Raw genomic sequence first — 56718 nt, 5'->3', positions numbered from 1 at the left:
CTTGTCGCGGGAAACGACTCCGGGGCGGTGGGATCAATCGAGAGTCACCGTGTCCAGGTAGATGGCCGCCTCCGTGTCGGTGCTGCCCAACGCGGGCGTGTAGGCGACTCCGATCTCCACGACCCGATGGAGGTCGGCAATGGTCGCCAGGTCGATCGTGAGTGTCGTGGGGGCGGCGCCGATCGGGGTCGCTCCGCCGTCATGCCAGGTTCTGGCCGATCCCGTACGGACGTACACCTTGGCCGTCATGGGCGCGTTGGCGGCATGCCGGACGGTGGCGGACAGCCGACGGTGGCCTCGCAGATCCCGGGCCTGGGCGTTGCTCAGGTTGGTCTCGCCGAGGGTGGTGTTCATGAATGCGAAGAGGTTGCGTTCTCCCGGAAGCTTCCAGTCGAGTGTGGACCACGGGGCGCCTTCGTGGATGCCGCCGGCCCAGCCGGCCGCGCCGAGTTCGAAGTCCTCCAGGATGCGGTCGGCGCCGAGATCGTCGACGTAGATCGCGGATCTCTCGTGGCTGCCGGGTGCCGGGGTGAAGGCCACCCCGACCTCCCGAACGTCGCCGAGGTCGGGCACCGCCGTGAGCGGCAGGGTCAGGTAGGTCACTCCGGTGCCGATGGCGGTGGCGCCGCCGTCGTGCCAGGTCTCCTCGGGCCCGGTGCGGACATAGAGCTTGGCGGTCATCGGTGCGGTGTAGGTGCCCCAGTCGGCGTGCCGGGCGGAGACTCTCAGCGTGGACCGGCCTCGGAGGTCGCGGGGGGCCTTCCGGTTCAGGAACGCCTCACCTCGGGACAGGTCGACGTCCGCCTTCAGGGAGTGGCTGCCGGTGGCCGCACCCTCCTCGACGGACCAGGGTCCGGCGGCGATGTTGACTCCGGTCCAGCCGGCTTCGGTCGCCTCGAAGTCCGTCGCCAGGGGCACGGTGGACATGTCGATCTCACCGTGGTTCACCACCCACGGGTGGTTCATCAGGCCGGTGGCGTTGAGGTTGCCCTCGGGTCCCAGGTCCTTGTTCCAGGCCAGGAAGTAGGCGGTCCGGGGGAACTTCGTGGCGATCGCGGTGATCCACCGCTGATAGTCGAACTGCCCCTTGTTGAGGCGATCCGGGTCGTTGTTCGGACCGATCTCGGTGAAAGCGAACGGCTTGCCGAGCGTGAGCAGCTCGGCGTATCCCCGCGTCGCACCGGGGTCGTCGAGATAGGCGTCCAAGCCGACGATGTCGGCATACTTGGCGCCGGGGTAGTAGTCGGTGTAGCCGCCGACGCCGTGGTTGGCCGAATAGACCCAGATCAGGTTGTCCAGTCCCTGACGGGACAGGTAGTCATAGGTCCGCCGCCACAGGTCGGTGAAGGCCGTCGGGTTCTGCTTGCCCCACCAGAACCAGTCGCCGTTCATCTCGTGGAAGGGCCGGAACAGCACCGGAACCCCGGCGTCGCGGAGCTCCCGGAGGCCGGCCGCCAGTTGGGGCAGATAGCTCTTGGAATGGCCGATCCAGTCGTGGTGCGCCGCGGTCCCCGGCTTCCAAAGATCGGCGAGCACGACCTTGTCCTTGAGGTCGTGGCCCGGAGTGCCGGGTGCGGGGAAGTGCGTGTTCACCGTGGCAAGTCCGCCGCCGCGCCAATGCCGGATCAAGGCCTTGTTGCAGGTGGAATCGAATTTCGCGATGGTCAGCTGGGACCAGTAGTCGCACCCGAGCAATCCCGGGTTCTGGCCGGTGACGCGCCGGATCCGCTGTGCACCGTCCAGGCTGTATTCGTCGCCGAAATGTCCGAAGCTCCCCGAGACGACCCTGTCCCGGGTGCCGTTGGGCAGATTGGTCAGGTAGCGCAACACGGCGCCTGCGGCGGACGGCGACGGTGGCGCGGCCTCGGCCGGCGCCGGTGCGGACAGCGCCGCGGGGATTACCCCCACAACGGTCAGAGCTGCGATCAACCATCGGTGGTGCCTGCGCATAGATATCCCCCGTTGTAGCTACGGAGGTGGAACTCTAGGCTCCCCAGCCGGCCTGCTCACCGCCGACCCGGTCGGCGGTGATCTTCTCCTGGTAGCCGCTGCGGCGATAAGCCCGCACCGGATCCGGGTCGAGTCCCTGGTCCGCGCGCACCTCTCCGAGCAGCGGCCGCACATCGGTGTTGTATGCGTCCATCAGGATCGCGTTCGCCTCCAGGACGTCTCCCTCGGCCTGGGCGGTGGTGAGGGCGGCGCGATCCACCAGCAGGGCCTTCGCAGTCGCCTCCTGAATGTTGAGAACAGACCGGATGATGGCCGGTACCTTCATCTCTATGTTGTGACATTGGTCCAGCATGAAGTTGATACCGTACGCGGGATGGAGCGCCCCGCCACGGACGATCTCGTACATGATCCGGAAGAGCTGGAACGGGTCGGCCGCGCCGGCCATCAGGTCGTCGTCGGCGTAGAAGCGGCTGTTGAAGTCGAAGGCGCCGAGCTTCCGCTGCCGCAGGAGGAACGCCACGATGAACTCGATGTTGGTGCCGGGGGCGTGGTGGCCCGTGTCGATGCAGACCGTCGCCTTGTCGCCCAGTTCGACACAGTGGGCGTACGACGTGCCCCAGTCGGGAATGTCGGTGGCGTAGAAGGCCGGCTCGAAGAGCTTGTACTCCAGCAGGATGCGCTGGTGCTCGCCGAGGCGGTCGTACGTTTCGCGCAGCGACTCGGCCAGGCGGTCCTGGCGGTTGCGCAGGTCGTCCTGCCCCGGGTAGTTGATGCCGTCGGAGAACCACAGCTTGAGGTCCCGCGATCCGGTCTGATCCATGACGGCGACGGCTTCGAGCAGGTGGTCGGTCGCCTTGCGGCGGATCCCGGCGTCCGGGTTGGTGACCGAGCCGAGCTTGTAGTCGTCGTCCTGGAAGACGTTGGTGTTGATGGCGCCGATGCCGACACCGAGCGAGGCCGCGTACTCGGCGAGGGCGCGGTAGTCGTCCACCTTGTCCCAGGGGATGTGCAGGGCGACCGTCGGCGTGATTCCCGTGAAACGGTGCACGGTGGCGGCGTCGGCGATCTTCTCCTCGGGACTGCGGGGGACGCCCGGCTGGGCGAAGACCTTGAACCGCGTGCCGGAGTTGCCGAAGGCCCACGACGGGGTCTCGATGCGCTGCGCGGCGAGCGCCCGCTTGACTGCGGCGAGGTCGGTCATTGGTGTCACTCTTCTTCCGGGGTTTCTGCGAGGTGGAAGACCTCGGTCAGCAGCGGGAAGCCGTCGCCGGGCGCGGTGCCCGCGAAGAACGGCGCCATCTCCGCCTGCCACCGGGTGTTGACCTCCAGCGCCGCCATCGCCGACTGGGAGGCCGCCAGGTCGTCCGCCTCGACGTAGCCGATCAGGAGGCCGTCGGTGCGCAGGAACAGGGAGTAGTTGCGCCAGCCGGTGGCCCGGAGTGCGTCCTGCATCTCGGGCCACACGGCCTCGTGGCGCTTCACGTACTCGCCGATCCGTTCCGGGCGGATCTGGAGTTGGAAGCAGTACCTCATTACTCAGAAGTTGAATTTGTCGATGTTTTCGGCGGTGAACTCGGTGGGCGGGCCGAGGACGATCTCGCCGTCCTTGCCGATGGTGTATTCGCCGAGCTTGCCGGCGGTGAACTTCTCGCCCTCCTTGCCGGTGATCTTTCCGGAGGCGAGTGAGGCGCCGGCGAAGGCGGCCAGGTATCCGATGTCGGCCGGGTTCCACAGCGCGAACTTCTTCACCGTGCCGTCCTTGACGTACTCCCGCATCTGGTTCGGCAGCCCCAGGCCGGTGATCGCCACCTTGCCCTTGTAGTTGGACGAGCTGACGTAGCGCGAGGCCGCGGCGATGCCCACGGTGGTGGGAGAGACGATCACCTTCAGATTCGGGTACGACTGCAGCAGGCCCTGCGCCTCCTGGAACGACTTCTGGTCGTCGTCGTTGCCGTACGCGGTCTTGACGAGCTTGAGCTTCGCGTACTCCGGCTTGGCCAGCTCTTTCTTCATGACCTCGATCCACGCGTTCTGGTTCGTGGCGTTCGGGGTGGCCGAGAGGACGGCGATCTCGCCCTCGCCGCCGGCCAGCTCGCTCGCCATCTTCACGAGGCTCTCGCCGATGCCCTGGGTGGTGGCCTGGTTGATGAACGCGTCGCGGCAGTCCTTGGAGGCGTCCGAGTCGAACGACACCACCTTGATGCCCGCCTGGCGGGCCTGGTTGAGCGACGGGCAGACCGCGTTGGGGTCGTTGGCCGCCACCACGATCACGTCCTGCTGCTGCTGGATCAGCGTGTTGATGTAGCTGACCTGGGAAGAGGCGCTCGCGTCGTTGGGGCCGACGAGCTTGTACTCGCCCTTCAGCTCGCCGACCGCCACCTTGCCGCCGCCGGTCTCCACGTCCGAGTACGGGTTGTTCAGCTGCTTGGGCAGATAGGCGATCTTCAGGCCCGTCTTGATCGCCGCGTTCGGGTCGGCGGAGGCGCCGGGTTGCCCGGCGGCGCCACTGTTCGAGGCACTGTCTTTGGTGGTGCCGCCGCAGGCGGCCAGGCCGACAACGAGGAGTGAGGCGCTGGCAGCGGCGAGTAGTCGGTGATGGGTACGAAGCATGGCGCACTCCTATTGCGAGGGGGGATTCAGTGAGCGGCGGCCTGGCGGAGCTTCCGCCGGTGCCAGGTGGAGCGGATCGATGAGGCGAGGTTGGGGAGAAGCACCGAGAGCACGAGCAGCGCGCCGGTGACGATGTTGAGGGCCTGTCCCGACACGTCCTGGAGCCGCAGGGCGTTCTGGAGGGCGGCGAGCAGCACCACGCCGGCGAGGACGCCGGGCAGGGTGCCCTTGCCGCCGAAGATCGAGACGCCGCCGAGCAGCACCGCGGCGACCACGGCGAGATCGAGACCGGCGCCGTTGTCCGCGCGGGCGCTGGAGTAGCGCAGCGTCCACAGCACGCCGACCAGGCCGGCGATCGTGCCGCTGGCGACGTACAGCCAGAATTTGGTGCGGGCGACCCGGATGCCGGAGAAGTGGGCGGCCTGAGCGTTCGCGCCGATCGCGTAGAGCGATCGGCCGAACGGCGTCGCGTGCAGGATGACCCCGGCGATGACGGCCAGGGCGAGGATCAGGATCAGCACATTCGGTACGGCGCCGCCGCCGATCGTGCCGGTGACCCAGCCGGTGTAGTTCCACGGGAAGTCCGCCACCGCGCCGTCGCCGAGCACGACGAAGGCGAGGCCGCGATAGAGGGCGAGCGTGCCGATGGTGACCGCCAGCGAGGGCAGGCCCAGGCCGGTCACCAGGAAGCCGTTGAAGGCGCCCAGGATCGCGCCGGCGACCAGGCACAGCGGGATGATCGTCTCGATGGACAGGCCGTTGTTCCAGAGCCAGCCCATCAACGAGCTGGTGAGGCCCAGGGTGCTCGCTACCGAGAGGTCGATCTCGCCGGTCACGACGACGAACGTCATGGTCAGTGCGACCAGCACGATCGGCATCAGGTCGAGGACGAGGAAGGTGAAGTTGCGGCTGGTGCCGAAGTTGGGCACCACCAGCGAGGAGATGACGAGCACCGCCACGGTGAGCAGGACGATGATGCTGTCCCAGCTCGCAAGCCTCTTAAACATGGCTGTCCCTCTTCCTCAGGGAACGGGCGATGCGGACCGCGACCAGGCGGTCGGCGCAGATGGCCAGGATGATCAGCGCGCCGACGATGGCCTGCTGCCAGAACTGGTTGATGTCGAGGACGGCGAGGGCGCTGCCGATGACCGTCAGCAGCAGGGCGCCGAGGCCCGCGCCCCAGACCGTGCCGCTGCCGCCGAAGACGGCCACGCCGCCGACCACGACCGCGGCCACGACGTTCAGCTCGTAGCCGGTGCCGGCCGCCGCGTCCACGGTGCCGAAGCGGGCCGCGAACAGCACGCCGGCGAGGCCGGCCAGGGCGCCGCTGACGGTGAAGGCGCCGAGCAGGTTGCGGGCCACCCGGATGCCGGCGAGCTCCGCGGCCGGCGGGCTGGAGCCCATCGCGTACAGCTCGCGGCCGACGCGGTAGTTGCGCATGATCAGTGAGACTCCGCCGACGACGACGAGTGCGATCAGCACCAGCCAGGGAACGCCCAGGAGCGAGTCGCCCGCGAACCGCAGGAAGTGCCGGGGCAGCTCGTCGGCGTTGACCTGCTGGCCGCCGGCCCACGAGTACGTGATGCCGCGGTACATGTAGAGCGTGCCGAGCGTGACCACCAGGGCCGGCACGCCGCCGAAGCGGACCAGGACGCCGTTGAGGACGCCGGCGACCGCGCCCACACCGATCCCCGCGAGGAGCGCGACGACCATCGGCAGGTTCGGGTTGGCGCTCATCATCGTCGCGACGGTGAAGGCGCTGAGCCCGAGGACCGACCCGACGGAGAGGTCGATGTTGCGGGTGATGACCACGACCGCCTGCCCGGCGGCCATCACGGCCAGGATCGCGGAGTTGAGCAGGATGTCGCGGATGCTCTGGCCGGACAGGAAGCGCGGATTGGTGACGGTGGTGAGGACGACGAGAGCGGCCAGGGCGAGGATGATGCCCAGCTCGCGGGTCCGCACCACGGCGGCGGCGCGCTTGGGCGGCCCGGCGGTGGCGATGGCCGCCATCATGTCGGCTGTCCCATTGCGGCGTACATGACGGTCTCCTCGGTGGCCTCTTCGCGGGTGAGCCGCGCGGTGACGTGACCCTCGCGCAGGACGATGACGCGGTCTGCCATGCCGAGCACCTCGGGCAGCTCGGAGGAGACCATGACGACGGCGAGCCCGCGGGCCGCCAGCGTGGACAGCAGCCGGTGGACCTCGGCCTTGGTGCCGACGTCGATGCCGCGGGTGGGCTCGTCCACGATGAGCAGCTTCGGGCCGGTCGCCAGCCACTTGGCGAGCACGACCTTCTGCTGGTTGCCGCCGGAGAGGGTGCCGACCGGGTCGGAGAGCCGGCCGAACCTGGTCTGGAGCTGCCGCGTCCAGTTCTCCGCTTCCCGCCGCTCGGTGCCGCCGAGGAGGAGCCCCAGCTTCGCCAGCGCTCGGGAGCGGGGCAGGGTGACGTTGCGCGCGATCGAGAGCTCCATGATCAGGCCCTGTTGGCGCCGGTCCTCGGGGACCAGTCCCATCCCGGCCGCCATGGACGCGCGCGGGGAGCCCGGCTTGAGCCGGCGTCCGAGGAAGCGGACGGTGCCCCGGTCGTAGCGGTCCACGCCGAAGACCGCCTGCATCACCTCGGAGCGGCCGGCGCCGACGAGCCCGGCGAGCGCGACGATCTCCCCGGCCCTGACGGTGAAGCTGACGTCGCGGAAGACGCCTTCCCGGCTCAGCCCCTCGACCTCCAGGACGGTCTCGCCGATGGTGGCTTCCTGCTTCGGATAGAGCGTGCTCAGATCGCGGCCGACCATGCGCCGGATCATGTCGTCGACGCTGAGCTCGGCGACCGGCTCGGTGCAGACGTGCCGGCCGTCGCGCATGATGGTCACCCGCTGGCAGAGCGCGGTGATCTCCTCGAACCGGTGCGAGATGAACATGATGGCCGCGCCCTCGTCGCGCAGTGTCCGGGTGACCGCGAAGAGCCGGTCCACCTCGACGCCGCTGAGTGCGGCCGTGGGCTCGTCCATGATCAGGATGCGCGCCTCGCCGGACAGCGCCTTGGCGATCTCGACGAGCTGCTGGTCGGCGATGGAGAGACCGCGCGCCGGGCGGGCGGGGTCTATGTGGACGCCGAGGCGGGTGAACAGCCGGGCGGCGTTGGCGTGCATCGCCCGGCGATCGATCTGCCGCAGCCGGCTCAGCGGGTGGTTGCCCATCGCGATGTTCTCCGCGACCGACAGGTCGGGGAAGAGGGTGGGCTCCTGGTAGATGACGGCGATGCCCGCCGCCTTGGCGTCGGCCGGGCCGCCGAACTCGATGCGGGCGTCGTCGACCACGAGCGTGCCCGTGTCGGGGCGGTGCACCCCGGCGAGCATCTTGACGATTGTGGACTTGCCGGCGCCGTTCTCACCGACCAGGGCGTGTGCCTCGCCGGCGTACAGCGGGAAGCTGACCCCCTGCACCGCCGCGACGGCGCCGAACGACTTGGTCACGTCGCGCACTTCGAGCACTGCGCCCATGGCCACCTCCGCAGCTTGAAATGTTTCAGACGCCGTGGGAACGAAAGTAGGTGGCTTCAATCACACGTGTCAAGGCTTCGATGGCACATAGGTGAACCGGTTGTCGTACGATGTCGCTTCAACGTTTCAAAGGGGGAGAGCGTGGCCAACGGCAAAGCCCCGTCCGTCAAGGACGTCGCCGCGTCGGCCGGCGTCTCGCTCGGCACCGTCTCGAACGTGATGAACCGCCCCGAGGTCGTGAGCCCCGCGACCCGCGAGCGGGTCGAGCGGGCGATGGCCGAGCTCGGGTTCGTGCGCAACGAGTCCGCGCGCCAGCTGCGCGCCGGGACGAGCCGCAGCCTCGCCTACGTCATGCTCGACGGGAGCAACCCGTTCTTCCACGACGTCGCGCAGGGCATCGAGCTCGCCGCCGAGGACGCGGACCTGTCGCTGTTCATCTGCAACAGCAACAGCCGTGCCGACCGGGAGGAGGTGCACCTCGACCGGCTCGTGCAACAGCGGGTCCAGGGCGTGCTGATCACCCCGGTCGACCCGGAGGCCCCGCATCTGGCGGAGATCGGCCGGCGCGGCATCCCGATCGTCATCGTGGACCGGGTCGGCGCGGGCGGCGCGTTCTGTTCGGTCGCGGTCGACGACGTGCTCGGCGGCCGGATCGCCGTCGAGCATCTGGCCGAGCAGGGGCACACCCGGGTCGCGGTGGTGGGTGGCCCGGAGGCCATCGGTCAGGTGCGCGAGCGCCTCGAGGGAGCCCGGCAGATCTGGGCGGAGCTGGGCCTGCCTCCCGAGGGCCTGACCCATCTGCCCACCGCCGCGCTGTCGGTCGCGGAGGGGCGATCGGCCGGCGAGCGCCTCGCGGGCATCCCGGCGCGGCGCCGGCCCACGGCCGCGTTCTGCGCCAACGACCTGCTCGCGCTCGGCCTGCTGCAACAGAGCATCGGCGCCGGACTGCGGATCCCGGAGGACCTGGCCATCGTCGGGTTCGACGACATCGACTTCGCGGCGGCGGCCGCGGTGCCGCTGACCTCGGTGCGGCAGCCGCGGCAGGAGTTGGGCCGGGCCGCCGCGCAGCTCGTGCTCGACGAGGCGACGAACCCGCGGCACGAGCACCGACAGCTCTCGTTCGTGCCCGAGCTGGTGGCTCGGGCGTCAACGGTTCCGCGCCACCGCGCCTACTGACGAGTTCCGGATTGACCGCCGTCTGTCGGCCCCTTACTCTTTCGGCAACGATGAAACGTTTCATGAAGCGGAGGACGAGCATGTCCCACCCCGCGGTCAGCGACCTCCTGGCCCGCAGCAACCGGCTCGGCGCGGACCCGCGCACCACCAACTACGCGGGCGGCAACACCTCGGCCAAGGGCGCCGCGACGGATCCGGTCACCGGCGCGCCCACCGAGTTGCTCTGGGTGAAGGGCTCCGGCGGCGACCTCGGCACCCTCACCGAGTCCGGCCTCGCCGTGCTCCGCCTCGACCGCCTGCGCGCCCTCGCCACCGTCTATCCCGGCGTCGATCGCGAGGACGAGATGGTCGCCGCCTTCGACTACTGCCTGCACGGCCGGGGCGGCGCCGCGCCCTCGATCGACACGGCCATGCACGGCCTGGTCGAGGCCGCGCACGTCGACCACCTGCACCCGGACGCGGGCATCGCCCTCGCCGCGGCCGCCGACGGCCCGGCACTGACCAAGGAGATCTTCGGCGACCGGGTGCTCTGGATCCCGTGGCGCCGCCCCGGCTTCCGGCTCGGCCTCGACATCGCCGCCGTGCAGCGGGCGAATCCGCAGGCTATCGGCGTCATCCTGGGCGGGCACGGCATCACCGCGTGGGGCGCCACGAGCGACGAGTGCGAGTCCCGCTCGCTGGAGATCATCCAGGCGGCCACGGCGTACCTGGCCGAGCACGGCCGCCCGGAGCCGTTCGGGGCGTTGGTGCACCGGCCGCTGGAGGAGGCGGCGCGGCATCAGCGGGCGGCGGAGCTCTTCCCGATCGTGCGCGGGCTCGCCTCCACGGACCGGCCGCAGGTCGGGCACTACACCGATGCCGGGGTGGTGCTCGACTTCGTCGGGCGCGAGCGGATGCCCGAGTTGGCGGCGCTCGGCACGTCGTGTCCCGACCACTTCCTGCGTACCAAAGTGAAGCCTCTGGTCTTGGACACCGCGCCCGACGCGCCGTTGGCGGAGGTCGAGGCGCGGCTCAAAGAGTTGCATGCGGCCTACCGGGACGACTACCGGGCGTATTACGAGCGGCACGCGGACCGGGAGAGCCCGGCCATGCGGGGCGCCGATCCGGCGATCGTGCTGGTCCCGGGCGTGGGGATGTTCAGCTTCGGCGCCGGCAAGCAGACCGCCCGGGTGGCCGGCGAGTTCTATGTCAACGCGATCAACGTGATGAGCGGCGCCGAGTCCGTGTCCGCCTATGTGCCGATCGACGAGTCGGAGAAGTTCCGCATCGAGTATTGGGCGCTCGAGGAGGCGAAGCTGCGCCGCATGCCTGAGCCCAAGCCGCTGGCCTCCCGGATCGCCCTCGTGACCGGCGGCGGTTCGGGCATCGGGCGGGCCGTCGCCCAGCGGCTCGCCGCCGAGGGAGCCTGCGTGGTGGTCGCCGACCGCGACGCCTCGGCGGCGGCCCAGGTGGCCGGCGAGCTCGGGAGCGCCGACGTCGCCGTGGCCGTCGAGTCCGACGTCACCTCCGAGGCCGACGTCGCCGGCGCCGTGCGACGGGCCGTGCTGGCGTTCGGCGGCGTGGACCTGGTGGTCAACAACGCCGGTCTGTCCATCTCGAAGTCGCTGCTGGAGACCACCGAGGCCGACTGGGACCTTCAACACGACGTGATGGCGAAGGGGTCCTTCCTGGTGTCGCGGGCCGCCGCGCGGGTCATGATCGCCCAGGGAATGGGCGGCGACATCGTCTACATCTCCAGCAAGAACTCGCTGTTCGCCGGTCCGAACAACGTCGCCTACGGCGCCGCCAAGGCCGATCAGGCGCACCAGGTCCGGCTCCTCGCCGCCGAGCTCGGCGAGCACGGCGTGCGGGTCAACGGCATCAACCCCGACGGGGTGGTCCGCGGCTCCGGCATCTTCGCCGGCGGCTGGGGCGCCCAACGGGCGGCCGTCTACGGCGTCCACCAGGAGCGACTCGGCGAGTTCTACGCCCAGCGCACGCTGCTCAAGCGCGAGGTGCTGCCGGAACATGTGGCGAACGCCGTCTTCGTGCTGACCGGCGGCGAGCTGTCGCACACCACGGGTCTGCACATCCCCGTGGACGCGGGCGTCGCGGCCGCGTTCCTGCGGTGAGGACCTTCGCGGCGGTCGACCTCGGCGCCTCCAGCGGGCGGGTGATGGCCGGCCGCGTCGGCCCCGGATCGCTGGAGCTGACCGCAGTGCACCGGTTTCCCAACGAGCCGGTACGCCTCGGCGACACCCTGCACTGGGACATCCTCGCGCTCTACCGGGGAGTGCTCCACGGCCTGCGCGAGGCGGGACCGGTGGACGGCATCGGCATCGACTCGTGGGCCGTGGACTACGGCCTGCTGGACGCGACCGGCGCGCTGCTCGGCAACCCGGTGCACTACCGCGACGCCCGCACCGACGGGGTCGCGACCAAGGTCGCCGCGACGATCCCCGAGCCCGACCTGTACGCGCGGACCGGCCTGCAGAAGCTGCCGTTCAACACGATCTACCAGCTCGTCGCGGCCGCGGGCACGCCCCAGCTCGAGGCCGCGCGGCACCTGCTGCTGATCCCCGACCTGATCGCGTACTGGCTCACCGGCGAGCTGGGCGCCGAGGTCACCAACGCCTCCACCACCCAGCTTCTGGACGTGCGCGACCGAGCATGGGCGACAGCATTGATGGACGGGCTGGGCATCCGTTCCGAGCTCTTTCCCGCCCTGCGCCGCCCCGGCGAGGTGATCGGCCGGGTGCTGCCCTCGGTGGGGATCGGGGAGACGGAGGTCATCGCCGTCGGCTCGCACGACACGGCGTCGGCGGTGGTGGGGGTGCCGGCGGGGTCGGAGCATTTCGCGTACATCTCGTGCGGCACGTGGTCGCTGGTCGGCGTCGAGTTGGACGCCCCCGTGCTGACCGAGGCGTCGCGCCTGGCGAACTTCACCAACGAGGGCGGGGTCGACAACACCGTTCGATACCTGCGCAACGTGATGGGACTCTGGCCACTGCAGGAGTGCCTTCGGGAATGGGACCACCCCGACCTCCCGGCGCTGTTGCGCGCGGCGGCCGCCGCACCGGCGTTCGGGGCGGTGGTCGACCTCGACGATCCGGCGTTTCTGCCACCGGGGAGCATGGCGCGCCGCATCCGCCGGCAAGTCGGGCGCCACCTCGACCGGCCCGAGCTCGTTCGGTGCATCATGGACAGCCTGGCGCTCGCGCACCGGCGCGCGGTGCGCCAGGCGCAGGAGCTGTCCGGCCGGCACATCGACGCGGTGCACATCGTCGGCGGAGGTGCCCGCAACGAGCTGCTGTGCCAGCTCACCGCGGACGCGTGCGGACTACCCGTCGTGGCCGGCCCGGTGGAGGCGACCGCGTTGGGCAACGTGCTCGTGCAGGCCCGCGCGGCCGGCGCGGTCGGCGGCGACCTCTGGGCGCTGCGGGCTCTGCTGCGCGAGACTCAGCGGATCGTGCGCTACGAGCCGCGCGGCGACGAGACCGCGTGGCGCTCGGTCGAGCGAGAGGTGGGAGGCTGACGTGCGGATCGCCCTGTTCGTGACCTGCCTGGCCGACACCCTCTTTCCCGCTGCCGCCAAGGCCACCGTCCAGGTGCTGGAACGGCTCGGGCACGAGGTGGTCTTCCCGCCCGGGCAGACCTGCTGCGCTCAGATGCACATCAACACCGGCTATCAGAAGGACGCGCTCGCGCTGATACGCCGACACGTGCGCACCTTCGCGCCGTACGAGGCGGTGGTCGCGCCGTCGGGATCCTGTGTGGGATCGGTACGCCACCAGCACGCGAACGTCGCCCGGGCGGCGGGGGAGCCATCGCTGGCGGCCCGGGCACAGGACGTGGCGACGCGCACGTACGAGCTCTCCGAACTGCTGGTGGACGTGCTCGGGGTCGAGGACGTCGGTGCGTGGTATCCGCACCGGGTCACCTACCACCCGACGTGTCACTCGCTGCGGCTGCTGCGCGTCGGCGACAAGCCGCTGCGGCTGCTGCGCCACGTCCGTGGCCTCGAACTCGTCGACCTGCCCGCCGCCGAGGAGTGCTGCGGCTTCGGCGGCACCTTCGCGGTCAAGAACGCGGACACGTCCACCGCGATGCTCGCCGACAAGATGCGCCACGTGCTCGACACCGGCGCCCAGGTGTGCACGGCCGGCGACTCGTCGTGCCTCATGCACATCGGCGGCGGGCTGTCGCGGCTGGGCGCGGACGTCCGAACGGTCCATCTCGCGGAAATCCTCGCGTCGACGGAGGCAGCATGAGCCGTACGTTCCTGGGCATGCCGGCGACCGCCCCGCGGGGAGTGGGCCAGCTGCGGGGTGACGAAGCGTTCCCGGCCGCGGCGCGTAAGGCGCTGGGCGACGACCAACTGCGCCGCAATCTGGGGCATGCCACCGCCACCATCCGCCGCAGGTCCGGCGCCGTTATCGCCGAGCTGCCGGACTGGCAGGAGCTGCGGGCGGCCGGTTCCGCGCTGAAGGCGGCGACCATGGCCCGCCTGCCCGAGCTGCTGGAGCGTCTCGAGGAGAGGGTGACGGCGGCGGGCGGCGTGGTGCACTGGGCCGCGGACGCGAACGAGGCGAACCGGATCGTCACGGACCTCGTCCAGGCCACCGGGCACGACCGCGTCATCAAGGTCAAGTCGATGGCGACCCAGGAGATCGGCCTCAACGAGGCTCTCGAGGCCGCCGGGATCGCGCCGGTCGAGACCGACCTCGCCGAGCTGATCGTCCAGCTCGGACACGACCGGCCGAGCCACATCCTGGTGCCGGCGATCCACCGCAACCGTGCGGAGATCCGCGAGATCTTTCTGAGAGAGATGCCGGGCGTCGACCCGGAGCTGACCGATGATCCGGCGACGTTGGCCGCGGCGGCCCGCCGCTATCTGCGCGAGACGTTCCTGAGTACGCCCGTGGCCGTCTCCGGCGCCAACTTCGCGGTCGCCGAGACCGGCACGCTGGTGGTGCTCGAGTCCGAGGGCAACGGCCGGATGTGCCTGACCCTGCCGGAGACGCTGATCACCGTGATGGGCATCGAGAAGGTGGTGCCTACCTGGCGTGACCTGGAGGTGTTCCTGCAACTGCTGCCGCGGGCGTCGACCGGCGAGCGGATGAACCCGTACACGTCGATGTGGACCGGGGTCACGCCCGGCGACGGCCCACAGAGTTTCCACCTGGTGCTGTTGGACAACGGGCGCACCGCGGTGCTCGCCGACGAGGTGGGACGGCAGGCGCTGCACTGCATCCGCTGTTCCGCCTGCCTCAACGTCTGCCCGGTCTACGAGCGGACCGGCGGGCACGCGTACGGCTCGGTGTATCCGGGACCCATCGGCGCCGTGTTGTCCCCGCAGCTGACCGGCGTGGCGGACAATGCCTCGCTGCCGTACGCCTCCACGCTCTGCGGCGCCTGCTTCGACGCCTGCCCGGTGCAAATCGACATCCCGTCGATCCTGGTGCATCTGCGGAACCAGGCACCGCATCCGCGGGCCGAACGGGCTGCCATGGCCGCGGCGGCGTACACGATGGACCGTCCCGCGCTCTATGCCCGCGCGCAGCGGGCGGCCAAGCTGAGCGGGCGCCTCACCCGATTGCCGCCGCCGCTGAGCGGCTGGACCGCGAGCCGCGACCTGCCCGAGCCGCCGCCGGAGACGTTCCGCGACTGGTGGGCGCGACGATGAGCAGCCGTGACCTCATCCTCGGCCGGATCCGGGTGGCGCTGGGCGACACCCCGGTGCCGGAGGTGCCGCGCGGCTACCGGCCGGCGGGAAGCGCCGAGGCCGACCTCGACCTCCTGATCGACCGGCTGACCGACTACAAGGCAGTGGTGCACCGCGGCAACGATGTGGCAGCCGTCGTGGCCTCGCTCGATCCGGGGCGCATCGTGGTCCCGCCCGGGATCGACCCCTCGTGGTTGCCCGCCGGTACGCGGGTGGTGCGCGACGAGCACGATGCCGACGCGGTCCTCACGGCCGCGGCCGTCGCGGTGGCCGAGACCGGCACCATCGTGCTCGACGGCTCGGCGGGCCAGGGCCGCCGGGCCCTCTCGCTCCTGCCCGATCTGCACATCTGCGTCGTACGCCCGGACCAGGTCGTCGCGGCGGTGCCCGACGCCCTCGCCCGCCTCGACCCGCGGCGGCCCCTCACCTGGATCAGCGGCCCCTCGGCCACCAGTGACATCGAGCTCAACCGGGTCGAAGGCGTCCACGGACCGCGCAATTTGCACGTCGTACTCACGGCGTTTTGTTGAGGTGTCATGGGGTTCTTCTGATGTGACCATGACTCGACAGCGACTAGGCTGTCAGTCGACCCCGCACCGGGAGGCCACGATGATCGACCGCCTGACCAGCGATCCGTTCGTCGCGCCGCAGTCCTCGCTGACCGTCACCGTGACGGGAGAGACGCGCGAACACGCCCATATTCGCTGCGCCGGAGAGATCGACCAGTTCACCGCGCCCAGACTCGCGGACGCCCTCGCCGCCGCCGTGCCCGGGCGTCGGCTGGTCGAGGTGGATCTGTCCGATGTCACCTTCATGGACTCGTCCGGCATCAACACGCTCGTCCAACACCGCAGGCCGGGATGCGACCTGATCGTGGTCGACGTCCCGCCGAGGATCCGCCGGGTGCTGGAAATGACCGGTGTGGACCAGCTCTTCTGCCGTTGACCCCACCCCCGCAGGAGTCAGCACGATGCTCGAGGCGATCAGCGTCACCGGGCTCACCAAGGACTTCGGGCGCACCCGCGCCCTCGACGGCCTCGATCTGCACGTCCGCACCGGCGAGGTGCATGGATTCCTCGGCCCCAACGGTGCCGGGAAGACCACGACCATCCGCATCCTGCTCGGGCTGATGCGCGCCGGCGGCGGCACCGCGCGGTTGCTCGGCGGCGACCCGTGGTCCGAGGCGACCGCGTTGCACCGGCGGCTGGCGTACGTGCCCGGCGACGTCACGCTCTGGCCCACCCTCTCGGGCGGCGAGGTCATCGACCTGCTCGGGCGCCTGCGTGGCGGCGTCGACCGCCGGCGCCGCGACGAGCTGCTCGAACGCTTCGACCTCGATCCGCGGAAGAAGGGCCGCACCTACTCCAAGGGCAACCGGCAGAAGGTCGCGCTGATCGCCGCGCTCGCCTCCGACGTGGAGCTGCTCATCCTCGACGAGCCCACCTCCGGTCTCGACCCCCTCATGGAGGAGGCGTTTCGGGGGGTCATCCGCGAGGAGCACCGGCGGGGCGACCGGACGGTGCTGCTCTCCAGCCACATCCTCGGCGAGGTCGAGGCGCTCTGCGACCGGGTCACCATCATCCGGCAGGGGCGCGCCGTCGAGTCCGGCACCCTGGCCGAGCTGCGCCATCTCACCCGCACCACCATCGAGGCCGAGCTCGCCGGCCCGGTCGACGGCCTCGCGGCGCTACCCGGCGTGCACGGCCTGCGCGTCGACGATGGCCGGGTCCGCTTCGATGTGGACACCGACGCGCTGGAGCCCGCGCTGCGCCGGCTCGTCGACGTCGGTGTCCGCGCGCTGACCAGTCACCCCCCGACGCTGGAGGAGCTGTTCCTGCGTCAGTACCAGAAGGACCCGGACGGGTGACCGGCACCGGGAGCCTGGTCCGGCTGATCCTGCGGCGCGACCGGCTGCTGCTGTCGTTGTGGGTGGTGGTGCTCGCCCTCGTGCCGGTCGGTTACGTCGGCTCCTTCCGCGAGCTCTTTCCCACCGAGGCGGAGCGCCTGCAGTACGCCACGGTCAGCGCCGGCAACGCTGGCTTCGTCGCGCTCTACGGACCGTTGCACGGCAGCGGGCTCGGCGAGCTGGTCGCCTGGCGCGGCGGCTTCCTGCCCGTGATGGTCGCCCTGTTCAGCCTGCTCACCGTCATCCGGCATACGCGTACGGACGAGGAGGCGGGGCGGACGGAATTGATCGGCGCGGGCGTGGTCGGTCGGCACGCCGGGCTCGCGGCGGCCCTGATCGTCACCCTCGGCGCCGCCGTCGTCCTCGCGCTGATCCTCGCCCCGGCCCTGATCGCCCAGGGGCTGCCGGGCACCGGCTCCGTGCTGCTGGCGGCGGAGTACGCCCTCGCCGGCTGGGTGTTCGCCGCGGTCGGTGCCGTCGCCGCGCAGCTCGCCGCCGGGGCGCGGACAGCGCGGGCCATCGCCGTCACCGCGCTCGGAGGCGCGTACCTGCTGCGCCTCGCCGGGGACGTCAGTGGCGCCGGCGATGGGCCGGTCTCCTGGCTGTCCTGGCTGTCACCGATCGGGTGGGTGCAGCAGATGTTCCCCTACGGCGGGAACCGCTGGTGGCCCGGAGCCCTGGCGGTCGTCGTCACGGCGGCGCTGATCGGGGCGGCGGTCGCGCTGGCGGCCCGACGCGACGTCGGCGCGGGTCTGGTGGCGCCCCGGCCGGGTCCCGCCACGGCGGCGCCCGCGCTGCGCACCCCGGTGGCGCTCGCCTGGCGGCTGCACCGGGGCCTGCTGGCGGGCTGGCTCGCCGGCTTCGTCGCCCTCGGCCTGGTGTTCGGCGGTGTCGTACGCAGCGTCGCCGACCTCACCTCCGGCAATCCCGCCCTCGCCCGCATCTTCGAGCGGATGGGCGGAGCGTCCGGCGTGACCGACAGCTTTCTCGCCGGCACGACCGGCCTGATGGGACTGATCGCGGCCGCGTACGCGGTGCAGGCCACCCTGCGCCTGCGCGACGAGGAGAGCGCCGGGCACGCCGAGCTTGTCCTGGTCGCCGGGGCCAGCCGCCTGCGCTGGGTGGGCAGTCACCTGCTCTTCTCGCTGGTCGGTCCGGCCGTCGCCCTGGCGGTGGGCGGCGCGGTGTACGGCGTCATGGCGGGCCTGACCCTGAACGACGCCGGTCAGTTCTCCCGCGTCCTGGGCGGCATGCTGGCGCAGCTTCCCGCCGTCGGAGTGCTGGGCGGACTGACCCTGCTGCTGTTCGGCGTCGTGCCCCGGGCCGCCGCGGCGGCGTGGGGTGCGGTCGCCGGCTGCCTGCTGCTCCTGCTGACCGGTGCGACCCTCGGTCTCAGTCAGTGGGTCATGGACCTCTCGCCGTTCACCCATCTCCCGCATCTGCCCGGAGGCGAGCCGTCGGTGACCCCGTTCGTGGTCCTGACCGCCGTCGCGGTGGCGTTCGCGGGGGCCGGGCTGGCCGGCGCCCGCCGCCGCGACGTGCCCGCGACGTAGGGCGCGTCCCGCTCTAGCCGTCGGTGCCGCGCGATCCGGGTCAGCCCACCGGGATCTCGACGGCTCGGACGTCGCCCACGTCGGCGATGCGCCACAGGTCGCGCTCGTCGCCGAGCGAGATGCCGTCGACGTTGGCCGGGTCGACGACCAGGCTGGTGCCGTCGTCGAGGCTGAAGGCGAGGCCGCGTACCCGGCCGGTGCCGGCGAACTCGTCGTCCAGGTACACCGTGACGATCTTGCACTCCAGCGCCCGGCGGGAACTGAGGTACAAACCAGTCATATCTACCAAAACGCCGCGCAACTGGTCTTCTTCGGCGATCTCGGGATGGACGAAGGGTTCGGCGGCGTGGCTGACGCTCATCCACTGGCCAAGCTGGGCGACGGCCAGGTTGAGATACCCGCCCCCGGGCGCGCCGATGAAGATCTGTTTGCCGTAGAGCACCACGCGTTCGGGGTCGCTGCTCAGGTCGCCGTAGCCGGCGGCGAGCAGCTCCTCGAAGCGGTGACACTGGCGGAAAAGGCGGATCAACTCATCCATTGCGTGGCCGATCGGGTAGTAGGCGTTCTTCGTGGTCGAGTTCGCGTTCCAGGACCCGCATGCTGTCGTCGGAGAGCCGACCGGCGTCGCGCCAGCGCAACAGCTCCTCGCGCTGGGCGTCGATCACCGAGCGACGCACCCACAGGGCGGCCTCGTACTGGGGCGAAACCGGCACCTCGTTCGAGTCTGCCTGATCGAGCAGGTCTAGGCGGCGGCGATAGCGTTCCAGGCGAGATTCAAGTTGCTCGCGCATGGTTTCGATCGCCGGATCCTCCACGTCGTCGTGCCGCTGGTGCTGGACCTCGTCCAGCCGGTCGAGGGCGGCCTGGACGGAAGCGGAGCGGGCCTCGTTGCGCAGCCGGGCGTTGTCCGCCTCGTTGGCCCTCAGGCCCAACTTCCCCATCAGCGGCCCGAAGGTGAGGCCCTGACCGACCAGCGTCACCAGCACGACCACAAATGCGCAGAACAGGAGCAAATCCAGCGCGGGGAACGCCCTTCCATTCGAGGTGGCCGGGATAGTGAAGATCGCGGCGAGAGTGATCACCCCGCGGGTGCCCGCCCAGCTCAGTGCGGTGATCTCCCGGCCGTCGAGGCGGCGCTCCTGGCGGCTGACCGCCGCCTCCGAGGGGTCCCCGCCGAGGCGGGCGTGCATCGAGCGGGGCAGCACCTGCGTCAGCATCAGGAACAACGGCCGCACCACCAGCACCACGCCGACCGAGACCGCCACGGCGATGACGATCGTCGACGTCGAATAGTCCGAGAGGCCGTCGATCACCCGCGGCAGCTGCTGGCCGATGAGCAGGAACACCAGGCCTTCGAGCAGGAAGTCCACCAGCCGCCAGACCGCGCTGACCTGCAGGCGGCTCGCGCCCGACGCGATGCGGGGCGCGTCGTGACCGACGATCAGGCCGGCGACCACGACCGCCAGCACCCCCGAGACGTGCACCCGCTCGGCCAGCAGGTACGCGACGAACGGCGTCGCCAGCGACACGGCGTTGGCGATCAGCGGGTCGTGCTGCAGCGGCCGGGCGGCCCGGACCGCGTACGCGACCACCATGCCCGCCACCACGCCGCCGGACGCGGAGATGACGAACTTGCCCACCGCGTATGGAAAGGAGAACGTGTCGCTGACCGCGGCGGACACGGCGACGCTGAGCAGCGTCAGGGCGGTCGCGTCGTTGAGCAGTCCCTCACCCTGCACCAGGGTGACGATGTTGCGGGGCAGGCCGACCCGCTTGCCGACCGCGAGCGCCGCGACCGGGTCCGGCGGGGCGACGGCCGCGCCGAGCGCGACACCGGCGGCCAGAGTCGCACCGGCCACGAAGAAGTGAAAGCCCACGCCGACGAGCAGGGCGGTCAGCAGCACCAGGACCACGGACAGGCTGATGACGGTACGCAGGTTGCGCCGGATGTCGATCAGGGACGAGTCGAGCGCGGTCTTGTAGAGCAGCGGCGGCAGCACCAGGGTCAGGACGAGGTGGGGATCGAGCCCGATGTTCCGTCCGGGAAGGACGGCGTAGACGATGCCGAGAAGGGTCAGCAACGCGGCAGCGGGCAGCCCCGTACGGTCGGCGAACCAGCGAACCGCGACGATGACCGCCACGCTCGCCAGGATGAACAGCAGGCTTGTCTCCACACTCACCCGGACAGTCTCCCGGACGGCGGATCTCAGCGCTCCCAGACCGTCCCGCGGGCCTGGTACTCCAGCACTTCCTCCACCCGTACGGCCAGCTCCGCGCCCCCAGGCCCGCCTCGGCGAGCGCGCGGGGGAGCACTCCAGCGGCGAGTTCGGCTCAGACGCCGGCGCTCTCCCTCCGGCGGAAGCCGCCGCCGGGGACCACGAGAATGTCGGCGTCAGCCGGCGACCAGCCATGCTCGACCACGATTTTGGTGCCGAAGGCGGCGGTGACGGTGGCCGGCCGGTCGCGGGTCACGTAGGTCACCGTGATCGCGCCCGCGCTCAGCATCCCCGCCGGCGCGAAAAGACGATCTGGACCCTTTTCACGGGTACTTCCGCGGACGCGTTCACGGGTGCGGGAAAGGCCGATGCGAGACCGGCCGCTCCGGCACCGAGGAGGGTTCGTCGTTGCATGGTCGGTTGGTCTGGCGACCACCCGGGGTGGTTCCCGGGACCGCGCGACGCGGCCCCGGGACCCGTGGATCAGTAGCGGTAGTGGTCGGGCTTGTACGGTCCCTCGACCGGCACGCCCAGGTACTCCGCCTGCTTCTTGGTCAGCTCGGTGAGCCGGACGCCGAGCGCGTCCAGGTGCAGCCGGGCGACCTTCTCGTCCAGGTGCTTCGGCAGCACGTAGACCTGCTTGTCGTACTCGCCCGGCTTGGTCCAGAGCTCGATCTGCGCGATCACCTGGTTGGTGAAGGAGTTCGACATCACGAAGCTCGGGTGGCCGGTGGCGTTGCCCAGGTTCATCAGGCGACCCTCGGAGAGCACGATGACCGCGTGCCCGTCCGGGAAGCGCCACTCGTGGACCTGCGGCTTGACCTCGACCTTCTCGATGCCCGAGACCTTGGCCAGGCCGGCCATGTCGATCTCGTCGTCGAAGTGGCCGACGTTGCCGACGATGGCGTTGTGCTTCATCGCGGCCATGTGCTCGACCGTGATGATCTCGGTGCCGCCGGTCGTGGTGATGAAGATGTCGGCCTCGGAGACGACGTCCTCGATCCGGGCGACCTGCATGCCGTCCATCGCCGCCTGCAGAGCGCAGATCGGGTCGACCTCGGTCACGATGACCCGGGCGCCCTGGCCGCGCAGCGTCTCGGCCGAGCCCTTGCCGACGTCGCCGTAACCGCAGACCACGGCCAGCTTGCCGCCGAGCATGACGTCGGTGGCCCGGTTGAGGCCGTCGACCAGCGAGTGGCGGATGCCGTACTTGTTGTCGAACTTGCTCTTGGTGACCGAGTCGTTGACGTTGATCGCCGGGAAGAGCAGGTCGCCGGTCTTGGCGAACTTGTAGAGGCGCGCCACGCCGGTGGTGGTCTCCTCGGTGACGCCGCGGATCTCGGCAGCGATCTTGGTGAACCGCTGCTTGTCCGACGACAGGCTGCGGCGCAGCGTGTCGAGGATGATCGAGTACTCGTGGTTGTCGTCCTCGGTGGTCGCGGGCACCGCGCCGGCCGCCTCGAACTCCACACCCTTGTGCACGAGCAGGGTGGCGTCGCCACCGTCGTCGAGGATCATGTTCGGGCCGAGGCCGTCACCGAAGTCGAACAGCTGCTCGGTGCACCACCAGTACTCCTCCAGCGTCTCGCCCTTCCAGGCGAACACCGGGGTGCCGGACGGCGCCTCGACCGTGCCCTCGGGGCCGACGACGATCGCCGCGGCGGCCTCGTCCTGGGTCGAGAAGATGTTGCAGGAGACCCAGCGGACCTGAGCACCCAGCGCGACCAGCGTCTCGATGAGCACGGCGGTCTGGATGGTCATGTGCAGCGAGCCGGCGATCCGCGCGCCCTTCAGCGGCTGCGCCGCCCGGTGCTCCTCGCGGATGGACATGAGGCCGGGCATCTCGTGCTCGGCGAGGCGCATCTGGTGCCGGCCGAAGGCGGCCAGCGACAGGTCTGCCACGGCGAAGTCGACGCCGTTGAGCTTCTGGAGACGTGGTGACATGAGTAGGGCACCCCCCTCTTCAGGAGGCGCCCTTGCGACAGTGGCCCGCGGGCCGAGCGTGGCGGACCCGCAGGTCCGTCGCAGCGCCTCTCGGCAGGGGGCAGCGCCTCGTCGGGCGCGCGTCCACCATAACGGTGCTTGTCCAAGATCGCCGAATCTCTCCCCCCACGGCACGCCGTTTCCGCTGGTCATCCAGCGCCTTTTCGAGCTGTGACTTGTCCCACTTTCCGGCCGGGCCTCGGTCGGCCCCGCAGCCCTCCGAGGGGTGAAAACAACATCAAAGTCCCTTGAAAAGACCTCAAAAAACCATCATTGTGTACGGGTGAAGCACCCGTACCGCATCCGCGAGATCGCCGCCCAGTCCGGCCTCAGTCCCGCCACTGTGGACCGTGTCCTGCACCGGCGCGGCGGCGTGCGGGCGAGCACCGTCCGCGAGGTGGAACAGGCGATCGAGGACCTCGACCGGCAACAGTCCCAGCTGCGCATCGGCGGACGCACCTTCATGGTCGACGTCGTCGTGCAGGCACCGGGCCGATTCTCCGCGGCCGTACGCGCTGCCCTGGAAGCCGAGCTGCCCGCGATGCGCCCGGCCGTGATCAGATCCCGGTTCCACTTCCTCGACAGCGCCGGTGCGGGCGAGCTTGTGGCGTTGCTCGAGAAGATCGGCCGTACCAAATCGCACGGGGTCGTCCTCAAAGCCCCGGACGTCCCGGAGATCGTCGCGGCGGTCGCACGCCTGTCCCAGCAGGGAATTCCGGTGGTGACGCTGGTGACGGACCTGCCCACCAGCGCGCGGACCGCCTACGTCGGCATCGACAACCGTTCGGCCGGAGCCACGGCCGCCTACCTGGTGCAGGAGTGGCTGGCCGAACGCGCCGGTGACGTCCTCGTGGTTCGCGGCCACGGGTCCTTCCGCGGCGAGGACGAGCGCGAGATGGGCTTTCGGGCCGAGATGCGGACCCGCGCCGCCAGCCGGCGGCTGCTGGAAGTGGTCGACGAGGAGGACCGGGCGGACGCCGTCCACATCGGAACCCGGGAGACGCTGGCCGACAACCCGTCGGTCCGGGCGGTCTACTCGCTGTACGCGGGCGCCGGCGGCAACGCGGCCGTGATCGACGCGTTCGACCGGGAGAAGCGGAGATATGACGTCTTCGTCGCCCACGACCTCGACGGGGAGAACACCGCGTTGCTCCGCGAACGCCGCCTGTCCGCGGTGCTGCATCACGACCTGCGCCAGGACCTGCGCCGAGCATGCCAGGTGATCATGCAGGCGCAGGGAGCGCTGCCGGGCCCGATCCGCTCAAACCCCTCGGCGATTCAGGTGATCACACCGCACAACGCGCCGCCTGCGGAGCTCTGACTGTCCGCCTCCCGGTAGGCGTCGTGTTTCGGGCGGCTTCGCGTGGTGGCGTTGCGCTGTGGGCGTCGTGTTTCGGGCGGCTTCGTGTGGTGGGCGTTGTGCTGCGGGCGGCTTTGCGCTGTGGGCGTCGTGTTTCGGGCGGCTTCGTTTTTTCGTCGGCTTCGCGTGGTCGGTGTGCCTCAGGTGGAGAGGATGTCGCGGAGGCGTTGGGCGCTGCGTCGGACGTCCGCGACCGGGCCCTCGTCCGCCGGTTCGCGGGCCAGAATCGTGTCCTGCTCCAGGACCCACCAGCCGTCGTACCCGTGCCGCCGGAGGGCCGCCGCGACCCGGACAAAATCCACGTCGCCGGACCCGATCGGCCGATACATCCCGGCCGCGACCGCTTCCGTGTACATCCGTCGGCCGGCCCGCACCTCGGCCGCCATGCCGGCGTCGACATCCTTGGCATGCACATGCGCGACGCGGTCGCCCGCCCGCTCCGCCAACTCGACGGGATCGGTCCCGCCGATCAGGAGATGGCCGGTGTCCAGGCACAACGCGATGCCCGATCCGTCCAGCACGCGCTGGACGTCCGCGTACGTCTCGACCATCGTGCCGACGTGCGGGTGAAGCACCGCCGTCAGGCCCCGCTCGCGCGCCGCGGCGGCCAGCCGATCCGCATTGGACAGAAGCTGCTTCCAGCTCGCGTCGTCAAGCTCGGGGCGGGTGTCGTACCCATCCTGTCCGGTCGCGGCAGCGAGCACCACCGTGTCCGCGCCCGCGGCGACGAACCGGTCCAGGTCGACGGTCGGTTCACCCCGGTGCAGCACGACCGGCACAAACCCACCCACCGCGGCCAGCCCGTGCTGGCGCAGCATCCCGTCGGACGGCAGGAAGCCATCGGGGCCGAACTCCGTCGCGGTCAGACCGACCTCGCGCATCTCGCGCAGGACCCGATCGGCGCTGAGCTGGTGGCCCCATCCCGGTACCTCGCAGACACCCCACGAAATGGGCGCTCCGGCAATCCTCATGCCTGAAGAGCCTGAGCCCGTATCGCGTTCACGACAAGGATTCCGCGTACATCAAAAACACCTCAGCCTGAGGTTTTGTCCCGACCCGCCCGGATCAGCCGAAAGGCAGAGGGCGGCTGCCGCGGTTCAGGCTGCGAGCCGATGCGCGCCGCCCGCTCCCACGGCCAAGCTCTATACCGGAACGCCCCGAGACGCTGTCAGCCTGAAGGGACCACAATGACGATCGACGACGAGCACCGGCCCGCACGGCGGCGGGTCCCGCTGACCGGCATCAGCTCCCGGGCCTGGGAACACCCCGCGGACCGCGGCGCGCTCACCGCTCTGCGCGAGCTGCGCGGCTTCGACGACGTGGTGAAGGCGTTCTTCGGCATGTGGAACGAGCGCGGCTTCCGCCTGACCTACCTCGCCGGCGCCATCCGCGTCGACCACCGCCAGTACCCGCGGGTCCACCAGCGGTTCACCGAGGCCGCGGCGACGCTCGACGTCGCCGAGCTGCCGGAGCTGTACGTCACCCAGTCGCCGATGATCCACGGCGAGGCGATCGGCATGGACAAGCCGTTCATCGTCATCACGACCGCGGCCGTGGAGAAGCTCGACGACGACGAGCTGCGCGCCCTGCTCGGCCACGAGATCGGCCACGTCCGCAGCGGCCACGCGGTCTACAAAACGATCATGATGATCCTGACCCGCTGGGCCACGAACATCAGCTGGATACCGATCGGCGCCATCGCCCTCCGCGCCATCATCGCCGCCATGTACGAGTGGTGGCGCAAGGCCGAGCTCTCCGCAGACCGCGCCGGCCTCCTCGCCGGCCAGGACCCGGCCGCCTCGACCCGCCTACTGATGAAGCTCGCCGGCGGCGGCGACCTCTCCCAGATCGACACGGCCGCGTTCCTCGAACAAGCAGCCGAATACGAGGGCGGCGGCGACCTGCGCGACAGCATCCACAAGATCGGCATGACCGCCTGGAGCAGCCACCCGGTCCCGGTCGCCCGCGCCGCCGAACTACGCAAATGGACCGACTCCGGCGAGTACGGCCGAATCCTCACCGGCGAATACGACCGCCGCGACTCCGACGGCAACGCCTCGGTCACCGCCGACGTCAAGGCGGCGGCCTCGCACTACCGCGAGAGCTTCCAGAGCTCCCAGGACCCGCTCGTGACGCTGGCCCGCCGGGTAACCGGCGGGGCAACCGACCTGGGCGACTGGGCGGGCACCCAGGCCGGCAAGGCCCGAAACTGGGCAAACACCGCAGCTGGCGCGGCCAGCCGGGCCGCACGCCGCACCAGCCGCCCGGACGACACCGACGAGTCAACGCCCACGCCATAGGCGGCGAGCGGTCTCGGCGGATTCCCGTGGGGCCGACTCGCGTTCGTCGGCCTGCCGGCTTGCGTCTGCCGCTTGGGTGCCTTCCCGTTTGCCGCGTTGCCGTTCGCGCTCCGGTCTCGCCCCTTCGATCGCGCTCCCCGTCTCGCGTCTCCGCTGCGCTCCCGTTTGCCCCTCCGTTCGCGCTCCGGTCTCGCCTCTTCGATCGCGCTCCCGTCTTGCCCCTTCGTTCGGGCTCCCGTCTTGCCCCCTCGTTCGGGCTCCCGTCTCGCCCCTTTGATCGCCGCTCGTCGCTTCGACCCCCGTTCGACGCGGCGAGCGGCGATCACCTCATGCGGTGCTCGCGGTTTCTCGGGGGAGGCCGCACGCCCTGCTGTACCTCGCACCGAGCGGCGGCTGATCTCTACTATTGACGGCGTGCCAACCCGTACCGGAACCCCACGACCGATCACCCGCTACGGCAACCCGGTGCTCCACCGGCGCTGCGCCGACGTGACCGTGTTCGACGACAACCTCCAGCAGTTGATCGCCGACATGTTCGCGAGCATGGCGGCCGCCGAGGGCGTTGGGCTCGCTGCCAACCAGATCGGCGTTGACGCCCGAGTGTTCGTCGTCGACTGCCCCGACGAGACTGGCGCGCACGTCGTAGCCCACGTGGTCAACCCCGTCCTGCACCTCCCCGACGACCGAGGCCTCCAGGTCGACGACGAGGGCTGCCTGTCAGTTCCGGGAGTCCGCGCAGAGGTCGGCCGCCCAGCAACCGCATCCGTCACCGGCGTCGACATGCACGGCAACCCGATCCGCATCGACGGCACCGGCCTGCTGGCGCGGTGCCTGCAGCATGAGACCGATCACCTGAACGGCCTGCTGTACGTCGATCGGCTGCCCGCCAAGAAGCGCAAGAAACTACTCGTCCGAAGCGCCGAGGCCCCCGGCGTCGGCGTCGCCGAATAGCCGCCTCCCAGCATCGCGAACGCCCGCTCGCGCGGTCCGACCATGCGTTCCCGTGCACCGGGCGCGAGCACGCGTTCCCGTTCACAGCGCTCGGGCATGCGTTCCCGTGCACCGGGCGCGTGCATGCGTCCCCGTTCACGGCGCGCGAGCATGCGTTTCCGCTCGCGGGCTCGGGCACGCGTTCCCGTTCACAGTGCTCGGGCATGCGTTCCGCTTACGCGGCTCGACCGCGTGTCTCCCGTTCGCGCGGCTTTGTCCGCTCCTCCTCGGTCGGCCACTCGGCCGACGGTGAGCCTGGCCGGCGGATCGTCTGCGTTCTCGACATACCAGGAGTTCATGTTTGCCGTACTTCATGTAGATCCAGGATCGTCCGCCCGGGCGCCTCGTCCTCCACCTTCCGGCTCGCTCGGGGTATCGCAGCGGCTACCCACGGGTCCCGAATTCGCCGATGCATCGATGCCAACCGGCGCTACCGGATGGCGTTTCGGCCGGTCACTCGTGATCGACGGGATGGATGGACAACAACCGTGATGGTCGATACTCTTTCTAAGGACGCCGTTGCGAGTTCTTCCCCCGTGGAATTCGCAGCGGCGCTCTTATTTCCTCAATAATTGACACGATTGCCGAGCGGCCGACGCATGTTGGGTATCGCCTCATGTCACGGATCTTCGTGTCCGCCGCCCGTGTCCGCTTGCTGGTGCCCGCCCCGCCGGGGGCGCTGCGGCGTGAACTCCCCACCACACCTCGGCTGAGCTGCCACCACCTTGGCTGAGCTGCCACCACCTTGGCTGAGCTGCCACCACCTTGGCTGAGCTGCCACCACCTTGGCTGAGCTGCCACCACCTCGGCCGAACTGCCCACCACACCTTGGCGCTAACCCCCACCATCCCTGGGCTTAGCTGCCCACCCCCACCTTTGACATGAACTCCCACCGCACCTGGGCTGAGCTGCCCACCACACCTCGGCGTGAAGCGCCCACCACCTCGGCGCTAAGCACTGCCGACCTCGTCCCACGGGTCGATTACTCCGGTGGTTCTAGCCTGTCGAATGATCGGCAGGCTGACTGGTCTCGCCATGCTGAGTGGAGTGGGGCGTCGGCTGGCGATTGGGTTTGTCACTGAACCGATGCCTCACCATGATCTGATCTACTACCACCCATGCCGTTGATGCTGGTGGATCTCGATAACACCCTGATCGACCGCGATGCGGCCTTCCGCGCCGCCGTCAATGCGTTCCTGCAACGGTACGGTCTACCGAGCAGCGATCTTTCTTGGATCATGGCGCTCGACAGGAGCGGCTACACCCCTCGCGACATCGTCGCATCGGCTATGGCGGACCGATATGGACGCTCGACACCCGAAGCCGCCATCCAGGCCCTTCTCGACAACGGAGGCGCCGACCGCGTGGTGCTGCATAGCTCGAGCAAAGATGCATTGCTCATGGCACGCGTACGTGGTTGGACCTGCGTGATCGTCACGAACGGCCGCACGGCGCAGCAGGAAGCGAAGATCTATCGGGCCGGCTTGGATCGGCTTGTAAAAGGCTGGGTCGTCTCGGAGCGCGTCGGCCACAAAAAGCCGGCGGCGGAGATCTTCCGCGCGGCCGCCGACCTTGGAGGGCTTCCTCTCCACGAGGCGTGGGTCATCGGCGACTCACCGCAAGCCGACATCGCCGGGGCCGCAGCACTTGGTCTTCAGACCGTATGGGTGTCAAACAACCGGGCCTGGACTCAAGACGACCTACAACCCACCGAAGTCGCCGTCGACGTTGCCACAGCTATACACAAAGTCTGCGGAACCGCGTCATCTTGACGGAAGCCTCGCCGGGCCATGCTCACGGCAGCTGCCGGATCGACGGATCGTCGTCGACCGCTCAGCCCACACGACGCGGCGGCACCGACGACGCCGGATCGATCACGATGTCCGGCCGGAAGTCCGTCCGGTCGTCGGTAGCCCGAGCGCTGATGGCCCGTCTCGGGGTCCCGCGTGCGCCTGGCCTGTCTCGGGGTCTCGCGTGCGCCTGGCCTGTCTCGGGGTCTCGCGTGCGCCTGGCCTGTCTCGGGGTCTCGCGTGCGCCTGGCCCGTGTGCTGATAGTCCCGAGTGCTGCCGGCCAGCTTGCCGCCCGAGCATGCGAGCCATGCCGTGGTCCCCGGGCATGCGAACTTCCATGAGCGCGCCCGGGGCGGGTCCTCACTCCCGTGTGGCGCACGGGCGGCGCCCTGGCTCGACTCACCTGGGGCGGGTCCTCACTCACGGGCGGCGCCCTGGCTCGACTCACCTGGGGCGGGTCCTCACTCACGGGCGGCGTCCTAGCTCAACTCACACTGACCGGCAGCGTCGTGTAGCCCCGGATCGCCAGGCTGTCGCGGCGGCCCGGATCTCCCGCGAAGTCGAGCTTCGGGAAGCGGTTGACCAGGACAGGCAGTGCGATCTGCGCCTCGAGGCGTGCGAGTGGCGCTCCTAGGCAATAGTGGATGCCGCCTCCGAACGACAACGGTGCGTTGTCTGGGCGGGTGAGGTCGAGGCGGTCCGGTTCGGGGAAACGTTCCGGGTCACGATTGCCCGCGCCGAGGTAGGCCACGATCCGTTCTCCGCCGGACACGGGTACACCTGCCAGCTCGATGTCGTCCCAGGCGACACGTCCCAGGAGCTGCACCGGTGTGTCGTACCGGAGAAGTTCTTCGACCGCACCTGGCGCAAGGCCCGGGTCGGCGCGCAACAGGGCAAGTTGATCGGGGTTGCGCAGCAGCGCGACGACGCTGTTGGCCAACAGGTTCGTGGTGGTCTCGAAGCCTGCCGCGAAGAGCAGCGCCGCCATCGTGAGGAGCTCGTCCTCGGTGAGCTTCTCGCCGTCCGCCTCGGCCGCGACAAGCGCGCTGATCAGGTCGTCGGCGGGCTTCCTGCGTCGCTCGGCGGTCAGCCCGGCCAGGTAGTCGCGGATGGTGGCGGCGGCGGGATCGGCCGTCTCGAGGACGTCGGAGGTTATGGTCTCGAGAACCAGTGTCCAGTCCCGGACGAGGCCTTGGAACTGGGCGCGATCCGGCTCGGGGATTCCCAGCAGCTCACCGATGACATTGACCGGTAGCGGAAAGGCGAATGCCTCGACGAAGTCGACATCGCCGGCCATCTGGTCGAGCAGGTCGTCCACCATCTCGGTGATCCGCGGTTGCAGCGCCTGCACGCGTCGCGCGGTGAAGGACGAACTGACCAGCCGACGCAGCCTCGTGTGATCCGGCGGGTTGATCGTCAAGAGGCTGGTGAACAAGTGCCGCAGCGCAGGATGATTCTCCCAGTTGGGCATGACGAACTCGAGCATGTGCGGCGGCATATGCCCAAGCCGAGGATCGCGCGTGACGGCAACGCAGTCGGCGTGCCGAGTGACCACAAGCGCGCCGTCGTCGGCGCGTATGAGCGGGGAAATCTCCCGGAGCCGGCGATACCGGGGGTACGGGTCGTCCCGCCCGGTCATCCGCGTCAATTCGTCGAGCAGGGTCGATGCCTCAGCACTCTCCACGATGGCCGTCATGGGCCGAGCCTACCGGCGAGTAAGTGACTGTCGTCCATGGTTTGCGCCCGGTTCCGAGCCCCGCAAATTTCAGTTTGCGTACGTATCTGGGGATGCGCGGGCTCGGCCCTGGAGGTGCTCGTTCCCGGCCTGAGCGGCTCGCTGGTCTGGGTGGTTCGCTGGCCTGGGTGGTTCGCAACGATGGCCTTCTGCAAGCCGAACAGCGTGTCAACCGACACCGTGAACGTTGTGGTCAGGGCACTAGATCATGCGGCGCCGTACCCGCCACACCACCACACCGATCAGGACCGCCGCGGCGGCGATGAACAGGGCCGCCTCGATGAGCTGGAACGTCCAGAACCGGTCGGCCGGGTGGTAGACCCCGAACTGTTGGATGCCCCGCGCGTGCAGGAACTGGTTGAGGTTGGTGCCGGCCCGGTTTGCGGCGCCCTCCAGCTCGTAGTACTCGGTCCAGCTCAGCCTGCGCCCGGTGGCGTCCGCGTAGCCGTGTTCGATCATCCAGGAAGCGTTGCTGAGCACGGGCCGGTGCCCCGCCTGGTCCTTCGAGCCGCCGACGGGGACCGGCTCCATGGTGGTGAGCGGCGTGGCGTACGCGGGACGGGCCAACAGCGCCACCGGCATCCGGGCGGCGAGGAACGCCCCGAACGCGACGCCGAACGCGGGCAGGCTGCGCCGCAGGATCGCCCCGGCGACGGTGGCGACGCCGAACGCGAACAGCGCGTACGCCACTGGCACAAGTCCCTCCAGGTCGAAGGCGTCGTACTGGAACCGGCCTTCCCACGCGTCGAATGGCTGACGGAACCAGGTGAGCACCGCGGTGAACATCCCGGTGAGCGTGACGGTGACGCCGGCCAGTGCCGCGAGCTTGGCCGCCAGCCAGCGCATCCGCGGCACGGCCTGCGTCCAGGCGAGCTGCCAGGTGCCGTCCTCCAGTTCGCGCGCGAGCAGCGGCGCGCCGAGGAACGCACCGATGACGACGGGAACCAGATAGAAGGCCGCCAGGAGGTTCTCGACGTACCCGTACTCCTCGTCGAGCCGGCGGAAGGAGGCCGCGCAGGCCTCGCTGATACCGGCCTCTCCCGCGCACCGGGCGGGACCGCCGGGGAACAGGTCGTGGGCCTGGGTCCCCAGCACGAGCAGGGCAATGCCGAACATGCCGACAAGCAGACCCAGGACGCAGACCTCGGTCCGGTGCTGGCGCCAGATCAACCACGTCATGCCGCCGCCTCCGACGCGACCGCGGCGCTCGGCTCGGACGGCCGGCGCAGGTACGCCAGCACCAGGTCCTCCAGCGCGACCGGCTGGGCCTGCCACCCAGGCGCGGCCGGGATCGCACCGTCGCGTACCAACAGGGTCGTGTGCCGGTCGCTGTGGACGGCCTCCACGACGGTGCCGGCCCGGTCGAGGTCGGTGGCCGTGCGTGGGCCGACGAGCAGCCGGTGCTCGGCGAGGAGGGTGTCGATGTCACCGGTGAGCGTGACCCGGCCTTGGTTGAGCACGACCAGGTGGTCGCAGACGCGCTCCAGCTCGTGCACGACGTGGGAGGAGAACAGGACGGTCACTCCGCATTCGGCCACCGCGCCCATGAGGACCTGCAGGAACTCGTGCCGGGCCAGCGGGTCGAGGCTGGCCACCGGCTCGTCGAGGACGAGCAGGTCCGGCCGCTTCGCCAGGGCCAGAGCCAACGCGACCTGGGCCTGCTGCCCGCCGGAGAGCGTACCGGCCCTGCGGTCGAGCGGGATGCCCAGCTTCGCCAGCCGGCGCTCGGCCAGCCCCTGGTCGAACCGCAGGTTGCAGGCCCGGCCGAAGCGGAGCATCTCGGCGACGGTGAAGCGCTTGTACAGCGGGTGGTCCTGGGCCAGGAACCCGACCCGGGACAGGGTTTGCGGGGTGCTGGCGGTGACGTCGTGGCCGAGGACCTCCACCGTGCCGGTGCTCGGTGCCAGCAATCCGACGACCAGGCGCAGCAGCGTGGTCTTGCCCGCGCCGTTCGGCCCGACCAGGGCGATCACGCCGCCCGCCGGCAGGGCCAGGGTGCAGTCGCGCAGCGCCCAGCCCTTCCTGTACCGCTTGCCCACACCGTCGGTGCGTAGCGCGAACTCGGTCGCTGTCACGCCACGTCCTCATTCCTCGTCTGCTGGTGGACGGAAGTGAACAGCGCGTTGACCGCTTGCTCGTCGAGGCCGGCCGCGTAGGCGCGGCGCAACCAGGTCGCCAGGCCGCGGCGCAGCGACGTGTACGTCGATGCCGACATCGCGGCCGACTGCTGTTCATTGACGAACGTGCCCTGGCCGGGCCGGCCGGTGACCAGGTTCTCGTGCTCCATCTGCCGGTACGCCTTGGCGACGGTGTTCGGATTGATCGCCAGGTCCTCGACCACCTCGCGGATGAGCGGGAGGCGGTCACCGGGTTGGAGAAAGCCCAGCAGCACCGCCTGGCGAACCTGCTGGACGAGTTGCAGGTACGGCGGCACGCCGGAGTGGGTGTCGAGCCGGAAGACGAACACGGTAGCCCCCTGCTGCTTTACTAGTACCATAGTAAAGCAGCAAGATGGCGGTCAAGTATGACGGGCCGGTCCGCATCTTCAAGGCCGAAGGGGTCGAGGTCGTGCGGGTTGGCCACCTCCCGGGTAGCTCATCGCCGGACTGCTGGAGGTTGTTGGTGGTGTCGGCTCGCTAGGGCCGATGGACGGCGACCGCCGGGTGCCGTGTCTTCCCGGGGTGGGCGCTACCGGCATCCGCACCTCGAATTGGCATCCCACGGAGGTGTTGTCGACCTTCACCTTTCCGCCGTGGGCTTCCACCAGGCCGCGGACAATCGCTAGGCCGAGCCCACCGCCAAAGGTGTCCTCCTGAGGCTTCGGCGTTCGCGCGCGTTCCCCGCGGAACGCCACGTCGAAGACCCGGCCCAGGTCCGTCTGCGGTATGCCGCCGCAGGTGTCGGAAACTGTGAGCCAGGCCTGATCGGCCTGAACGCCCGCGTTGATTTCAACGGTGCCGTGTGGCGGCGTGTATCGCACGCTGTTGACCAGGAGGTTCGTCACCACCCGGGCGAGCTCTTTCTCGCCGGCCGTAATTGTCGGCCAGTCGCCACCGTGAGCGACAACTTTGACGCCGCGGCGTGCTGCGAGGGGTGCCGTCGTCGCGATGGCGTCCGAAACCACGTCGGCGAGGGAGACGCTCGACAGGGTCAGTTGCAGGGCCCCGGCGTTGATCCGGGACAGCTCGAAGAGGTCGTCGACGAGCTGACTCATGCGGTCGGTCTCCACGCGGATGCGGTGGTGGTATTCGGAGACGGTTTCTTGATCGTCGACGACCTTGTCCTCGAGGGCCTCCGCCATCGCACGCAAGCCGGCAAGCGGCGTTCGGAGGTCGTGTGAGACCCAGGCGACCAACTCCCGACGGCTCGCCTCCATCTGTCGCTCCCGCTCACGGGCCTGGACCGACCAGACCGAGGCGGCGGCGAGCCTGCGTCCGAAGGTGGTGCCGACCGCGAGACTGACCGCGGCGGATGCGAGGACGGTGATCAGGACAACCTGAAGGTCGTGTGCCGACAGGAACATGGCCTGCGCGACAGCGGCGATCCCCGCGACGACCGATGCCACGGTGATGGTGAGCATGACGCAGATGTGCATGATGATCGAGCGACGGCGCAGCAGTCGTAACGACAGCTCTCCGATGACTCCGACCAGGGTGCCCGCCGCGAGTGCGTACAGCGCGATGAGGATCAAGTCACGCATGGTCACCCACCCGTTCGAATCGGTATCCGGCGCCGTACGAGGTGATGATGCGCTTGGGTGAGTCGGCGGCGGGCTGAATCTTGGAACGCAGCCGGGCCATCGCGGTGGTGACGGTGCCGGTCTCGCCCACCGACCAACCCCAGACCTTCTCGAGCAGTTGCTGGTGGGTCCACGTCCGGCCGGCGTTGCTCATGAGAAAGACCAGGAGGTCGAATTCACCTTTCGTCAGCTTCACGGGCGCGCCGCCGATCGTCACGACCCGCCGCGAGGTGTCGGCGACCAGGTCGCCATCGACCAGCCTGGCCTGAGCCTTGTCCGCCTGGCCGGTGCGCCGCAGGATCGACCGGATCCGGAGGGTCAGTTCCCGAGGCGAGAAGGGCTTGGTGACGTAGTCGTCGGCGCCGGCCTCGAGGCCGAGCACGCGATCGGGCTCCTCGCCCAGCGCCGTCAGCATCACCACCGGCAAATCTGGCGCATCCCGGCGCAGTCGGCGGCATACCTCGATGCCGTCGATGCCGGGCATCATCAGGTCAAGGACGACGATGTCGGGCATCTCGGCCGCCGCGGCGGCGAGAGCCGCCTCCCCGTTCTCCGCCAGCCGGACCCGGCAGCCGTCCTGCTCCAGGTATCGCCGCACAACATCGCTGACGGTCGGATCGTCGTCGACGACGAGTACGTGGTGGGTCACGCCTGCGACGCTACCCACCGGACGGGCTCGGCGGGATGGTCTGACTCCTTACGGTCTTCTGACGAATGGCCAGCCCACGCCCAGATCGAGGCGACGAGTGTGTTCGTGGTGCTCGAAGCCGTGCGTGCAGCCCGGGCCCGAGGTACTGCGGAAGTCGTACGTGGACTCCCGAAACTTCTGCTCGCGGACGACGCGCAATGCCACTGATCGCGGTCGCGCTCTGTCTTGCCTCCGCCCTGGCCTATGCGGCGGCTGCGGTCATGCAGGAGCGACTTGCCGGGCTTGGTGAGCAGATCGCCGGCGGCACAGTGGGGATCGCGATGGCCGGGCTGAGTGCGCTCGCCGCGGGGCTGGGAGTCGCGTTGCTGTCTCATGCCCGGGCGGGCGCCATTGTTCCGGTCGGGAACGCGTATGCCGGGTGGAAGACGGCAAATATCTAGAGTGGCAGGGGGAACGCTTTCGCGCCGATGGGGTGCGGCGGCCGTCGGCGATCTAGGCTTTGCGGGTGGCCAAGTATTTCGACGTGCATCCGGACAATCCCCAGCCCCGGGCCATCGCCCAGGTCGTCGGCGTTTTGCGCGACGACGGGCTGATCGCCTACCCGACGGATTCCTGTTACGCGCTGGGTTGTCGGGTCGGCAACGCCTCGGGGATCGACCGGATCCGGGAGATTCGGAATCTTGGCGATGGTCACCATTTCACTCTGGTGTGCCGGGACTTCGCGCAGCTCGGCCAACTCGTGCAGATCAACAACGCCGTATTCCGGGCGGTCAAGGCGGCGACGCCGGGCAGCTACACCTTCATCCTGCCCGCTACCCGGGAGGTGCCGCGCCGGCTGCTGCATCCCAAGAAGAAGACCGTGGGGGTGCGCATCCCCGAGAACACCGTGACGCAGGCAATCCTCGCCGAGTTGGGGGAGCCGCTGCTGTCGAGCACCTTGCTGCTGCCCGATGAGGAGGAGCCGCTCACGCAGGGCTGGGAGATCAAGGAGCGGCTGGACCACGCGGTCGACGCGGTGATCGATTCGGGTGAGTGCGGCACTGTGCCGACCACAGTCGTCGACCTTTCTGAAGGAACTCCGGAGGTGCTGCGGGTGGGCGCCGGGGATCCAACGCGCTTTGCGTGACCGCATCGCGGGCGTAAGCGCATGGTGAACGGTCGGTGCCGGATCCGGCAGCCTCACGCGGTGTGACATTTTCCCCATGCTCGGACGGCCTGGCCAGCCGTAGGATTCGAGATCCACCGATGCGTTCACCGGGAGTCACCATGCTGACCGTTCCCCCTGGCCTCGCCGGAGTTGTCGCCTTCGACACCGAGATCGCGGAACCCGACCGCGACGGCGGATCCCTGCGCTACCGCGGTATCGACATTGAGAAACTTGTCGGCAAAGTTTCCTTCGCCGACGTGTGGGGCCTGCTTGTGGACGGGGACTTCGGGTCCCCGCTACAGCCCGAGGAGCCGTATCCGCTGACCGTGCGGTCCGGTGACGTCCGCGCCGACGCGCAGGCGGCTATCGCGACGGCGGCGCCGGCCTGGGGGGCTCGGCCGGTGATCGACATCGACGATGTTCGGGCTCGTGCCGATCTGGCCCGTTCGTCCGCCACCCTGCTTTCCCTCGTGGCGCAGGGCGCTCGCGGCGGGGAGCTTCCGGCCGTGCCCGAGCAGCGCGTCAACGAGGCGTCCAGCATCGTCGAGCGGTTCATGATCCGGTGGCGGGGTGAGCCGGACCCCCGGCATGTCAGCGCGATCGACCGCTATTGGATTTCGGCCGCTGAGCATGGCATGAACGCCTCGACCTTCACCGCTCGCGTCGTTGCCAGTACCGGTGCGGATGTGCCGGCCGCGATGTCGGCGGCGGTCGCGGCGATGTCCGGTCCGCTGCACGGTGGTGCGCCGTCGCGGGCGTTGCACATGGTCGAGGCGGTCGAGAGGTCTGGCGACGCCCGTGGGTACGTGAAGCAGGTGCTCGACAGCGGTCAGCGGCTCATGGGCTTCGGGCACGCCATCTACCGTGCCGAGGATCCGCGTGCCCGGCTGCTGCGGGCGACCGCCAAGGAGTTGGGCGCTCCGCGCTACGAGGTGGCGAAGGCGTTGGAGGACGCGGCCCTGAGCGAACTGCGTGAGCGGAAGCCGGACCGGGTGCTGGAGACGAACGTCGAGTTCTGGGCGGCGATCATTCTGGACTTCGCCGAGGTGCCCGCGCCGATGTTCACCTCGATGTTCACCTGTGCCCGGACGGCGGGATGGGCTAGCCACATCCTCGAGCAGAAGCGTCTCGGGAAGATCATCCGCCCGTCCGCCGACTACGTGGGGGTGACCGACCGGAGCCCGTCGGACATCGCGGGGTGGGAGGACGCGCTCAAGCGCAACGCGGGACGCACCTACCTCTGACGGGGTGAGCGTTTGGCCACCGCGGCGGCGGGTAGGCGAACCAGGGTGAGTGGTGTGCGCGCAGATGCCGCGAATCTCCGTCCGCCGGCCGACGTGGTGCTTCCCGAACGCGCGTCCGGCGTCGTCGTCTTCGCCCACGGCACCGGCAGTTCCCGGCACAGTCCGCGCAACCGCATGGTCGCGGCCGAGCTGAACCGCCGAGGCCTCGGCACGGTCCTGGTAGACCTGCACACCCCCGAGGAAGAATCCACCGCCGAGGAAGCCGAGGAACAGCTCGCCCTCAGCGCTGACCGGCTCATTGGCGTCGTCGACTGGCTGACCGAGCACGGTCCGACCGCCGACCTGGAGATCGGCCTCTTCGGCGCCAGCAGGGGAGCGGCCGCGGCCCTGATCGCGGCCGCGGCCCGTCCCGATCCGGTGCGCGCCGTAGTCTGCCGCGGCGGCCGCCCCGACCTTGCCGGGCCGGCTCTGATCGAGGTGAGCGCGCCGACGCTGCTGCTCGTCGGCGAGCGCGACGAGCGGGTCATGGCGCTCAACCAGCAGGCCCGGGCCACGATGACGGTCACGGCGGAACTGCGCGTCGTGCCGGGTGCCACGCAGCTGTTCGCGGAGCCGGGCGCCCTGGAGCAGGTGGCCGCGGAGGCCGGCGCGTGGTTCGACCGGTATTTGGAACCTCGCCGCACCCGTTAGGGAGCGCACAACCGCTTATGTGCCGTCCGCAGCCTCCGATGGTCCGGCGTGGCCAGGACCGGCGTTCGACTCTTCCTGATGGTGATGTTCGTCGTCACCGTCGTGGAGGCGGCCGTCTTTTACTCGCCCGTCGGCGAAATTATGCATGTCGTTTCGTACGCGACGCTGTGCTTCATGGCCTGGTGGTCCGTCCTGCGGATGAGGCCGCGGCCGCATCGCCGGCCGAGACCTCGGCATCGCCCTCCGGTCGCCACGGAGTTGGTAGCGCGGGAGCGGCTGCCCTGGGTGCTTGTCGCTTCCGGGGTGACCGTGTGGTTCGCCGGAGACGCTTACGAGCTGGTGGCGGCGCATTTCCTTGGTGGCGCCCCGGCTGTGGGGCTCGCCGACGCGTTCTGGCTGGGCGGATATCCGCTGCTGGCGGTGGCTCTGGCGCTGATGGCGCGGCGCCGGGCGCCGGGCCGGCTGCGGGGCGCGGCCGTGGACGCGCTCACGCTGACCGTCGCCGCGGGCGCGGTCAGCTGGCAGTTCATCATGAAGCCGATCGCGGAGGGTTTCACGCTGGCCGAGTCCGCGGTGCCGCTGCTCTACCCCTTCGCCGATGTCGTCTTGCTCAGCGGTGCGCTCGTGGTGGCCATGTCCCCGGGCCGGCGGACCGCGCCGACCCGCCTGGTCCTGGCGGGGGCGGTGTGGTTTCTGAGCATGGATCTCGGCTGGAACGTCCTGCCCTACTTCCTCTCCGAGGACGTCTACGGCCGCCTCGGCGCGGCGATGATCTTCGGCAACGCTCTGGTCGTCGGGGCCGGGCTGCATCCCGCCCGGGTCGAGCTCACCCGTCCGGGCGCCGAGATGGCCGTCCTGCATCCGGCTCGGATCTTCTTCCTGGCCATCGCGCTGATGACGGCTCCGCTGCTCACTCTCGTCGCAGATGACAAGATCACCGCTGTGGTGGCCTCGGCCGCCTGCGCGCTGCTGGTCATCACCCGGTTCACCGCCGCCGTACGCGAGCAGGAGCGCGCTCAGGCGCTGCTGGCGCAGCAGGCGCGCCGCGACCCGCTCACGGGCCTGGCCAACCGCTCCGTCCTGCGGGACCGGCTGGCCCGGGCGGTGCCGGCGCCGGACGATCCGGTCGCGGTCCTCTACCTCGACCTCGACGGCTTCAAGGAGATCAACGACCAGCACGGCCATGAGGCCGGCGACTCGGTTCTCCGCGCGATCGCGGACCGGCTCTCCGCGGCGGTCCGCGAGCAGGACCTGGTGGCCCGCCTCGGCGGGGACGAGTTCGTCCTGCTGCTGCCGGGTGTCTCCGGCGACGAGGCGGCGCGGCTGGCGGAGCGGCTGCTGAAGGATGTCGCCTGGCCGGTGGCCTTCGAGGGACAACAACTGGTCGTCGGCGCCAGCATCGGCATCGCGGCCCGCAACGAGGTCGGCCAGGAGGCCCTGCTGCGCGACGCCGACGCGGCGATGTACCAGGCCAAGCAGCTCGGACGTGGCCGTTACGTGCTGAGCTGAGCCCGCCTAGATCGTCACCCAGGCGCGGCTCTCGGCGGACACCGCCATCGCGTCGAGGGCCTCCGCGCTGCGGACGGCGTCATCGAGGGTCGCACCGTACGGGCGTCCGTCCGCGATCGAGCGCAGGAAGTGCCACGCCTCGATCACCTTGAGATCGTCGTATCCCATGGCGTTGCCGCTGCCCGGCTGGAATGCCGCGTACTCGCCGTGCCCCGGGCCGACCCGGACGATGCGGGTGGGCTGGTCCTGGAAGTCGTCGCCGACGCTGAGCGCGAGCTCGCCCATCCGCCGGAAGTCCCAGGCCACCGCGCCGCGGGTCCCGTGCACCTCGAAGCCGTAGCTGTTTTGCTCGCCGACCGCGACCCGGCTCGCCTCCAGCACCGCCCGCGCCCCGGACGCCAGGCGCAGGTTCGCCGCGACGTAGTCCTCGTTCTCGACGGTGCCCAGCTCGCCCCCGGAGGCCCGGGTGTGCCCGGCGGTCGCGCCGGTCGGTCTCGCGCGCATCGGCACGAAGACGGCGGTGTCGGCGACCAGTGACTCGATCTCGCCGAGCAGGTGCCGGAGCAGGTCGACGCCGTGCGAGGCGAGATCGCCGAGGACCCCGCTTCCGCCGCGGGACCGTTCGAAGCGCCAGCTCAGCGCTCCTTCGGGGTGGGCCGCGTAATCGCTGAAGAGACGGAACCGGGCGTGGGTGACCGTGCCGATCTCGCCGGCGGCGATGAGCTCCCGGGCGGCGGCCACGGCGGGGGCGTTGCGGTAGTTGAATCCGACGGTGCCCTGGACCCCGGATTCCCGGACCGCGGCGGCGACCGCCCGGGCGTCTGTGGCGGTGAGGCCGACGGGCTTCTCGATCCAGATGTGCTTGCCGGCCCGCGCCAGCTCGACACCCATCTCGCGGTGCAGAAAATTCGGCGCCCCGATGCTGACCGCCTGCACCGTCGGGTCGCCGAGCAGGTCTCGCCAGTCCTTGGCCACGGTCGCGAAGCCGTACCGTTCGGCGGCCTCCTCGGCCCGGCCCGGGACCTCGTCCGCGACGGCCACGAGCTCCGGGCGTACCGAAAGATCGGGGAAGTGATGCAATACCCGAAGGTACGACTGGGCGTGGACGCGCCCCATCCAGCCGAATCCGGCGACGGCGACGCCCAGCGTTTTCCTCATGGGCGGAGCGTATGAGCGCGGGGGACGGGCGGCCAAGGTCGCCGATCCCTCAAAAAGGCCTCACAGCCGCGCGCGGGCCAGGATCGCCTCGGCGTAGTTCGCGCACTGCTCGGGGAACAACGGAAGGAACTTCACCGGGGCGACCAGCTCGGCCTCGAGGAGCAGCAGGCCGGACGGGGTGGCCGGGTCGATGATGAAGTCGAGGCGCACCGACAGCGGCTCATTCACCAGCAGCTTGCGCAGCTCCGCGTAGGCGTGCCGGATGACGCGCTCCTGCTGGGCGGTGAATGCCGGGTACGGCCGCGGGTCGGGGTGGAACGCGCGCGCCGCGTCGCCGGGCCGCAGGATCGCCGCCTTGGTCACGGCGTGCGAGAGGGTGCCGTCGATCGTGACGACGCCGAGTTCCCGGTGTGCGTCGATCGCCGTCACGTACGGCTGCACGATCGCCGGACCCAATTCCCTCAGGTACGCGACCAGAGCGGACAGCTCCTCCATCGTGAATTCCCGCGCGCCCAGGGTGCCGCCGGCGGCGACGGGCTTGGCGACGACGGTGGGTCGGGAGGCGTCCGCCGAGGCGAAGACGGCGCGCAGGGCGGCCGGGTCGGGCTCTTCGAGCAGGGTCGACGGGACGATCGGCACCCCCGTCGCGCCGAGCCGCGTCAGATACCGCTTGTTCGCGCCGAGGGCGATCGCGTCGAGCGGGTTGAGCAGCCGGGTGCCGTCGAGCTCGCGGTCCCAGAGCCACTCGTCGAACGCGGGCAGCCGCGTCCACATGCTCCACGGCGATTGCAGCACCACGGCGTCGTAGCCGGCCCACTCGACCCGCTCGCCGCCGTCCCAGGTCACGACCTCGGGGGTCGCTCCGCGTGCGCGCAGCTCCCGCGCCACCAACGGAGTGTCGGCGTCCCGCCAGTGCGGCTCCGGGAAGCGGTGTGAGGTGACCAGGGCGATCCGCATGCTCGTCAGCGAACCCCGGCGATCTGGGCGCGCCCCGCGGTCGGTTGCGCCCAGGACGGCAGCTCCCGCCGCCCGTTGCGGTTCGACCGAATCTCCTGCGTCGCCACCGTGTCGGTGATCTCGGTGGGAGCGGCCGCGGCCTGGTGGCGCAGGATGGCACGGGCCGGCTCCGGCAGCGCCTCCCAGGCCGCGTCGGCGCGCGCCTGCGCGGCCATCACCTCGTGGCGCAGGGTCCGAACCGCGGCGGTCGCCACGTCGGCCTCCTGCCAGGCGGCCTCCTCCGCGCTCAAGGCTTCCTGGTACGCGGCGAAGCGATGACTCACCGCGGCGCGGGCCAGGGCGAGCTCCTGCTCGATCGGGTGCAGCGCGGGGTTCCAGCCGTTGCGGTGGGTCAACGCGTCCAGGAGCTGGGTGTCGGACAGGTCGCCCCGGCGGTAGGCGGCCTGCGCGGCCCGGCGCAGGGCCTGGGCCCGCTCGGTGGCCTCGTCGGCCGGCGGGGTGGTCTCCGGGGTCGCGTACGCCGCGGCCCGGCGGGCCCGCTCGAGCCGTGCGTCCGCGTCCTGCCACGTCTGCCATGCGCGTTCCACCTCGGCCTGCGCCCGCTGGCACCGTTCGCGGTGGCGCTCGGCGGTGGCGGCGGATCCCCGCGCTGCCACGGTGACCTCCTCGGCGTACCGGATGGTCTCCTGGGCTTGCGCTGCCCGGCGTTGCAGGTCGGCGCGCTTCCGCGCCGCCGAGGCCGCCAACCAGGCGCTGATCTGCCGTGGGCGGCGTACGCCCGCGGGCAGAGCGAGCGCGCCCAGGGCGACCGCCGCGAGCACGATGAGCGCGAGCCAGATGACCGCCGCCCGGCCGCTGGTGCTGTCGAGGAGCCCAAACCCGAAGTCCATGTCCCATTCCTTTTCCACCGGTGACGCCACTAATCGATCAACCCCGAATCCGTTTCGCGGACGGGGCCTGCCGGTCGATCAGGCGGCGGCGGGAGGTGCGCGGGGCCCGGCGGCCGCGCCGCTGAGCTGGCTGTGCAGGCGAGGGGGTGGCGCCGGCGTGTCGGCGGTCGGCAGCGGGGCCGCCAGGTGCGGGGTGGTGACCGGGGATGCCGTGACGATTGAGGACTCGGGGCCGACCGCTGGGGCTTCGTCGACCGTCACGAACGCGGGGGCGGCGATGGTGGCCGGCGCGGGCACGACAAGGGGGTCTGCCGCCGTGGCGGTGACACTCGCCCCACCCAACAGGGCGAAAAGGAGGGAGGTGGCAAGCGACAGCCGCAGCACACCCTTCAGCTCCATACCGGACAACCTATCCAGGAACGTCGTGCTTTCGCATCCGCCGGAGGTCGGATCGTGATCGATCCAACCTCGGCGGACGCGGCCGCTCATCCGGCGGAGAGCTGATGCATCCGGCGGATCTCGCTGCCCTGCTCCACGGCCATCTCGTTGGCGATCTCGCGCAGCACCGGGTCCTCGCCGCCGCCGAGTACGTCGCCGGCCATCTGGATCGCCCCCCTGTGGTGATCGGACATCATCCGGACGAACTCGCTGTCGAACGCCGCTCCGGTGAGCCCGGCGAGGGCCGTCATGGCGGCGTCGGACTGCATCCCCGGCATCGTGCGGTGATCGTGCGTAGGGTCGTCGGCGGGGAGCTTGCGGTCCCGCAGCCATCCCCGCATCCAGGCCACCTCGGGGGCTTGGGCTGCTCGGATCCGATCCGCCAACGCCCGTAGTTGTGCGTCGGCCGCGCGTTGCGGGGCGAGCTTCGCCATCTCGATGGCCTGTCCGTGGTGGACGATCATCAACTGGACGAACGCGGTGTCGATCGGGTTGTAGGTCGAGCCGTCCGGCGCGCGTACCTTGTCGGAGTCGGTTACGACCGCGGTCTCGCCCGGTTTGCCGGGAAGAATGACGCGCTCCGGCGGGCCGGAGCTGGCGGAGGGACGTGGCGCCGCGGCCGAGACGTCCCCTCTGGATCGTGCCGCCCATGCCACGCCGCCTGCCGCGAGCACCGCAACGACGGCGCTGACCAGCATCAATGTCCTCTGCCGGCTCATCGAATCCTTTCGGTGCCACAACGTAGTTCCCTGGTCACGCCTAGCGCACTATCGTAGCGACGAAGGTGAATGCGCACCGACAGTGACACCATCCGCCCCCGCGGTGCGTTGACAGCCGGAAGGAGCTCCATGAATCACTCTGCCCCACGAGGGCGGCAGTTCAAGCGCCTGGCGTTCATCGGTACGGCGGTGATCGTCGCCGGGCTGCTGGTGGCGCCCTCGAACGGTATGGCGCAGACCCCGGCGGACCCCGGCACACCGCCCGGCGTCGACGAGGTCGCCAGCACGCCGAACATCAAGCAGGTCGCGAACCTGCCGAAGACCGGACCCTTCGCCAACTCGACGAACTCGGACTGGGCCTTCCAAGGTCACTACGCTTTCGGTGGCAACTACAACGGCTTCACCGTGTACGACATCGCGAACCCGAAGGCGCCGGTGGTGGCGGCCCAGGTGCTCTGTCCCGGCTCGCAGAACGACGTCTCGGTCACCGGCAACCTGCTCTTCCTGGGCACGGACTCGCAGCGCACGAACGACTCGTGCGACAACGCCGCGTCCACGACGGCGGCGCCCGGCGACCGCTGGGAAGGCATCAAGATCTTCGACATCAGCGACCCGCTGACGCCGAGGTACCTCAAGTCGATCAAGACCGACTGTGGCTCGCACACGCAGACGCTGGTCCCCGGCAAGGCGGGCGACAGCTCGGCCTACATCTACGTGTCGTCATACAACCTGGCCGCGGCGGACCTGCCCAACTGCGCGTTGCCGCACGACAAGATCTCGATCATCCGCGTGCCGCTGAAGGACCCGGCCGCGGCCGCGGTCGTCGCGACCCCGGTGCTGTTCCCGGACGGTGGTCACCCGGGTGGCCCCGCCGACGGACAGCAGCCGACCACCGGCTGCCACGACATCACGGCGTACCCGGAAAAGGACCTCGCGGCGGGCGCCTGCATGGGTGACGGCGTGCTGTTCGACATCTCGGTCCGCTCGGCGCCGCGCGTGATCACCACGGTCCGCGACACCGTGAACTTCTCCTTCTGGCACTCGGCGACCTTCAACAACAGCGCGAACAAGGTCATCTTCACCGACGAGCTCGGCGGCGGCGGCATGGCCACCTGCAACCCGGAGATCGGACCGAACCGCGGCGCCGACGCGATCTACGACATCGTGGGTCGTGGCGACAACCGCAAGCTGGAATTCCGCAGCTACTTCAAGATTCCGCGGCTCAACACCGAATTCGAGAACTGCGTGGCCCACAACGGCTCGCTGATCCCGATGCCGGGCCGCGACATCATGGTCCAGGCGTGGTATCAGGGCGGCATCTCGGTCTGGGACTTCACCGACTCCCGCTCGCCCAAGGAGATCGCGTACTGGGAGCGCGGCCCGCTGTCGGCCACCCAGTTCGTGGGCGGCGGCTCATGGTCGGCGTACTGGTACAACGGCTTCATCTACTCCAACGACATGGTCAAGGGCATGGACGTGTTGGAGCTGAAGGACATCCGCACCAACCTGGCGCGCCGGGCCCACACGGATGAGTTCAACGCGCAGTCGCAGGACAACTACCGTCACTGGTGACACCCCGAGTCGCAGGCCCGGCCCCCTCGTGCAGCCGGGCCTGTGCCGTTCTGGCAGGGTTCGCGGAGTGGACAACCTCTGGCTGGAACAGCTCGCGCAGAACCCGGGCCATTCCAAGTGGTACATCGAGCGGTTCCGCACCATGGCCGCCGAAGGCGCCGACCTCGCCGGCGAGGCCCGCCTGATCGACGCGATGGTGCCGAGAGGGTCACGCATCCTCGACGCGGGCTGCGGCACCGGCCGCGTCGGCGGCTACCTCGCCGCGGCCGGGCACGACGTCACCGGCGTCGACCTCGATCCCGAGCTGATCGCGGCGGCCCGGGAGGACCACCCCGGCCCCCGCTGGTCGGTCGGCGACCTGGCCGAGCTCGACCTGCCGGAACGCTTCGAGGTGATCGTCTCGGCCGGCAACGTCATGGCCTTCGCCGGGCCGAGCACCCGCGTCGAGATCCTGCGCCGCATGCGTACGCATCTGGCCGAGAACGGTCGGGTGGTGATCGGCTTCGGGGCGGGGCGTGGCTACGAGTTCGACGAGTTCCTCGCCGACGCCGCGACCGCCGGGCTCGCACCCGGCATCCTGCTCGCGACCTGGGACCTGCGCCCGTACCTTCCCGGCTCCGACTTCCTGGTCGCGATCCTCGGTCCGGCTTGATCGCTGACGGCAACGGCCCACGTCGCGGACGACGTGGGCCGTCGTGACGGCCGGCACAGCTTCGCGTGGTCGAGTTCACGTGTCTGCGTCTCTACGATGAACAGCGTGGAGACGCGCAGTAGCGAGGACGGATCAAGCTTCGACGTTTTGCGTGAGGCGGCCCGCCATACCTACGGCGCCGACGCCGCTGGCTACCGGGAAGGACGGCCCGACTATCCGCCGCGGCTGTACGAGGTGCTGCGGTCGAGGTGCGGTCTTGGAGCGGGTAGCCGGGTGTTGGAGATCGGTCCTGGGCCTGGGCTGGTGACTGAGCATCTCGTCGCCGCGGGCGCGCGGGTCGTCGCGGTTGAGCCGGACTGCGGGTTCGCGGAGTACCTCGGTCGCACCATGCCGGAGGTTCAGGTGGTGGAGGCGTCCTTCGAGGAGGCTGACGTTGGCACCGGGTTCGACGCGGTCGTCGCCGCGACTTCCTTCCACTGGCTTGACCCGTCGACGGCGTTACGGAAACTGGGCGGTGTGCTGCGGCCTGGTGGCTGGGGGGCGATCTGGTGGACGGTGTTCTCCGACCCGTACCGAGAAGATCCTTTGCTGGCCGAGGCCAGCGCTGCCCTGGGGTTCGAGCCGGGCAATCAACGCGGTGGGACGGCGTTCCAACTCGACGTCGCCGCTCGATGCGAAGATCTGCGTCGGGGTGCTGGTCTGACCGACGTCACCGCGGACTTGATCCCCTGGGAGCTGCCGATGAGCGCCGTTGAGGTGCGGGCACTGTTCAGCTCGATGATTGCCATCCGGCAGTTGTCCGACGATGAGCGCACCCGCGCGCTGGACACGGTAGGGAACCTTGTGAACGACCGATTCGGCGGCGTTGCCACCCGTCGGCATTTGACGGCTCTCTACACCGGCCGGAGGGCCGGGTAACCCGGGTATTGATCCCGGGCGCGGCCATATGCCCAGGTCGTCAGCGGTCGGTCGTGCTGAAGTGCATGTAGTCCTTGAGGGTTTGCCAGCGCCCGCCCCAGTGCAGGCCGTTGGTGGTGAAGGCTCGGACCGCACCTCGGGCATGCATCATTCCGCGACGGTACGGGCCCCGCGCGAGAAAGTCCGCGCCCGAGCCCGGGTCGATGTAGGAGCCGCGGACCATCGGATTCTGCACCGGGTTCACGTCGATCGCGAGTCCGTACGCGTGCTGCGACAGCGTCTTGCTCCCGGCCACCCTGCGGCAGCTGTATCCGGCGGTCACCGTTGCCATGTCGGTGATCCACGGCGCGTTGATCGACATCGGGCTCATGCCCATGAGTCGAAAGCGCATCCGGTAGAGCGACCGGAACGCCCGCTGGATCCGCTTGGCGATCGCCTTGTTGACCACGATGCTGCCCGTGCGGGCGACGCCGTAGAAGTCGATGTAGGTGACCCAGACCTTGCGCAGGTTGGTGGGCAGCACCGGGCACTTCTTCTTCGGGTCCCAGTTGACCGCGGCCGGGGTGACCTTCTCGATCCAGGACCGCCAGCCGGTGAGGGCCACCGGCGGCTTCGCCACGTGCAGCACGCCGTCCACGCTCGGCTGGTGGGGCTTGACGATGCCGTTCCAGGCCCGCAGCTGGGTCCGGGTGATGCCGTACGCGGCGGCGATCTCCTTGATCGTCTCGCCGGGCCGGACCACGTGGTACGGCGGCGTCGACGCGGCAGGCGACGTGGGAGCCGTCGGCACTGCCGGCGACGCGGGAGCCGTCGGCGCGGCCGAAGCGGGCAGATCCCCCACTAGCAGGACGACCAGGGCAGCGAGGAACGCGAAAAACCTCTTCATCCGTACCATTACGCACGGTACAGCCATGATCATGCACGGAAATCGGGAAAAGTGTGCGATGGCCGGTGAGGCGAGGGTTGGGCGGGCCGGGGCCTCGGGCGGACCGGTTCCGACGTCCCCCGTCTGAACGCCGGAGCCGGTCCCTGTTGCGCTTTGACCTCCCCGCGCCTGCGGCGGCGGGGGCACCGAGCCCGGGGCCCGCCGGGCTCGACGACGAGCACCCCCCGTGCCCGTCTCGTGCCTTGTCAGATTGCGGACTGGCGCCCGTGAGGTCAACGAACTCCGCTCCCACAACGGCGAATTTGCGGGATCCAGAATCGCGGGGATGCGTGTTTGCGCAACCGGAAGCGACAAAACCGGCAGGTGTGGACCGGCGGCGAAATGCTGTGGTTGCATGCGGCTCGATCGAGCCACCTGAACGGAGTCCGAGCATTGCCGAAGATCACACTGTCCGATCGCGAGCGTGAACTGGTGTCCCTGCTCGCCCAGGGCCACACCGACGTCTCCGCGGCGGAGCAACTCGGCATCAGCGCGCGGTCCGTGTCCAACATCCTGCGCGGCCTCATGGACCGCCTGGGCGTCGACAACCGCTTCCAGCTGGGCCTTGCCCTCGGATTCCTCCGCAAGGCCAACGTTCCCGGCCCGTCCGTCGGAAGCGACGGTTGACTCAGTAGATGACAATCGATGGAGTGACGAGCACTCCGATCCCGTTCGGCGCCGCCATACCGTCCCTGGTCCGCTGGGGGATGTCCAGCGACGCCGACTTCGTCTTCCGAACCCTCGTGACATTCGGACCGCGCACCGAGCGCACCATCGCCACCGAACTGGGACTGTCCGGCCGCCGCACCGCCGAGGCACTCGCCGAGCTGCGCGAGGCCGGCGCGGCGGTCTCCACAGACGACAGTCGCACCACTACCCGCATCTGGACGGCTCGTCGTCCGGCCGCGGTCGTCTCCATGCTGCGCTCGCGCCGGATGCGACTCGTGGACGGGCACACGAAGGCGCAGTCCCACCACCAGGTCGTCCGCGCGCTGCGGAGCTCCGGCGTCGGCGCGGCGCTGCCGCTGGACGCGGTGCCCGGCCTGCGCGGCAGCGTCACGGACGGCATGCGCTATCTCAGCCGCCAGGGCGCCCGCGACCGCATCGCCGAACTCATCGCCACCGACATCCGCGACTTCTGGACGATGAGCAACGACCAGGCGATCGACGCCGAAGCCGCCCGGGTCGCCGCACCGCAGGACATCGCGATGTACGAGCGCGGCGTCCGGATGCGGCTCCTCGCCCTCCCTCCCGCGGACGGCGACCCGCTCGACGTCAGCGGCCACCTCATCAACGGCACCACCTACCAGCGGCGGGAGGCACCGACCGTCCCGCTGCGACTGATGCTCGTGGACCGGCGGCTCGCCTACTTCCCCGCCGATCCGCGCGACCTCGACCGGGGCTACCTCGAGGTGGAAAGGCCCGGCGTCCTACGAGCCCTCATCCGGCTCTTCGAGCGCCACTGGGACGCGGCCGTGCCACCCGACAAGAATTCCGTCGCGCCGATCGTCCTCTCGCACCGTGAGCGGACCCTGATCACCCTGCTCGCCGCCGGGCACACCGACCAGAGTTCCGCCGAGCGGCTGCGCATCAGCGCCCGGTCCGTCACCGGGATCATGCGGACCCTGATGGACCGGCTCGGTGTGGACAACCGGTTCCAGCTCGGCCTCGCACTGGGGGCGCTGCGCGTCGCCGCCCCGCCCTCACTCGCCGGCACCCCCGGCGAATCCTCAAATCAGCCTGACTAATTAACGGAGTTTCGATGTCTTCGCGGTTTTACGCCGTACTCGTCGGCGCGCTTGTGGCTGTTTCCCTCGCGGTGGGCTTGGGCGCACTCGTCCACTCGCAGCCCGCCGGCACCGCGCCGCCCACCACCACCGCGGTGGTGGCGCCGACGACACCGCCGACCGACCCCAATGGCAGCTGCGTTTCCTGCACCTAGGACGGAAAAATGGTGCGGCCTGCCGGCTTTCGCCGACAGGCCGCACCATGACTTCGCGGTGATCAGGCGAATCGGTGCGGGCTTCGAAGCTCGCCGGGGGCCGGCTTCCTGGTCCCACTCGGTGACCGATCGATAGCATAGTGTTGATCGTCACTGTCGTGACCGCTGGGGGTGCGATGCCGAGCGACGCTCCGTCACCATAGGATGACCATGCATTCGAATGCGTTTGGCGTCCCATGCTGACGATTCGTCGGCTCTACACCTTGATGGCGAACGAAACGACGGTCACCCCTCAGGTCCGCTGTGGGGGAACGGCCCATGCTTCGGCCGTCATCACCAAGAGAGGCTCTTCGTGTTCCGTTTTCTTGCGCGGCTCGTGCTCCCCGCCGTTGTGGCCGCGTCCGCGCTGACCGTCCCGGCTGTCACCGCCACGCCGGCAGTCGCTGCTCCGGCCGCCTCCGTTGCGGCTGTGTGCCAGCGCCCGGTCGTCTACTTCGACCTCGGCAACGTGCTGATCGACACCTCGGACTGGTCGAACGTCCGGTACGAGGCAGGTGCCCTGTCCTACCTGCGTGACCTGCGCTCCCGTGGCATCACCATGGGTCTGATCATCAACATTCCAGAGACCTGGGGCACCACCCAGGAGGAGAAGCTGGCGACGATGAAGCAGTACATCGCCGACCGGTGGGTCGAGCCCCGCCCCTTCGTCTGGTCGTACTTCGAGGGTCATATCGTGCTGCCCCGCACGGACGCGGAGCGCAAGCCCGCCCCGGTGATGTTCGAGCGGGCACTCGCCGAGGCCTCCCCGTGCGTGCCCTACTACCAGGGCGAAGTCGCCACCGAGCTGACCGCCGCCGCCCAGGTCGGGCTGCGCACCTACCAGGTCGGCAAGCCGGGGCGTTCGTTCTACATTCCCGCGTCCCAGCTTCGCCGGCGCTGATTCCGGTCGGGTGTCCCTGGAGGGCAATCGGCGCTCCAGGGACGTTCGAAACAGTCGGGTCAGGAGGCCTCAGGGGGATAAAGGCCTCGCATTCGCGCCGCCAGCCGGCTCAGGCCCATCAGCGCGTCGATGTTCGGCGTGGGCATCCCGAGGCGTTCGCCGATCTCGCGGACGGCGCCGACGAGGGCGTCCAGCTCCACCGCCCGGCCCGCCTCGACGTCCTGCAGCATGGAGGTCTTGAAGGCGCCCAGCTTGGCGGTCACCCGATGACGATCCTCGGGCGTCTCGGAGATGTCGCAGCCCAGCTGTTGACCGATCTCCGAGGCCTCACGCATCGCCGCGGAGCAGAACTCGCGAACCAGCGGATCGGCGAGCACGCGGTCGGCGGTGGCGCCGGTGAGCGCGGAGATCGGGTTCATCGTCATGTTGCCCCACAGCTTGTACCAGATGTCGTAGCGGACATCCGTGGAGACGGTGGCGTTGAACCCGGCTGCTGCCAGCACGCCGCCCACCTCCTCGGCGCGCGCCGAGACGCCGCCGAGTGGCTCGCCCACGATCAGTCCGTTGCCCATGACGTGGCGGACCAGGCCCGGCTCCGGCACCGTGCAACTCGCGTGGACCACGCCGCCGAGTACGCGGTCGACGTCGACGGCCGCCGCCACGATGCCGTGCGGGTCGACGCTGCGCAGTGGGTCCTGGCCGAGCTTGGTGCCGTGGCCGAACCACCACGGCACACCGTTCATGAATGGCAGCACCACGGTGGCCGGGCCCAGCAGGGGCGGCAACAGTTCCGCGACGCTCGCCAGCGCGGGCGCCTTGACCGCGATGATGACGAGATCCTGCTCGCCCAGTTCGTCGGCGTCGGCAGCGGCGTGCACGGGGGAACTGACCAGGTCGTCGGCGGTCTGCAACCGCCAACCGTGCGTCTGCAACGACCGCAGCGTCGCCCCTCGGGCGACCGCGCTGACCTCGGCCGCCCCGGACGCCGACAACCGAGCACCGATCCAACCACCGATAGCGCCGGCGCCGACCACGCAGACCTTCATCTTCAGCGACCCCTCATCCACTAGACAGCCGCTATCCTGACACGGACGTCCGTAGGGGCCGGGGCTAGTTTGGCGTTGTGCCGTTCGAGCAGGTGCCGGAGGGTGGCCCGGACCTGACAGCGGACCAGGCCCGCGCCAACGAGGCTCTGCCGTTCGGGTGGTGGGTCGCGGACCACGTGATGGAGCGCGACCGGCGGGCGCGGTGGATGCGGCACTGGCTGATGGGCACGTCCTGCATCGAGACCACCCACGTCGGAGGACCGTGGACCCGCCATCCACGGAGCCTGAGTGACGGTTACTAGCGATTAATGGCGGGGGCCACGGCGGACCCCCGCCAAAAGGTCAGCTGAACATGGATCAGCGCCTGGGCGAACCGTTCCTGTCCGCGGTCGGTCGAGCCCGAGCGCACCAACAGGTCCGCCTGGGCGAAGAGGGCGATCGTGGAAGCCAGCGGCTCCCGGCCCGGGTCGAGCAGGTCCAGGGTCTGCTCCAGCAATGTGCCCGCCTCGGCCGGCCGGCCCTGCCGGGACAGCAGAACGCCCAGTCCGAACGTGGCGATCCGGAGATGGTCCCGCTGGTCCGCGCCGAGCAGCGCGAGCGCGCGACTCAGATGCGCGCTCGCCTCGTCGGCCCGCGCCGGGTCGTCCATGAGTACGGCGCCGAGCTGGGCGAGTGCCGCCCCGACCGTCCGGACGTCGTCCAGCGTCATCGCCGCGGTCAGGGCCGCCTCGCACGCCTCGATGCCCACCGCCGGCGTGATCGCGTACGCCTTGCTGACGAAATCCCAGGTGAGCCGCGGATTGCGGCGCTGCGCCACCCATCGGGCCAGCGGCGGCAGGTTGTCCCGTTCCGCCGTGACGAAGTCCAGGTCCGGCGTCGGCCGGGCCGCCAGCCGCTCGAAGGTGGACAGGTACCAGCGGATCGCCCGTTCCTCGGCGACGTCGCGGTCGCTGAGTCCGGCCCCGCAGCGGCGGGCGTACCGGTGCACCATGTCGTACCAGCCGTAGCGGTCGGGGCCGGTCTCCACCATCAGGTTCGCCGAGATCAGCTCGTCCAGCAGCCGGCGGGTCCGCGGCAGCGAGATCCCGGCGACCGCGGCCGCCAGATCGAGGCTCACCGAGCCCACCGGCAGCACGCCGAGCTGGTCGAACAGCCGGCCGCTGGCCGCGTCGAGACCGGTGCGGGCCTGTGCCAGGGCGGCCCTGACGGTGCGGGGATCGTTGGCCACCGACAGGGTGTCGGCCCGCTCCCGGAGCTCTTCCGCGAACGAACCGAGGGACTGCGTGGACCGGGCGGAGAGCGTGGCGCCGGCCTGGCGCAACGTCAGCGGCCAGCCGCCGCACAGATCCACCACCTCTGCGCCTCCCGGCCCCGACAACCGTTCCGCGCCGACGATCTCGCGCAGCAGGTCGTGGGCCGCGGTGCCGGACAGGGGGCGCAATCCGACCGTACGCACCTCGTGGTGCGCGGCGAGCGCGGTCAGCCGGCTCCGGCTGGTCGCCACGAGCAGGCTGCCGGAGGTCGGCGGGACCAGCGGAAGGAGCTGGCCCACGCTGCCGGCGTCGTCGGCGACCAGCAGCAGCCGCTGGTGGTAGAGCCGGGTCCGGAACAGGGCGGCCCGCTCCTCGACCCCGCCCGGCAGCCGGTCCGCCGGCACGCCGACCGCGAGCAGCGCCGCGCCCAGCGCCGCGTCCAGCGACAGCGCGGCGTTCTTCGTCGAGCCGTGCAGGTCCACAAATATCTGGCCGTCCGGGAACCGGCTCGCCACGGTGTGCGCCCACCGCACCGCCAGCGCCGTCTTGCCCAGCCCGCCCGCGCCGGAGACCAGCACGATCCGTGGATCGGCTCCCGGGTGCGGCAGCGCCGCGGTCAGCGCGGCCAGATCGGTGTCCCGACCGGCGAAGTGGCCGACGCCGGCCGGCATCTGCGCCGGCCGCCGCTCGGCGGCCAGCTCCACCGACACCGGCGCCGCCCCCGCCGGGTGTTCACCGCGCAGCACCGAGGCGTGCAACTCGCGCAGATCAGCGCATGGGTCACTGCCCAACTCCTCGGCCAGCCTTTCCCGCAACGTCTGATAGGCCAGCAGTGCCTCCGCGCGCCGGTTCGACCGGTACAGCGCGGTCATCAGTTGCCCGGTGAGCCGCTCCCGCAACGGATTGGCCGCCACCGCCGCGACTATCTCCCGGACCAGTTCCGCGTGCCGGCCCAGGGCCAGCTCCGCCTCGAAACAGGCCTCCAGAAGCGACACGCGAAGCTCGGCCAGCCGGGCCCGGTCGGCTTCCACCCCCGGCGCGGCCACCCCGACCAGCGCCTCCCCGTGCCACAGCGCCAGCGCCTGCCGCAGCTTCGCCGCGGCGTCCGCGGGCTGCGCCCGCATCGCCTGCCGCGCCAGCTCCTCGCAGCGTTTGAGGTCGCAGGCGGCGGCCGACAGCGCTAGAAAATATCCAGGATCGCGGGTCACCAGCGCACTGCCGATCTTGCGCCGCAGCGACGAGATCAGTCCCTGTACGCGCGACCGCGGCGCCGCCGGCGGCTTGAGCGCCCAGAGGCTGTCGATGAGCCGCTCGGTGGACAACACCGTGCCCTCGGCGAGAGCCAACAGGGCGAGCACGCTGCGCTCCAGCGGGGCGAGCGGAACGCGCACCCCGTTCGTACGGGCCTCGACCGGCCCGAGCAATGCCAGATCCAATCCCATGCCGGTCACCCACTCACCGACGGTCGTCAGCAAACCGGCGAGACGACCGGGCGGCCGCTCAGCATCATGCTCTGCCCGCGGAACTCGGCGACGATCTCGCCGGCCGCACGCCGCACGGTCACGTCGTACACCCCGGTCCGCCCGGAACGGATCCGCTCGACCGCCTGGGCGATCAGCTCGTCGTCCACCGCGGCCGGACGCAGGAACGTCACCTGCGCGCTCTGGGCCACGGCCGCCGGGCCATGGCTGTTGCTGGCGTACGCGAACGCCGCGTCGGCCAGAAGGAACAGGTATCCGCCATGGACGGTCCCGTGCCCGTTGGTCATCGTGTCGGCGACCCGCATCCGCATCTGTGCCCGGCCCGGACCGAGCTCGTCCAGCCGGATGCCAAGCGTCTGGCAAGTGAGGTCGCGCGCGTACATGTCTGTTGCGGACTGGATTGTGTCCATTGTGTCTCGCCCCCCGTTTGTGCCGGTGAGATTGTGAGGGAATCTAACCGTGCGAGTACAACCCCATAACGGAGCGGGGTCGTGTAGCGGATCACATCGCTGTCCGGTTCAGGGGCCTTTGTCGACGCCCTTTCGAGGATGTCGGCCCCATCTATGCTCATTCGTCATATTCACTGCGCCGTGACTGTTCGCACCTAACCCCTGAGACGGCAGTCATCCGCCGATGCCGGTGCCTCACGGTCGAAGCTGCCGCTTCCGGCGTGGTCCGCCCGCCCGCGTCAGGGGCGCCCGTCGACCGTCAGGCCGTCTCGTTCGTCATCCCAGGCCACCGCGCTGATGCGCCAGCCCGCGGACGTCCGTACGAATTGGAAGGTCTTCATTCCCCGCGCGGTGAAGGGCACCCCGTCCAGCGAGCCGGACTTGGCATAGCCGCAGAAATGCTGCGCGATGTCGCCGAACACCTCGGTGCGCCCGGACAGCTCCCACTCGCTGAAACCGGTCAGGCGGCCGCCGGAGAGCAGCTCCCGCCGCGGAGCGATGAAGGCGTCGACGTCATAGACGACAGGTTCGCCACCGCAGGTGCCGATGATGACCGCCCGCGGCAGAAACAGGTCAGCGAGCGCGTCGAGCCGAGCCGGGTCCGCACCCGACACGAACGCGGCGAAGAAGGTGCGAACGATCCCGGTCAATTCGTCATTGTCCACGGTCGTTGGTCTACCCGATCAGCGCTCGGGCAGGCAAACCACGTCGGCGAGAACGATGTCCTCCTCGGCGAGGCGGGCCTCGGCGGGACTGTCGTAGACGACCAGCAGCCGGCCGTCCTCCACCGGACCCAACACCGCGAGCCCCTCGGCGTGATCGTCGCCCTCGCCGTAGGTGAGTTCGAGCTCGCGAGTCAGCTCTTCGGAGCGGGCGATCGCGGGCAACTCGACCCGGCAGGCGCCGTGCCAGCGGTAGATGCGCACCGGACCGTCGAGATCCATCGTCGGACCCGCGAGAATCAGCAGATCGTCGCCGGCCGGGCACAGGTCGCGCACGCCCAGGCCGTCGAGGTCCAGCACATGCTTTCGGTACGGCGACCCGTCGTCGAACGGACGCAGCCGCAGCCGATCCGGCCGGTGCGCGTCGGCGTACGGCCGCAACTCCAGGACGAACGCCCACCCGCGCAGCACCGGCCCCCGCAAGCCCAGATAGACCCGGTCACCGTGCACCGCGATGCCCTCGATGTCGAGCCCGTTGTCCTTGCCCGGAATAGCCAGAAACGGGCCGAGGTGAACGTCATCGCGCAACAGAGCCCGCAGGTCGTCGCGCCCGGCGAGCACCGCGGCACGATGCGACACGCCGTCGACGACGACCGCGTCGGTCGGAGTGGGCAGCCCGCCGACATCGGTGATCGGCAGCCGCACCAGGATCTGACGGTTGTCCTGCCCCTCGACGCGGGCCAGCCGCTTCAGCGCCTTCGCCCCGGAGTGGCGCGCCTTGATCTGCTTACGGCGCAGGCTGTGCGAGCCGACCGCCCAGAGGAACGGCCCGCTGCGGGCCAGCCCCTCGATATCGGCCTCGGCGTCCGGGTCCGCGCCCGGCAGATCCACCAGATCGGCGAGGCGGAAGGTGGTCTGCCGGTCGTACTCGGTGGGATGGTGCTCGTCGTCGGCGACCAGC

Annotated in this window: 55 protein-coding genes (1 of these 55 running past the window's edge); 26 read left to right on the top strand and 29 right to left on the bottom strand. The window is 70.0% G+C overall.

What is annotated here, in order from left to right; translation table 11 throughout:
- Positions 1-33: 33 nt before the first annotated feature.
- From AB0M36_RS33870 to AB0M36_RS33840, 7 genes are read right to left on the bottom strand one after another with little or no spacing between them, the layout of a single operon-like run.
- Positions 34-1929, bottom strand: coding sequence for a glycosyl hydrolase (locus AB0M36_RS33870; RefSeq protein WP_364166196.1), 1896 nt, complete (start codon positions 1927-1929; stop codon positions 34-36).
- Between the two features lie 55 nt (positions 1930-1984).
- The gene (gene rhaI, locus AB0M36_RS33865; RefSeq protein ID WP_364166195.1) at positions 1985-3151 is read right to left on the bottom strand and encodes an L-rhamnose isomerase; all 1167 of its coding nucleotides are present in this window, start codon (positions 3149-3151) and stop codon (positions 1985-1987) included.
- Positions 3152-3156: 5 nt separating this feature from the next.
- Positions 3157-3483 carry an L-rhamnose mutarotase gene (locus tag AB0M36_RS33860; RefSeq protein WP_364166193.1) on the bottom strand — a complete coding sequence of 109 codons (327 nt, stop codon included), beginning with the start codon at positions 3481-3483 and terminating at the stop codon, positions 3157-3159.
- 3 nt (positions 3484-3486) lie between these two features.
- A complete protein-coding gene (gene rhaS, locus AB0M36_RS33855) occupies positions 3487-4560 on the bottom strand; it encodes a rhamnose ABC transporter substrate-binding protein (protein WP_364166191.1) in 1074 nt (357 codons plus the stop codon).
- Between the two features lie 26 nt (positions 4561-4586).
- Entirely contained in the window at positions 4587-5567 is a 981-nt protein-coding gene (locus AB0M36_RS33850) for an ABC transporter permease (protein ID WP_364166189.1), read from the bottom strand.
- Complete coding sequence (locus AB0M36_RS33845; protein ID WP_364166187.1) at positions 5560-6576, bottom strand: ABC transporter permease; 1017 nt, start codon at positions 6574-6576, stop codon at positions 5560-5562. Before AB0M36_RS33845 ends, AB0M36_RS33850 begins: the two co-directional genes overlap by 8 nt.
- Positions 6573-8063: a sugar ABC transporter ATP-binding protein gene (locus AB0M36_RS33840; protein ID WP_364166185.1), complete on the bottom strand. Its 1491-nt coding sequence runs from the start codon at positions 8061-8063 to the stop codon at positions 6573-6575. The genes AB0M36_RS33845 and AB0M36_RS33840 overlap by 4 nt, the downstream gene beginning before the upstream one ends.
- 141 nt (positions 8064-8204) lie before the next feature.
- Between AB0M36_RS33840 and AB0M36_RS33835 the strand changes: the two genes are divergently transcribed.
- The 9 genes from AB0M36_RS33835 to AB0M36_RS33795 all read left to right on the top strand — a co-directional run bounded on the left by AB0M36_RS33835 (position 8205) and on the right by AB0M36_RS33795 (position 18402).
- On the top strand, positions 8205-9239 hold the full coding sequence (locus AB0M36_RS33835) for a LacI family DNA-binding transcriptional regulator (RefSeq protein ID WP_364166184.1): 1035 nt from the start codon (positions 8205-8207) through the stop codon (positions 9237-9239).
- 80 nt (positions 9240-9319) lie between these two features.
- The gene (locus AB0M36_RS33830; RefSeq protein ID WP_364166183.1) at positions 9320-11350 is read left to right on the top strand and encodes a bifunctional aldolase/short-chain dehydrogenase; all 2031 of its coding nucleotides are present in this window, start codon (positions 9320-9322) and stop codon (positions 11348-11350) included.
- Positions 11347-12753: a rhamnulokinase family protein gene (locus AB0M36_RS33825; protein ID WP_364166181.1), complete on the top strand. Its 1407-nt coding sequence runs from the start codon at positions 11347-11349 to the stop codon at positions 12751-12753. Before AB0M36_RS33830 ends, AB0M36_RS33825 begins: the two co-directional genes overlap by 4 nt.
- A gap of 1 nt (position 12754) precedes the next feature.
- Positions 12755-13489 carry a (Fe-S)-binding protein gene (locus tag AB0M36_RS33820; RefSeq protein ID WP_364166180.1) on the top strand — a complete coding sequence of 245 codons (735 nt, stop codon included), beginning with the start codon at positions 12755-12757 and terminating at the stop codon, positions 13487-13489.
- The gene (locus tag AB0M36_RS33815; RefSeq protein ID WP_364166178.1) at positions 13486-14904 is read left to right on the top strand and encodes a lactate utilization protein B; all 1419 of its coding nucleotides are present in this window, start codon (positions 13486-13488) and stop codon (positions 14902-14904) included. The genes AB0M36_RS33820 and AB0M36_RS33815 overlap by 4 nt, the downstream gene beginning before the upstream one ends.
- Positions 14901-15473, top strand: a complete 573-nt coding sequence (locus AB0M36_RS33810; protein ID WP_364166176.1) for an LUD domain-containing protein — start codon at positions 14901-14903, stop codon at positions 15471-15473. The genes AB0M36_RS33815 and AB0M36_RS33810 overlap by 4 nt, the downstream gene beginning before the upstream one ends.
- A 79-nt stretch (positions 15474-15552) precedes the next feature.
- Positions 15553-15888, top strand: a complete 336-nt coding sequence (locus AB0M36_RS33805; protein WP_364166174.1) for an STAS domain-containing protein — start codon at positions 15553-15555, stop codon at positions 15886-15888.
- 25 nt (positions 15889-15913) lie between these two features.
- Positions 15914-16810 (top strand): ABC transporter ATP-binding protein, encoded by an 897-nt coding sequence (locus AB0M36_RS33800; RefSeq protein WP_364166172.1) that lies wholly within the window; start codon positions 15914-15916, stop codon positions 16808-16810.
- Positions 16807-18402, top strand: coding sequence for an ABC transporter permease (locus tag AB0M36_RS33795; RefSeq protein WP_364166171.1), 1596 nt, complete (start codon positions 16807-16809; stop codon positions 18400-18402). Before AB0M36_RS33800 ends, AB0M36_RS33795 begins: the two co-directional genes overlap by 4 nt.
- 40 nt (positions 18403-18442) lie before the next feature.
- Here the strand turns inward: AB0M36_RS33795 and AB0M36_RS33790 are convergent, their stop codons facing one another.
- From AB0M36_RS33790 to ahcY, 4 genes are all read right to left on the bottom strand, one after another.
- On the bottom strand, positions 18443-18940 hold the full coding sequence (locus AB0M36_RS33790; RefSeq protein ID WP_364166169.1) for a hypothetical protein: 498 nt from the start codon (positions 18938-18940) through the stop codon (positions 18443-18445).
- Entirely contained in the window at positions 18933-20582 is a 1650-nt protein-coding gene (locus tag AB0M36_RS33785; protein ID WP_364166167.1) for a Na+/H+ antiporter, read from the bottom strand. The genes AB0M36_RS33790 and AB0M36_RS33785 overlap by 8 nt, the downstream gene beginning before the upstream one ends.
- A gap of 151 nt (positions 20583-20733) precedes the next feature.
- Positions 20734-20874, bottom strand: coding sequence for a hypothetical protein (locus AB0M36_RS33780; RefSeq protein ID WP_364166165.1), 141 nt, complete (start codon positions 20872-20874; stop codon positions 20734-20736).
- A 227-nt stretch (positions 20875-21101) separates the two neighbouring features.
- Entirely contained in the window at positions 21102-22562 is a 1461-nt protein-coding gene (ahcY, locus tag AB0M36_RS33775; protein WP_364166163.1) for an adenosylhomocysteinase, read from the bottom strand.
- 322 nt (positions 22563-22884) lie between these two features.
- Between ahcY and AB0M36_RS33770 the strand changes: the two genes are divergently transcribed.
- The gene (locus AB0M36_RS33770; protein ID WP_364166161.1) at positions 22885-23922 is read left to right on the top strand and encodes a LacI family DNA-binding transcriptional regulator; all 1038 of its coding nucleotides are present in this window, start codon (positions 22885-22887) and stop codon (positions 23920-23922) included.
- A 179-nt stretch (positions 23923-24101) separates the two neighbouring features.
- Here the strand turns inward: AB0M36_RS33770 and AB0M36_RS33765 are convergent, their stop codons facing one another.
- The gene (locus AB0M36_RS33765; protein ID WP_364166159.1) at positions 24102-24932 is read right to left on the bottom strand and encodes a TIM barrel protein; all 831 of its coding nucleotides are present in this window, start codon (positions 24930-24932) and stop codon (positions 24102-24104) included.
- A gap of 216 nt (positions 24933-25148) precedes the next feature.
- Between AB0M36_RS33765 and AB0M36_RS33760 the strand changes: the two genes are divergently transcribed.
- From AB0M36_RS33760 to AB0M36_RS33750, 3 genes are all read left to right on the top strand, one after another.
- Positions 25149-26261 carry a M48 family metallopeptidase gene (locus AB0M36_RS33760; protein WP_364166158.1) on the top strand — a complete coding sequence of 371 codons (1113 nt, stop codon included), beginning with the start codon at positions 25149-25151 and terminating at the stop codon, positions 26259-26261.
- Between the two features lie 444 nt (positions 26262-26705).
- The gene (gene def / locus AB0M36_RS33755) at positions 26706-27212 is read left to right on the top strand and encodes a peptide deformylase (RefSeq protein ID WP_364166225.1); all 507 of its coding nucleotides are present in this window, start codon (positions 26706-26708) and stop codon (positions 27210-27212) included.
- A gap of 1157 nt (positions 27213-28369) precedes the next feature.
- Complete coding sequence (locus AB0M36_RS33750; RefSeq protein WP_364166156.1) at positions 28370-29023, top strand: HAD family hydrolase; 654 nt, start codon at positions 28370-28372, stop codon at positions 29021-29023.
- A gap of 503 nt (positions 29024-29526) precedes the next feature.
- Here AB0M36_RS33750 and AB0M36_RS33745 read toward each other — a convergent pair.
- The 6 genes from AB0M36_RS33745 to AB0M36_RS33720 all read right to left on the bottom strand — a co-directional run bounded on the left by AB0M36_RS33745 (position 29527) and on the right by AB0M36_RS33720 (position 35165).
- Entirely contained in the window at positions 29527-30681 is a 1155-nt protein-coding gene (locus tag AB0M36_RS33745; RefSeq protein WP_364166223.1) for a cytochrome P450, read from the bottom strand.
- 297 nt (positions 30682-30978) lie between these two features.
- On the bottom strand, positions 30979-31956 hold the full coding sequence (locus tag AB0M36_RS33740; protein ID WP_364166155.1) for an ABC transporter permease subunit: 978 nt from the start codon (positions 31954-31956) through the stop codon (positions 30979-30981).
- The gene (locus AB0M36_RS33735) at positions 31953-32852 is read right to left on the bottom strand and encodes an ABC transporter ATP-binding protein (protein WP_364166153.1); all 900 of its coding nucleotides are present in this window, start codon (positions 32850-32852) and stop codon (positions 31953-31955) included. The genes AB0M36_RS33740 and AB0M36_RS33735 overlap by 4 nt, the downstream gene beginning before the upstream one ends.
- Positions 32849-33244, bottom strand: a complete 396-nt coding sequence (locus AB0M36_RS33730; RefSeq protein WP_364166151.1) for a GntR family transcriptional regulator — start codon at positions 33242-33244, stop codon at positions 32849-32851. Before AB0M36_RS33730 ends, AB0M36_RS33735 begins: the two co-directional genes overlap by 4 nt.
- A gap of 78 nt (positions 33245-33322) precedes the next feature.
- Complete coding sequence (locus tag AB0M36_RS33725) at positions 33323-34477, bottom strand: HAMP domain-containing sensor histidine kinase (protein ID WP_364166149.1); 1155 nt, start codon at positions 34475-34477, stop codon at positions 33323-33325.
- Entirely contained in the window at positions 34470-35165 is a 696-nt protein-coding gene (locus AB0M36_RS33720) for a response regulator transcription factor (RefSeq protein ID WP_364166147.1), read from the bottom strand. Before AB0M36_RS33720 ends, AB0M36_RS33725 begins: the two co-directional genes overlap by 8 nt.
- Before the next feature lie 197 nt (positions 35166-35362).
- Here AB0M36_RS33720 and AB0M36_RS33715 point away from each other — a divergent pair, with 197 nt between their 5' ends.
- From AB0M36_RS33715 to AB0M36_RS33695, 5 genes are all read left to right on the top strand, one after another.
- Positions 35363-35605, top strand: coding sequence for a hypothetical protein (locus AB0M36_RS33715; protein WP_364166144.1), 243 nt, complete (start codon positions 35363-35365; stop codon positions 35603-35605).
- A 65-nt stretch (positions 35606-35670) separates the two neighbouring features.
- Positions 35671-36291 carry an L-threonylcarbamoyladenylate synthase gene (locus AB0M36_RS33710; protein ID WP_364166142.1) on the top strand — a complete coding sequence of 207 codons (621 nt, stop codon included), beginning with the start codon at positions 35671-35673 and terminating at the stop codon, positions 36289-36291.
- Positions 36292-36431: 140 nt separating this feature from the next.
- Complete coding sequence (locus AB0M36_RS33705; RefSeq protein ID WP_364166139.1) at positions 36432-37556, top strand: citrate synthase 2; 1125 nt, start codon at positions 36432-36434, stop codon at positions 37554-37556.
- A 54-nt stretch (positions 37557-37610) separates the two neighbouring features.
- Entirely contained in the window at positions 37611-38246 is a 636-nt protein-coding gene (locus AB0M36_RS33700) for an alpha/beta fold hydrolase (RefSeq protein ID WP_364166136.1), read from the top strand.
- Positions 38247-38294: 48 nt separating this feature from the next.
- Positions 38295-39755: a GGDEF domain-containing protein gene (locus tag AB0M36_RS33695; RefSeq protein WP_364166133.1), complete on the top strand. Its 1461-nt coding sequence runs from the start codon at positions 38295-38297 to the stop codon at positions 39753-39755.
- Positions 39756-39761: 6 nt separating this feature from the next.
- Here AB0M36_RS33695 and AB0M36_RS33690 read toward each other — a convergent pair whose 3' ends face one another.
- From AB0M36_RS33690 to AB0M36_RS33670, 5 genes are all read right to left on the bottom strand, one after another.
- On the bottom strand, positions 39762-40913 hold the full coding sequence (locus tag AB0M36_RS33690) for a Gfo/Idh/MocA family oxidoreductase (RefSeq protein ID WP_364166131.1): 1152 nt from the start codon (positions 40911-40913) through the stop codon (positions 39762-39764).
- Positions 40914-40973: 60 nt separating this feature from the next.
- Positions 40974-41870 carry a hypothetical protein gene (locus AB0M36_RS33685; protein WP_364166128.1) on the bottom strand — a complete coding sequence of 299 codons (897 nt, stop codon included), beginning with the start codon at positions 41868-41870 and terminating at the stop codon, positions 40974-40976.
- A gap of 5 nt (positions 41871-41875) precedes the next feature.
- The gene (locus tag AB0M36_RS33680) at positions 41876-42760 is read right to left on the bottom strand and encodes a hypothetical protein (RefSeq protein ID WP_364166125.1); all 885 of its coding nucleotides are present in this window, start codon (positions 42758-42760) and stop codon (positions 41876-41878) included.
- Positions 42761-42838: 78 nt separating this feature from the next.
- Positions 42839-43159 carry a hypothetical protein gene (locus tag AB0M36_RS33675; protein ID WP_364166123.1) on the bottom strand — a complete coding sequence of 107 codons (321 nt, stop codon included), beginning with the start codon at positions 43157-43159 and terminating at the stop codon, positions 42839-42841.
- Between the two features lie 86 nt (positions 43160-43245).
- Positions 43246-43917, bottom strand: a complete 672-nt coding sequence (locus AB0M36_RS33670) for a DUF305 domain-containing protein (RefSeq protein WP_364166120.1) — start codon at positions 43915-43917, stop codon at positions 43246-43248.
- Between the two features lie 228 nt (positions 43918-44145).
- Between AB0M36_RS33670 and AB0M36_RS33665 the strand changes: the two genes are divergently transcribed.
- From AB0M36_RS33665 to AB0M36_RS33655, 3 genes are all read left to right on the top strand, one after another.
- On the top strand, positions 44146-45489 hold the full coding sequence (locus AB0M36_RS33665) for a hypothetical protein (protein WP_364166221.1): 1344 nt from the start codon (positions 44146-44148) through the stop codon (positions 45487-45489).
- 142 nt (positions 45490-45631) lie between these two features.
- On the top strand, positions 45632-46141 hold the full coding sequence (locus AB0M36_RS33660) for a class I SAM-dependent methyltransferase (protein WP_364166219.1): 510 nt from the start codon (positions 45632-45634) through the stop codon (positions 46139-46141).
- 105 nt (positions 46142-46246) lie between these two features.
- Entirely contained in the window at positions 46247-47059 is an 813-nt protein-coding gene (locus AB0M36_RS33655; protein ID WP_364166117.1) for a methyltransferase domain-containing protein, read from the top strand.
- Between the two features lie 40 nt (positions 47060-47099).
- Here AB0M36_RS33655 and AB0M36_RS33650 read toward each other — a convergent pair whose 3' ends face one another.
- Positions 47100-47945: a M15 family metallopeptidase gene (locus AB0M36_RS33650; protein WP_364166114.1), complete on the bottom strand. Its 846-nt coding sequence runs from the start codon at positions 47943-47945 to the stop codon at positions 47100-47102.
- Between the two features lie 432 nt (positions 47946-48377).
- On the opposite strand from AB0M36_RS33650, the gene AB0M36_RS33645 reads away from it, so the two are divergent.
- From AB0M36_RS33645 to AB0M36_RS33630, 4 genes are all read left to right on the top strand, one after another.
- Entirely contained in the window at positions 48378-48611 is a 234-nt protein-coding gene (locus AB0M36_RS33645) for a helix-turn-helix transcriptional regulator (RefSeq protein ID WP_364166111.1), read from the top strand.
- Positions 48612-48634: 23 nt separating this feature from the next.
- Entirely contained in the window at positions 48635-49732 is a 1098-nt protein-coding gene (locus AB0M36_RS33640; RefSeq protein ID WP_364166108.1) for a LuxR C-terminal-related transcriptional regulator, read from the top strand.
- Positions 49733-49746: 14 nt separating this feature from the next.
- A complete protein-coding gene (locus AB0M36_RS33635; protein ID WP_364166105.1) occupies positions 49747-49926 on the top strand; it encodes a hypothetical protein in 180 nt (59 codons plus the stop codon).
- Positions 49927-50278: 352 nt separating this feature from the next.
- On the top strand, positions 50279-50866 hold the full coding sequence (locus tag AB0M36_RS33630) for a hypothetical protein (RefSeq protein WP_364166102.1): 588 nt from the start codon (positions 50279-50281) through the stop codon (positions 50864-50866).
- A gap of 59 nt (positions 50867-50925) precedes the next feature.
- Here the strand turns inward: AB0M36_RS33630 and AB0M36_RS33625 are convergent, their stop codons facing one another.
- On the bottom strand, positions 50926-51933 hold the full coding sequence (locus tag AB0M36_RS33625; protein ID WP_364166099.1) for a 2-dehydropantoate 2-reductase: 1008 nt from the start codon (positions 51931-51933) through the stop codon (positions 50926-50928).
- 56 nt (positions 51934-51989) lie between these two features.
- On the opposite strand from AB0M36_RS33625, the gene AB0M36_RS33620 reads away from it, so the two are divergent.
- On the top strand, positions 51990-52214 hold the full coding sequence (locus AB0M36_RS33620) for a hypothetical protein (RefSeq protein ID WP_364166096.1): 225 nt from the start codon (positions 51990-51992) through the stop codon (positions 52212-52214).
- On the opposite strand, the gene AB0M36_RS33615 is transcribed toward AB0M36_RS33620, so the two are convergent.
- The 4 genes from AB0M36_RS33615 to AB0M36_RS33600 all read right to left on the bottom strand — a co-directional run.
- Positions 52211-54607 (bottom strand): BTAD domain-containing putative transcriptional regulator, encoded by a 2397-nt coding sequence (locus AB0M36_RS33615; RefSeq protein ID WP_364166093.1) that lies wholly within the window; start codon positions 54605-54607, stop codon positions 52211-52213. The two genes, AB0M36_RS33620 and AB0M36_RS33615, sit on opposite strands and share 4 nt — an antisense overlap.
- A gap of 26 nt (positions 54608-54633) precedes the next feature.
- Positions 54634-55056, bottom strand: a complete 423-nt coding sequence (gene paaI / locus AB0M36_RS33610; RefSeq protein WP_364166090.1) for a hydroxyphenylacetyl-CoA thioesterase PaaI — start codon at positions 55054-55056, stop codon at positions 54634-54636.
- A 278-nt stretch (positions 55057-55334) separates the two neighbouring features.
- The gene (locus tag AB0M36_RS33605) at positions 55335-55745 is read right to left on the bottom strand and encodes a DUF4440 domain-containing protein (protein WP_364166088.1); all 411 of its coding nucleotides are present in this window, start codon (positions 55743-55745) and stop codon (positions 55335-55337) included.
- A 33-nt stretch (positions 55746-55778) separates the two neighbouring features.
- On the bottom strand, positions 55779-56718 hold the 3' portion of the coding sequence (locus AB0M36_RS33600; RefSeq protein WP_364166085.1) for a DUF3616 domain-containing protein. The gene runs 137 nt beyond the window's last position; 940 of the gene's 1077 nt are visible here — the last part of the coding sequence; its start codon lies beyond the right edge, outside the window; it ends in the stop codon at positions 55779-55781.

The organism is Actinoplanes sp. NPDC051346 (genome assembly GCF_040682215.1).
GTDB lineage: Bacteria > Actinomycetota > Actinomycetes > Mycobacteriales > Micromonosporaceae > Actinoplanes.
This window is presented reverse-complemented; position numbering and strand designations above follow the sequence as displayed.

Bases quoted from the DNA above. Each gene is read 5' to 3' on its own strand.
- AB0M36_RS33680 (WP_364166125.1), bottom strand. From the start codon at position 42,760: ATGGACTTCGGGTTTGGGCTCCTCGACAGCACCAGCGGCCGGGCGGCG.
- AB0M36_RS33660 (WP_364166219.1), top strand. From the start codon at position 45,632: ATGGCCGCCGAAGGCGCCGACCTCGCCGGCGAGGCCCGCCTGATCGAC.
- AB0M36_RS33860 (WP_364166193.1), bottom strand. From the start codon at position 3,483: ATGAGGTACTGCTTCCAACTCCAGATCCGCCCGGAACGGATCGGCGAG.
- AB0M36_RS33760 (WP_364166158.1), top strand. From the start codon at position 25,149: ATGACGATCGACGACGAGCACCGGCCCGCACGGCGGCGGGTCCCGCTG.
- rhaS (WP_364166191.1), bottom strand. From the start codon at position 4,560: ATGCTTCGTACCCATCACCGACTACTCGCCGCTGCCAGCGCCTCACTC.
- paaI (WP_364166090.1), bottom strand. From the start codon at position 55,056: ATGGACACAATCCAGTCCGCAACAGACATGTACGCGCGCGACCTCACT.
- AB0M36_RS33670 (WP_364166120.1), bottom strand. From the start codon at position 43,917: ATGAGCCGGCAGAGGACATTGATGCTGGTCAGCGCCGTCGTTGCGGTG.
- AB0M36_RS33815 (WP_364166178.1), top strand. From the start codon at position 13,486: ATGAGCCGTACGTTCCTGGGCATGCCGGCGACCGCCCCGCGGGGAGTG.
- AB0M36_RS33745 (WP_364166223.1), bottom strand. From the start codon at position 30,681: ATGACCGGGCGGGACGACCCGTACCCCCGGTATCGCCGGCTCCGGGAG.
- AB0M36_RS33830 (WP_364166183.1), top strand. From the start codon at position 9,320: ATGTCCCACCCCGCGGTCAGCGACCTCCTGGCCCGCAGCAACCGGCTC.
- AB0M36_RS33690 (WP_364166131.1), bottom strand. From the start codon at position 40,913: ATGAGGAAAACGCTGGGCGTCGCCGTCGCCGGATTCGGCTGGATGGGG.
- AB0M36_RS33675 (WP_364166123.1), bottom strand. From the start codon at position 43,159: ATGGAGCTGAAGGGTGTGCTGCGGCTGTCGCTTGCCACCTCCCTCCTT.
- AB0M36_RS33765 (WP_364166159.1), bottom strand. From the start codon at position 24,932: ATGAGGATTGCCGGAGCGCCCATTTCGTGGGGTGTCTGCGAGGTACCG.
- AB0M36_RS33810 (WP_364166176.1), top strand. From the start codon at position 14,901: ATGAGCAGCCGTGACCTCATCCTCGGCCGGATCCGGGTGGCGCTGGGC.
- AB0M36_RS33750 (WP_364166156.1), top strand. From the start codon at position 28,370: ATGCCGTTGATGCTGGTGGATCTCGATAACACCCTGATCGACCGCGAT.
- AB0M36_RS33840 (WP_364166185.1), bottom strand. From the start codon at position 8,063: ATGGGCGCAGTGCTCGAAGTGCGCGACGTGACCAAGTCGTTCGGCGCC.
- AB0M36_RS33635 (WP_364166105.1), top strand. From the start codon at position 49,747: ATGTCTTCGCGGTTTTACGCCGTACTCGTCGGCGCGCTTGTGGCTGTT.
- AB0M36_RS33740 (WP_364166155.1), bottom strand. From the start codon at position 31,956: ATGACGTGGTTGATCTGGCGCCAGCACCGGACCGAGGTCTGCGTCCTG.
- AB0M36_RS33715 (WP_364166144.1), top strand. From the start codon at position 35,363: ATGCCACTGATCGCGGTCGCGCTCTGTCTTGCCTCCGCCCTGGCCTAT.
- AB0M36_RS33845 (WP_364166187.1), bottom strand. From the start codon at position 6,576: ATGATGGCGGCCATCGCCACCGCCGGGCCGCCCAAGCGCGCCGCCGCC.
- AB0M36_RS33650 (WP_364166114.1), bottom strand. From the start codon at position 47,945: ATGAAGAGGTTTTTCGCGTTCCTCGCTGCCCTGGTCGTCCTGCTAGTG.
- AB0M36_RS33850 (WP_364166189.1), bottom strand. From the start codon at position 5,567: ATGTTTAAGAGGCTTGCGAGCTGGGACAGCATCATCGTCCTGCTCACC.
- AB0M36_RS33615 (WP_364166093.1), bottom strand. From the start codon at position 54,607: ATGGGATTGGATCTGGCATTGCTCGGGCCGGTCGAGGCCCGTACGAAC.
- AB0M36_RS33725 (WP_364166149.1), bottom strand. From the start codon at position 34,477: ATGCGTGACTTGATCCTCATCGCGCTGTACGCACTCGCGGCGGGCACC.
- AB0M36_RS33800 (WP_364166172.1), top strand. From the start codon at position 15,914: ATGCTCGAGGCGATCAGCGTCACCGGGCTCACCAAGGACTTCGGGCGC.
- AB0M36_RS33805 (WP_364166174.1), top strand. From the start codon at position 15,553: ATGATCGACCGCCTGACCAGCGATCCGTTCGTCGCGCCGCAGTCCTCG.
- rhaI (WP_364166195.1), bottom strand. From the start codon at position 3,151: ATGACCGACCTCGCCGCAGTCAAGCGGGCGCTCGCCGCGCAGCGCATC.
- AB0M36_RS33685 (WP_364166128.1), bottom strand. From the start codon at position 41,870: ATGCGGATCGCCCTGGTCACCTCACACCGCTTCCCGGAGCCGCACTGG.
- AB0M36_RS33665 (WP_364166221.1), top strand. From the start codon at position 44,146: ATGGCGCAGACCCCGGCGGACCCCGGCACACCGCCCGGCGTCGACGAG.
- ahcY (WP_364166163.1), bottom strand. From the start codon at position 22,562: ATGTCACCACGTCTCCAGAAGCTCAACGGCGTCGACTTCGCCGTGGCA.
- AB0M36_RS33790 (WP_364166169.1), bottom strand. From the start codon at position 18,940: ATGGATGAGTTGATCCGCCTTTTCCGCCAGTGTCACCGCTTCGAGGAG.
- AB0M36_RS33705 (WP_364166139.1), top strand. From the start codon at position 36,432: ATGCTGACCGTTCCCCCTGGCCTCGCCGGAGTTGTCGCCTTCGACACC.